The sequence below is a fragment of the Megasphaera stantonii genome (genome assembly GCF_025567065.1).
Classification (GTDB): Bacteria; Bacillota; Negativicutes; order Veillonellales; family Megasphaeraceae; genus Megasphaera; species Megasphaera stantonii.
The window spans coordinates 1-44,125 of the sequence record NZ_JAOQKD010000020.1; the positions used below are offsets into that span (position 1 = coordinate 1).

A 44,125-nucleotide genomic window follows, 5' to 3' on the forward strand; every position below is an offset into this window, starting at 1 on the left:
CGGCGTGTTTTGGGCTACCATACGCCGTCAGAGCTATTTGATGCATTCCTCGATGAAGTTTATGCTAGTGAGTGTGTTTCCTGATTATGGTTGTTCAAATTCAACTTGCAATTTACCAATAAGAAAATACAGCTATATGAGCTGATATTGTCATGATAAAAAATCGAAAATATCAGCTGATACGGCTGTATTTTTTAGTATCAACAGTAACGGCTGTTAGATATTGAGAATATAAGCTTACATGCGGTATATCTGCAAATCCGCAACGCAAGAGTAACAACTATTTAAGTAATTGTATGGCTTTTCGTAGTTGCCGAAGTCCTTTATGAGTATACACACGGTCAGTAATATCGCCGTCTGCATGTCCGAGGATTCGACGCTTTGCGTTTTCGTTGGCACCTGCATTATCTAGCAGGGTTGCGACAGTGTGGCGGCAGTCATGCGTCGTGTGTCCGCTGGCGTGGATCAGTGACATAACATGCCCCCAAACAGTACTGTACCGGCCATAGTTGTACGGCTGCCCGTCTGCGTCGGCGATAAGCGTCTTCCCTGGCAATATCATACGGGCCTGCACAAGCGGCAGTATACGGCTATGGATGGGGATGATACGCAGCCCCGCAGCAGTCTTGCTTTTTGTAATACGTATGTATTGTTGACGCAGGTTGACGTCGGACTTGTCTAAATTAAGCATCTCGCTGCAACGCATGCCGGTATACATGAGAATAAGGACCGTATCGACGCCGGACGCATCAGCGTGTGTCCATAGTCGGTTTATTTTTTGACGGCTGAAAACTTTATGCGGCCGGACAGGCTTATTTTTTCCGAGAGTAAGCAAATCGGCATAGTTTTTATCTGCGGCTTCAATTTTGGCCGCATATTTTGACACAAGGCTGATCAGCGAGCGGACTTTTTTGACGCTGCTGTATGATAGGCCGCGTCGGCGCATGGTGTCGATGATACGCTGGTAGTCTACGTATCTGAGGTCCGTAAATACCTGTGTGTGTAACGGTTGGCAGTGTGCAAAAGCATTTTTATAGCCGCAGATAGTTGATTCTGCCGGGGCCGTATCATCGATATGGGTCGGCAGCCACCTGTAATATAGCTCGGCAAACGTCATTTTGTGCCCAGGAAGGGAGCGGTTCGCATGGATCTTATTATAATCAGCAGCATAAATTTCAGCTTCGATTTGAGTACAAAAATATTCAACAGGTTTTTGCCTGCCGTTTTCGGTCACTACAAAAACAAACGGCCGCCGCCGGTTGCCGGATAATTTTTTGATGCTTCCATATCCATTTGGTTTTCTCATACCATTACCACCTTTTTACCCCCATATTACACAGGAGGCGACAACATGGCAAAAGCAGATTATTTAATTAAGTTTGATGCGGACGGCAATAGAGGAGAAACGCACGACGCTGCATTTATGAGTGAGACAGATATTGCCAAATATAAAGAACAGGGATTTATTGAGGTTAGCACGGCGGATTATATGAATTTATTAGGAAATAACGCTGATAATCAGCCGTATATCCGCCAAAATGATGGAACATATATCCCTAAACCGCCATATGTTCCTACGCCGGAAGAGGCGCAAGCGGCAAAGCTATCTGCGTTGGATAATGAATATGCTGCAAAGTTAGATGAAAATAAATCGTCAATTATTGTCGCGGCTACGGTGGATCAAGACGAAGAGTACGCCGATCAGCTACGGCAGGAACGGCAGGCTTTACAAGCTGAATATGTTCAGAAAAGGAGTGAGCTGTAATGGAAACAACCAAAAAATGCTTTTTGTGTGGACGCCCAATGAAACAACAAGAAGGGCTTTTGTATGAGCTCTGCACAAATCCGGAATGTCCTCGTTCCCAGCCGCTTCCGGAGCCCAATAGTGCTACTGAAGGGGATAGAACTGATAATAAGGTTGCGACATGATGACGGCCCTGCTCGGCTGGATGCGGAGCCTGATTCCAGTCCAGACAGAAATAGAATGGGGGGCGGTGGCGTCGGCGGCGGGAGCATTGATTACGCATTTTACGGGATGGAGCGATATTCACGAGGCACTGGTCGTCATCATGGCCATAGACTACATTACCGGCATAGCAGCGGCTTATATTAATCCCAATATGAAGCTCAACAGCAAGAAGGGATTCGCCGGATTTTGCAAAAAGATGGTCATTCTTTGCCTTGTAGCCTTGTCTCACGAGCTGGATATGGCCCTGGGTCAGTCGACATTGACGCAGCCGTTTGTCGTATGGTTCTTCATTGCAAACGAAGGCCTGTCCATACTGGAAAATGCCGGGAAGGCCGGGCTTCCTATCCCGAAAAAATTGAGAGAGACGCTTGAACAGCTCGCCAGCGAAAAGGAAGAGAAGGGAGAGCGGAAATGATGATGTATGAAGGATGCTTAGATTTCAGTGCGGCACTGGAAGTATTAAAATCTGGCGGCAAGGTTAGCCGGATAGGCTGGAATGGAAAAGGAATGTTCATTTATTATGTTCCGTCGGCCTATCATGAGCCAAAAACAGACGCAGGTAAGCACTTGGCCGGAGAAGGTGGAAAGGTGCTGTATGGCGGATTTATCGCCATGAAGACAGCTACCGGCGAAGTGGTGCCATGGCTGGCAAGTCAGACGGATTTGCTGGCCGAAGACTGGTGCGTTTATTTGTTTGGTAGCGAAGAAAAAGCAGTGAAGGGGATTGTGATGTAATATGATGCGCGAGGTAACTTTACAGGAACTAAAAAACATGGCCAGGGCAGCCTACAATGATTTGTGGACGGCAGCGCGAAACATGGGCCGCGATGTCAAACTGTATTGCCATTGGACCGGCGGAGATTACTACACCAAGTTTGCGGATTATCACGTCAATATTGACGGCGACGGCCGCGTCTGGGTCACGACGGACAACTTGGCCATGATAAAGGAAGCAACGTACATGCGGAATACTGGCAGCGTCGCTATCACGTTATGCTGCGCCTTAGATGCCGTCGACGAGTACCGTTTGGGGGCATATCCGCCGACAGATGCCCAGCTGAACGCCATTGCGCAGGTTGTCTGCGTATTGGCCGACGCGTTGGATTTGACGATTGATTTACAGCGCGTCATGACGCACGCCGAAGCTGCCGACAACAAGGACGGTCTGTGGTGCCATGATCCGTACGGCCCGGATGCGACCGTCGAACGCTGGGACTTGCTCGTCCTGCGTGAAGGCTCGCCCCGCTGGAGCGGCGGCGATGAGCTACGGGGGAATGCAAATTTCTACCGCGCGCAGGGCCTTTTGAAAGACGTTTAAATGAGGAGGTGATCCCTTTTATCTGCCGCAGACAATGAAAGGGGGTGAGCACCGCGATCATGAGCTTGTTAAAGTCTCTTGTGTCGTCCTTAATCAAGTCAAAACTGGACGACCGAAAGAAGGAATTGCAGGCCCGGCTGATTGCTGAAATCGACAGCACGGAATCAGCATGGGTCAAGGCCCGGAATCAGGCCTACATCAATTTACTGGACGGCGCCGACAAATCCGTCGTCAATCGCATCGAAAAGGAGCTGGATAAATTATGAACGGGGAAGACTTGAAAGATATCATCAAAGAGGTTGTATTGGATATTCTGGGGGAATTCAAGGGCCAGATTAAAGATGTCGTTGTAAACAGCATCATCCCGGCCGTCGACGACGCCATCGCCGACTTTGCGGCCGAGCAGACCGCCGAAGCCGACGCTTCCGCGTCGACATGGGTCAAAATCAGGAATAAGCTGCTGATCAACGGCGGTATTAAATTGATCTGGTCTTTTGCAAAGAAAGTCATCGTCAAGGTGCTGGATAAGGCCGACGAAGCGGAAACCGCTGCCTTGTCGCAGCAGTAACCGGCGACACCGCTGCCACTTGGCAGCATACGATTATCCTACATAAAACAGTGCAGACAAAAATAAGGCACGTACTTGGGAATGGATAGTTCCCGGTACGCGCCTTATTTTTTTTTGACTGTCGGGAAAATAGAAACATGCAAAGGTGTTTTTTGCACAAAGACTTATGTAATTGTATTTTTCTACCCTAAAATCTACCCCAAATGCCAAAATCATGCATCGAGCATTCATGCGGTGTATCGGCGCCGATGGCTTAACTATGCGCTATGGGATAACTTTGGAAAGTAGTGGAATTTCATAAAATCCAACTCGAAATCAGTTAGGCCGAAAGGTCTCGTGGGTTCGAATCCCACCCGCTCCGCCAGACAAGAACCGCGCTGTTAAGCCATCTGTAAGGCTTGGCAGTGCGGTTCTTTTTTTGCATTGTAGTGATTGATATACGATTTTTCTACGTTTGTATCTTCTTTATAAGTATAACTCAAATTAAAAAGGCGGCCCCATGGAGAAAACGTAAGTTTCTGCATAGGGCCGCCTTTTGATATGCCAGTCTGGCATTCGTTATCTAATGATCATTCATGATAAACAGGCTTTGGATGGAATTACTCGTGATATACGTCGCGGCGGTGTCCAATGGTAAGGGCAAGAATTATTAGTTTATCATCTTGTATGTGGCAAATAAGCCGATAGTCGCCAATACGGTAGCGCCATTGTCCTTTACGATTGGCCGTCAGACTTTTTCCGTGTATTCGTGGATTTTCGCAGTCTACCAAATTTTTTACAATCCATGCTTTCAGCATGCGTTGGGTGTATTTGTCCAGCTTTTTGAACTCTTTGTCAAATCGGGACGTCGTTTCTACAGCATATGTCAAAGCCCTGTCTCCTTCCATAAATCGGCAATAGGACGGCTTTTTTTACCGTTTTTGACGTATTCGTTATATGCTTCTTCATACACGGAACGGTCATATTCTTCGTCAATGCGGTCGAACAGGGCCCGTTTAAATGCTTCCCCAACCGTCATGGAGTGGAGTTTTGCGTAGCTGTCTGCCAGTTTGCGTTCTTCTTCTGTTAATCGGATAGAAAATGCCATGCTGCTCACCTCTCTTTAGTACATTGTACTATGTTTGTGAGGATAAAATCAAGGGGATAATGCAACTATATGGAGCGGATGATACGATGAATTATAGAGGTGAATTTCTTGTATTTGCTTGTCAGGATTATTTAAGAAATTAAAATACATATGACGGCTGAATCGTAAGATATATGCAATATCACATTAGATTTTTATGGTATAATGTGTATATACATTCGCCGTGTAAACGATGCGGCGCAGGGAGGAATGCAGGATGTTTGAATTGGTGCAGGTCAATGAGAAGACCTATTATATCGAGAGTCCGGCGAAAATCGGCGTGTATGTTGCCGACGGGACGGACGTGTATTTGATTGACAGCGGCAACGACAAGGACGCGGGGAGGAAGATCCGCAAGCTTCTCGACGAAAAGGGCTGGACGCTGAAGGGGATTTTGAATACTCATTCCAATGCCGACCACATCGGCGGCAATGATTATCTGCAGCGCCAGCGGAAATGCAAGGTCTTTGCCGGCGGTATTGAAACGGCCTTTACGAAGTATCCTATTTTGGAAACGTCCTTCTTGTACGGCGGTTACCCTTGCAAGGATTTGCGCCACAAGTTTTTGCTGGCGGCGGCCAGCGACGCCGTCGACTTTTCCGACGCCGATTTCCCTAAGGACATTGAAGTAATTCCTCTGCCGGGCCATTTTTTCGACATGGTAGGCTTCCGCACGCCGGACAACACGGTCTTTCTGGCCGACTGCCTCAGCAGCATAGAAAACCTCGATAAATATGCCGTGTCCTTCATTTACGACGTAGCGGCCTATTTGAAGACCCTCGACGCCGTGGAGGCTATGGAGGGGGACGTCTTTGTGCCGTCTCACGCGGCGGCCGGCTCGAAGGAGGATATGCAGAAGCTCGTGCAGGCCAATCGGGACAAGATATATGAAATCAAGGCCTATCTCCTGTCGCTGTGCCAGGAACCGATGATATTTGAGCACATCCTGCAGAAGGTATTCGACCGGTATCAGCTGGTCATGACGATAGAGCAGTACGTCCTGGTAGGCAGCACGATTCGCTCGTACTTGTCGTGGCTCCGCGATACGGGCGAGATGACCTATGCCTTTGAGGACCATTTGATGGTATGGAAAACTGTATAATGTGTATATAAGAGTAGGACGACAAGGCGCTTGCGCAGGCAGGCGTCTTTTTTTGTATGAAACATGTCATACAGGTGGATTTATTTGAGAAAAATTTCACGTAGCATATAGGTCATTATTCTGTGCACGAACACATCAACAGAAAGGGCCTATTTTAATTGGATAGCTCGTATATACTATGTAAGCGGCACATAGGTACGGCAGTTTTTATGATATAAATATATCATAAAATTAAAAATAAAATGAAAAGACTATTGCATTTTACTAACGAATGAGTATAATAAAGGTACAAACAAGGTTTACCAAGGTTTTACAGTATTCTTACATGACGAAGGGAAATGTATTGAAAGGACGGGATGACATATGCCAATGGATTCGGCAAATCAGGAAGTTTGGATTGGCGTCGACGTAGGGACGACAGGCGTGCGGGCTATCGCCTACACGGAAGAAGGGACGAACGTCTGCTCTTCCGAAGCGTTTTATCCGCTGCTGACGCCTCATCCGGACTGGGCGGAAGAAAGTCCGCTGCAAATTTATGAAGCTATCGAACAGGTCGTGCGCAAGACGGCGGACCAGCTCCGCTACAAGAACAAGGAGCTGGCAGGCGTAGCCCTGAGCACGGTGATGCACAGCTTCGCCGGTCTGGACGATATGAAGGAACCTCTCATGGACATGCAGACCTGGGCCGACAGCCGCAGCACGGGCATCGTGCGGGAAATGAAGAAAAATCCCGAACTGTGCCGGTCTTTCTACGAACGGACAGGCTGCCCTATTCACGCCTGCTATCCTCTGGCGAAAATCATCTGGCTGCGGGAAAATCAGCCGGAATTGTTCAAGCAGATGAAGTACGTAGGGTCTTTAAAGGATTATATTTTCTACAACATGACGGGCCAATGGGTCATCGATAAGTCGGCGGCCAGCACGAGCGGCATGTACAACGAGCATACGCTGGACTGGGACGATGAAATCCTGGCTTACGCCGGCGTGACGAAGGACTACATGCCTCCCGTCGTATCGACGACGTACAGCCATCCGCTGACCGACGAAGCGGCGGCAGCCATGCATCTGCCCAAGGGGCTTCCCGTCGTCATCGGCGCGACGGACGGCGTACTGGTCAACGTCGGCATCGGCGCAGTCGAACCGGGCCAGCTCAGCGGCACCATCGGCACGAGCGGCGCATTGCGCATGCTGACGAAGAAACCGATGACCGACCCGCAGATGCGCACGTGGTGCTACAACCTGACCGACGACATGTGGGTAGCCGGCGGGGCTATCAACAACGGCGGCATGATCCTCCGCTGGGTCCGCGACAAGATCTGCCATTACGGCGGCAGCGCCCTGGAAAACCTGGACATCGACCCGTACGACCTCATGACCATGAAGGCGGAACACGTCGACGCCGGCGCCGACGGCCTCATCTGCCTGCCGTACTTTACGGGCGAACGGGCTCCGTACTGGAATTCGGAGCTGCGGGGCATGTTCTTCGGTTTCTCCCTCAACCACAGCCGGTCCCACATGATCCGGGCTGTCATGGAAGGTATCTGCTACAGCCTGAACAGCGTCATGCAGGCCTTGAAGGAATTCGGAGATGTAAAGGATATCCGCGTCAGCGGCAGCTTTACGAAATCGAGATTGTGGATTCAAATCCTGTCGGATGTTCTCAATCAGCCCATTACCTTGCCGGACAACAGCGAAGGCGCGGCATTCGGCGCTGCCGTACTGGGCTTCATTTCCAGCGGCAAGATGAAGAGCATCGCCGATACGGCCCACCTCGTCCATCCGCGCCGCATTTACACGCCGCAGGATGAAAACCGCGAAGTATACGACGAATTGTATGATATTTTCGTCCGCTTGTATCACAACTTACAGACTGAATTTTCCGATATTACGGAATATCAGAAGAAAATATAAGGAAGCAGAGAGGAGATAGATGATTATGGAATTACGGGATATCGGCGTCGTAGGCATGGCTGTCATGGGCAGCAATCTGGCCCTCAATATGGCCGACCACGGCTTTGCCGTATCGGTATACAACTACACGCCGGACTTGACGGAAAAATTTGTAACGGAACGGCCTCATGACAACATCAAAGGCTACTACGACTTGAAGGAATTTATCGGCTCCCTGAAAAAGCCCCGCAAGATCATGCTCATGATCATGGCTGGCGCGCCTGTAGACAGCATGATTGAACAGCTTATTCCCATCCTCGATGCCGGCGACATCATCATCGACGGCGGCAACTCGTACTTCGGCGACACGCGCCGTCGCTATGATCGCTGCAGCGAAGCAGGCATCCACTTCTACGGCATGGGCATTTCCGGCGGCGAAAACGGCGCCCGCCGCGGCCCGTCCATCATGCCCGGCGGCAACAAGGACACATATCCGGAAATCCAGCCGGTCTATGAAGCCATCGCCGCCAAGGCTGCCGACGGCAAGCCGTGCTGCACCTACATCGGCGAAGACGGTGCAGGCCACTACGTCAAGATGGTCCACAACGGCATCGAATACGCCGATATGCAGCTCATTTCCGAAGCGTACCTGCTCTTGAAATACGTCGGCGGCTACGACAACGCCAAGATTTCGGAAATTTTCCACCAATGGAATCAGGGCGAGCTCAAGAGCTTCCTCATCGGCATTGCCGCCGATATCTTCGCAGAAGACGACGAAGCAGGCGGACAGGTCGTAGACTACATCGTCGACGCTGCCGGCCAGAAGGGCACGGGCCGCTGGACGAGCATCGAATCGATGAAGCAGGGCGTAGACATTTCCATGATTACGGCGGCCTGCAACGCCCGCGTCATGTCCAACCAGCCGGGCCGCAAGGTGGCGCAGGAAGTCATCCATAAGCCGGCTCTTACGAAGCAGGAAGGGGAGGCCTTTATCGAAGCCGTCCGCCAGAGCTTGTACACGGCGAAAATCGTCGCCTACGCCCAAGGCTTCTCGCTGTACCGCAGCGCCTCGGAAACATACGGCTGGAACCTCGACTACGGCAGCATCGCGTCTATTTTCCGGGCCGGCTGCATCATTCAGGCTGAGTTCCTGAACAAGATTACCGAAGCCTACGAAAAGAACCCGAATTTGGAAAACCTCATGTTCGACGAATTCTTCCTCGACAAGATCAACGCCAACCAGGCCAGCCTGCGCAAGATCGTCTGCCTGGCTGTCAGCGAAGGTATTCCCGTACCGGCTTACGCCAACGCGATGGAATACATCGACGCTTACAGCAGCCCCCGCGTCGGCGCCAACCTCATTCAGGCCCTGCGCGACTACTTCGGCGCCCATACGTTTAAGCGCGTAGATAAAGAAGGCACGTTCCATCATCAGTGGAAGGAACATTATACGAAATAATAGAAGGAGGTCATACTCATGCCGCTAGTCATACTTGCCATCGGTATTCTCGTACTGTTTTTCCTCATCGTCAGAGTCAAGCTGAACAGCTTCCTGGCCCTTCTGGTCGTCGCCGGTCTCGTCGGCCTGGCCGAAGGAATGCCTATCGACAAGCTGATCCCGACTATTGAAAAGGGCTTGGGCGGAACCCTCGGCGGCCTGGCTATCGTCGTTTCCTTCGGCGCTATGCTGGGTAAGCTCATGGCCGAAAGCGGCGGCGCACAGCGCATCGCCACGACGCTCATCAACGTCTTCGGCCGGGAAAAGGTAAAATGGGCCGTCTGCCTGACGGGCTTCATCGTCGGCATCGCCCTGTTCTATGAAATCGGCTTCGTCCTCTTGATTCCCCTTGTATTCACCATCGCTGCAGAAGCGAAGATTCCCCTTCTCGAAGTAGGCATCCCGATGGCCGCGGCCTTGTCGGTCACGCACGGCTTCCTGCCGCCCCATCCCGGCCCGACGGCTATCGCCATCATCTATAACGCCGATATCGGCACGACCCTCGTATACGGCGCGATTATCGCCATCCCGACGGCTATCGTCGCCGGCCCGCTGTATTACAATTTGACGAAGGATATTAACCCGGAAATTCCTAAGGGATTGTACAATCCTAAAATCTTTAAGGACGATGAAATGCCCGGATTCGGCGTTTCCGTTTTCACCGCTCTCGTGCCCGTCGTCCTCATGGCTGCATCGGCTATTGCGAAATTGGCCCTGCCCGAAGCTTCGGGAGCGCGCCATATCCTGACCTTCCTCGGCCAGCCGGACATGGCCCTGACCATCGCTGTGGCCATCGCCATTTACACCTTCGGCCTGGGCCGCGGCAAGAAGATGGATGAAGTCATGAAAATCGTCCAGGACGCTGTCTTGGCTATCGCCATGATCCTCCTCATCGTCGGCGGCGGCGGTGCGCTCAAGCAGGTCCTCATCGACAGCGGCGTCGGTACCTATATCGGTGATTTGGTCGCCGGTGCAGATTTGTCCCCCTTAGTATTGGCTTGGCTCGTGGCTGCCGTTATCCGTACAGCCTGCGGCTCGGCTACCGTCGCGGCCTTGACGGCCGGCGGCATTGCCGCTCCGATTTGCGCGGCTACCGGGGCCAATCCCGAGCTGATGGTGCTGGCTACGGGCGCAGGCTCCCTCATCTTCAGCCCGCCTAACGACCCCGGCTTCTGGCTGTTTAAAGAATTCTTCGGCCTGACCGTCAAGGAAACGGTGCGTACCTGGTGCGCGCTGGAAACGATCATCGCCGTCATGGGCCTCCTCGGCGTACTTGTTATCGACGCATTTTTAGTATAAAATTAAATAGAGTCATAGAAATACTATGAAAATTTGCAAGGTAGGGGAGACGCGCCTATGGATGAAAAAGCAATCCAGCAATTTCCCGTGCTGCGCAGCGCATACGGCGGTCTGACGAAATCAGAGCGCCGTATTGCCGATTATATCGTCGCTGCGCCGGAAGAAATCATGGAGCAGACTATTTCCGATATTGCCAACGCTACGGAAAGCTCGGAAATTACCGTATCGCGGTTTTGTAAAAAGCTGGGGTTCAGCGGCCTGCAGGAATTGAAGCTGAATCTCATTGCCGGCATGTCGGCGGCAGAAAATAAAGAGTTTCACGACATCCGCAGCGGCGACCGCTGTTCTGTCGTAGCGTCCAAGATGTTTCAAAACATCAGCGACGGCCTGCAGGATACGCTGGCCTTGCTGGACTACGACGCCGTAGATGCTGCGGCCCGTATCCTGCGCCGGGCCCGCCGCGTCGCCGTGTACGGCTTCGGCAACTCGGCGACGGTGTGCCGGGACATCGCTACGCGGTACCTCCGCCTGGGATTGGCCATTCAGGCCTATGCGGACTCGCACATGCAGGTTACGTCGGCAGCTCTCTTGTCGCCGGCCGATGCGGTCATCGCCGTCTCCCACAGCGGCGCGTCGCAGGAGCTGCTCCAGTCCGTGCAGGTGGCGAAGGACAGCGGCGCGTCTGTCGTCGTTATTACGAGCCACGCCAAATCACCGCTGGCAAAGCTGGCCGACGTGTGCCTGTGCGGCATGGGCCGCGAAGTCCGCTATTCCTCCGAAGCCGGCGCATCGCGCCTCATTCACATGGCCATCGGCGACGTCCTGTACACGCGCATCGCCATGGCCGACGCCGAGCTGTTTCAGGACAACATGCAGAAAATGCGGCGGGAAATTACGAAAAAGAGAATATAAGGCATATCGCTTTGTGGTCTTGTATGCGAAAAAAGTATATAACTTGCCAAAGAAATGACACACAATTGTAACATTTGTGCTGTATACTATATGTATCAACCAAAGGAAAACACTGGAATGGCAGCTAAAGGAGTGGTACAGATGATGAAGCGCATAAAGAATATTTTGAAGATGACGTTGGTTACGACGTTGGTACTGACGACGTTCAGCGGAGCCGTTGCCGTTCAGGCTGCCGGCCCGAGACACGACCGGCCAGGCTGGGAACAGCGAGACGACCGCCGCGACCATCGCGACAGAGACTGGGATCGCGATAGAAAAGACCATAAGAGCAAAACTCAGGAAGACGCTGACGACGCCAACAAGAAAGCCAACTGGGCTTTGGGCGTAGCCGCCGTCGCAGCGATTATCGCTATCGCCAAATAACATGGCTCCCCTATAGGGGAGGATATGATCTCCCTTTTAATCTCATATAATAAAATACCCGCAGGCAGCGACGACGAGCTGTCGGCGGGTATTTTATTGCCGTCTTGGGCTGGCGGCATATATGGCTTGACTGTAGTTTTTATGATACAATGTTTTCATAGCTTTTAAGAGTGAGGAACAGCAGATGAAACTAATCGTAGGAAACGTCATGCCCGAAGAAACGCGCATGGCTATCATAGAAGACGGTCGTCTCCGCGATTTCGCCGTCGAGCGGAACGACGAGACGCACATTGGCAATCACATTTACAAGGGAACCATACAGAATATCCTGCCGGCCCTGCAGGCGGCCTTTGTCAATATCGGCCGTAAGAAAAACGCCTTTTTGTATCTGGGCGATTTATTTCCCCGGGCGGCGACGAAGGAAGAAATTCAGCAGACCCATATTTCCGTCGGCCAGAGCGTCCTCGTCCAGGTCATCAAGGAGGAACGGGGCAGCAAGGGAGCCAAGGTGACGGCCAACGTCAGCCTGGCCGGGAGATACGCCGTTCTCATGCCGACGGTGGACTACGTCGGCGTGTCGAAAAAGATACGGGACGAAGAAGAACGGAACCGCCTGCGCGATATTACGGCGAAAATCAAGCCGGCCGGCATGGGCCTGATTATCCGTACCGTCGCCAAGGGCGTGTCGGAAGAGGCATTGCTGGCCGATATCCGCTATCTGTTGCGGACGTGGGACAGCGTGCAGCAGCGGTATAAGCTGGCGAAAAAGCCCAAGCTCCTGTACCGTGAGGCCGATTTGGTCATGCGGATGATACGGGATCACTTTACGGCCGACGTAAAAAAAATCATCGTCGACGACAAGGATGCCTACGACCGCATCTGCCAAATCGTGACGGACGACCAGTGGCGCAGCCGCGTCGAGCTGTATCAGGGCGACCAGCCGATTTTTGAATGCTACAATTTAGAAGACGAGCTGCGGCACCTTATGGCTCGTGAAGTCGCGCTGCCGTCGGGAGGCACGCTGGTCTTCGACCATACGGAGGCCCTGACGGTCATCGACGTCAACAGCGGCAAGTATACGGGCAACGGCACCCTGCAGGACACGATATTTCACGTCAATAAGGAAGCGGCCGTGGAAATTGCCCGGCAGCTGCGGCTCCGCGATATCGGCGGCATCATCATCATTGATTTCATCGACATGGCCCAGCCTGTGCGGCGCGATGAAATTCTGCAGATACTGGAACGGGAAATGGCCCAGGACTGCACGAAAACCCACGTCCTGGGCATGACGGCCCTGAATCTGGTGGAAATTACCCGCAAGAAGGCCCGGCAGGGCTTGTATCAGGTACAGTTCAGTCCCTGCGATATCTGCGGCGGCTCGGGATATTTGTATTCTCCCGAATCGGTGGCGATCCAGATTATCCGCCGCCTGCGCCATATGGTTCACGTGCGCCATATAAAGGGCGACCTGCTCATCTGCGCTCATGCCGACGTATTAGCCGTCTTAAAAGATAAAAAGCGGCGGGACGAATTGGAGCGGGAGCTGTCACGGACGCTTCATTTCGAAGCGTCAGATCATCCGAACAGAGAAGTATTTTCGATTTTGTCGTATCATGAATAAATGAAAAACAGCTCGACACTGCATGTGCCGGGCTGTTTTTATGTTCGTCAATATGTTACTGGAGATAGAATGTCATGGTGACCGTTTCGCTTAAGGTGTTCGTGCCTGCTTCGACGGGGGCGTAGTCGGCGGCTTTTGCAGACATGCGCAGCGCCGCGCCGGCGTATCCGTTTTCATAGGACGGCGAGCGGCCGGAAATGCTGATTTCCTTCACCTTGCCGAGGGACATGCCGGCGGCCTGGGCGGCGGCTTCAGCCTGCCGTCTGCCGTTGATGATGGCCTGCTTGACCAGGTTGTCCTTAATCTGTTCGGTCTTTTCGTTGGTGAAGCGGATGCCTTGAATAGAGTTGGCGTTCAGGTTGGCCGCCTTGGCGATGATGCGGGGAATCATGTCGAGGTCGGATACTTTAATTTGCAGATTATTCGTTACGGTGTACGATACGATCTTGCGGCTCTTGCTGTCGTAGTTCGGCGACATGTAGAAGCCCATGGTCTTGAGGTTTTCCGGGGCGATGCCCATAGATTTCATAGCCGCCGTGACCTGGCTCATGACTTCGTTGTTCTGCGTGCGGGCCTGCTGAGCGTCTTCTCCTGTCGTTTCCATGCCGATGGTGACGTAGGCCGTGTCGGGAGCGACTTCCTGCTGGGCGTAGCCCGTGACATGGATGACCGACGGTTCGGGAGCTGCGGCATAGGACGGGGACATAAAGGCCGTGGAACCGATGAGCAGGGCGGCGACGGCCAAGGCTTTGACGGGATAATATTTCATGATAGGACCTCCTTTTAGCGCAATGTATCTTATTGGTAGGCCTATTATAGCATTTCACCGGAAGGCCCTTCAATACGAAGGGACGGACTGTGCAGAAACTGTAACAATTATGTAAGATAGTTGTGCTTTGCTTACTTCCGCCGCCGGCTGCGGAAGAAATCGCGCATGATGGCGGCGCATTCGTCGGCCCGGACGCCGGCCGTCACTTCGACGCGGTGGTTTAAAGCCGGATTGTCGACGATTTGAAACAGGGAGCGGACGGCGCCGCCCTTTGGATCGTCGCAGCCGTAGACGATGCGGTCGAGGCGGCTGTTGACGATGGCACCGGCGCACATGGGGCAGGGCTCGACGGTGACGTAGAGGGTACAGCCCGTAAGCCGCCAGCGTCCCAGGGCCCGGCAGGCTTTTTCGATGGCCAGGAGCTCGGCGTGGGCCGTGGCGCAGGGCAGGGTTTCACGCAGGTTGTAGGCTCGGGCAATGGCCCTTTTTTGATAAATGACGACGGCACCTACGGGAATTTCCCCGACGGCGGCGGCGATTTTCGCTTCTTCTATGGCTTTGCCCATGTAAAATTCGTCTTTTGTCATGACGTGTCTTGATTCTCCCTATATAATATAGTATGGTAAGGTATGTATTGTATTATTTTACTAAATCGAGGTGTCATATGCAATCTATTTGGTGGCAGGTTTTTGATATATTGGGAACGTCGGCCTTCGCCTTGTCAGGGGCGCTGGTGGCGATTTCCCGTCGCATGGATTTATTCGGCATTTTTGTCCTGGCGGCTGCGACGGCTGTCGGCGGAGGAATTGTCCGCGACCTGATGCTGGGTCATACGCCGCCGTCGGCGTTCCGCACGACGCTGTACGTCTGGATTATCGCCCTTTCCATCGTCGCCGTCGTCTTATTTATCCGCTACGTCAACGTGTCGTCTCGCCAGCGCCTGGTTCATCAAATGGAATCAGTCTATCTCGTCTGCGACGCTATCGGTCTGGGTTCCTTTACCGTCACGGGGACGCTCATGGGATTTTATTACTATCCCCAGTACTGGGTGCTGAACGTCACCCTCGGCGTGCTGACCGCCGTAGGCGGAGGCGTCGTCCGCGACGTGCTGGCCGGGCAGATACCAGGCGTATTGAAAAAGGAAATTTATGCGACGGCGGCCTTGGCCGGGGCGTGCATATTGCTTTCCGTCCACATCTATTGGGGCTTCACTATATACGCCGCGTCGACCTTGAGCTTTGCCTTTACGGTCTGCCTGCGGCTAGTCGCAGTGCGCCTTCACTGGAACTTGCCCCGCGTGCGCAGGACGACGAAGAGTTCCATTTTTTAACGGAGTTTGCTATAATCATTACAATGATTTCATTATATTTGATAGGAAGTGGTACTTTTGAAGGGTTGGCAAAAAGCCGTAGGCGCCGCCGTCTTGTCCATGCTCATGAGCGTCGGGCCGACGGCGATGGCGCGGACGATTTTATACGTTCCCCAGGATAATCGTCCCGTCGATCTGGCGTATACGGTCAACACGGCGGAAGACGCAGGATATACGATTCTCACGCCGCCGGAGCAATATTTGTCCGGATCTAATTTCCAGGGCTCGCCGGACCGGCTCCTGCGCTGGGTCAATGAGAACGCCGGCCTGGCCGACGCGATGGTCTTATCTATTGATTCTCTGGTATACGGCGGCCTCGTCGATTCGCGGAAGCACAATTTCGACATGGAAACACTCGTCGAGCGGCTGGAAAAGGTGGAAAACCTGCATAAGCTTCATAAAAACGTGCCTATTTACGCTTTCAGTACGGTCATGCGCAGCCCTTGGGCCGGCGGCAAGGGCGTAGAGCCTGACTATTACCTGAAAATGGGAACGGATATGTATCAGCTGGCGTCGCTGCAAGCTAAGATGGACGTAGATAACCTGACGCCCCAGGAGCGGAGCAGCTGGTTTGCCGTCATGCGCCGGATTCCTCTGGAATATCTGCAGGACTGGTATAATCGCCGGCAGAAGAACATGATGATCAATTACCGCCTCATTCAGGACGCCAAGAAGGGGATTTTCAAGTATTACAGCCTGGGCCATGACGATAATTCCGTCAATACCCAGTCGTCCCTCGAATCGAAGTATTTGGAAATGGCCGGCGCCGACGTGCCTAAGACGTCCTTCGGCTCTTTCCCCGGCGCGGACCAGCTGGGGTTGCTGCTCATTACGCGGGCAAACAATGATTTTACGAACTATCATCCCAAGGTCACGGTGATTTATCCCTTGGGCGGCGGCGAAAAGACCGTGCCGAGCTACGACGGACAGGCTATCGGCAAGACGATTGCCGCTCATATCGAGGCGATTGGCGGGACGGTAACGGAAACGGAACGGCCCGATTTACTGCTGGCAGTGAACACGCCCCTTACGTCGTCGACGAGCGAATCGGGGAATTTTGAAAACTTCCCCATCATGCTGCAGTCGACGCGGGAATTCCTGACGCAGATAGAAACGGCCGTCAAGGCCGGCATTCCCGTCAGCCTCGTCGACATGGCCTTTTCCAACGGTTCGGACAATACTCTCGTATACGGCTTATATCAGGACAAGATGATGTACCGTTTGGCGGCGTACAACGGCTGGAACACGGCGAGCAATTCCGTCGGCTACGGCTTGTCTCAGGGCGTCCTGTCGCGGTATATGACGCCGGAAGCGCACCGCGACATGCTGACGACGCAGTATCTGGACAACTGGGCCTATCAGGCCAACGTGCGCGACTATATTTCCCGCATGGACCAGAAGCTGGAAGCCGGCACGGTGAAGCGCTATTATCCGACGGTCATGAGGGAGCTTCAGAGCCTGACAAAAGAACAGCTCCAGCGCTATGCCGGCACGTATTTGGGCGTCGACCCGCGGACAGTCGACGTGACCTTGCCGTGGAACCGCTTGTTTGAAGTATACGTGGACGTCCACGATAAGCCCGACGTCAATTTGGAATGGCGGGAACGGCAGAAATTGAAGCAGAAAGAGCTGGACCGTCTGGAAAAAATCCTGAACGATGCCAAAAAAGCCTTGGAAGATGCTAAGAAGGCCGCTAAGGGCGGCAAGGTAGACCCGGCCCTGGAAAAACGGCTGAAAGAGGCTGAAGCTGACGCGAAAGCCGCCTATGAGGCGGAAAAGCAGGCCCAGGAGCTGAATGCCAAGGAAGAGGCGGCTCAGAAAAACCGCACGTGGGCTCCTAAGTAATCGAAAGGGGAAGGACGCGGCGAGCCGCATTGTGCCGACAATGACATCGTGCTGTAACAAAATTGTAATAATTATTAGCTATACTATTCATATACCAACGGTATTTGAATAAAGGGAGCTGATATACGATGAAATTAAAAGATTCGCTGCGCAAAAAGATTATAGCCTCTGTTATGACCGGCATCATGGCCGTCGTCGTAGCCGCGCCGTATTCTATGGTTTCGGCTGCCGATATGACTCATGGAAGACTGCCTGTCAAAGCCGTTCAAAAGGACGGGCCTAAGCATGATAACGACATGCGGAAGCCGGGAGACCGGAAAGACGTGCGTAAGGACGTTCGGAAGGATGTCAAAAAAGACCGCAAGGCCGATAAAAAAGACATAAAGAAAGAATTAAAGAAGGATGCAAAGAAGCCCGGCGTCATGAAAAAGCAGCCGCCTAAGAAGGGCGACGTCAGAAACGGCAAGGATACGGTCAAGCACGATCAGAAGGGCCATGGCGACAAAAAAGATGCGCCTCGCCGCGGACGGGCTTAATAGGAATCAGATGGGCGACGGGAGAATATACTCCCTGAGCAGTTAAGCATATGAAACCACAGAAAGTGAAGGAGCTGAATCATATGAAAACGACAACATGGCGTAAAAAATTGGCATCTTTTGCATTAGTAGGCGCTGCTGCCGCCGTCATGACGGTTATGCCGAACAGCCAGGCTTCGGCCGCCGACATGCGTCCCGGCCCGCCGCCTCCGCCGCACCGCATCGGTATGGCCGGCCCGGGGTTCCACGGCACCTTTGATTTTTCGCATCGCGTGCAGGCTATGGTACGGGACGGCAAGATTACGCAGGACCAGGCCTTTAAGCTGTATGACGAAATGGAACGGTTTGAACGGAAAGGGCAGCGGGATCATCGGCGGTTTATGCATAAACTTCCCGAAAGGACGGGAATTTCTGAAGATACGCTGAAGGAATTGTTCGCGCCGCCACAGAGAGATCAGAAGTTTAAAGACGGCAAAAAGCATCGTCCGGCGCCTCCTCATCGCCGCGGCGACCGCCGATAACTCTTCATTGCTATGGAGAGTCCGAACGATGGCTCCGGGCCATTGGCAATACAGCCGTAATGCGGTATAATACTGCCTATGGAACATAACAATAAGTATTCAGAAAAAAACAAAGAACATAAGGAAACGCAGGAAGTACGCAATACAGCTCCGGGCCGCCGAAAACGGCGCGCCGCAGGGGCTGTTCTTTGCGCGCTTCTTTTGTCTGCGGCCTTCGTGGCGGCGGCCTATGGCGCGCCGAATCTTTTCCTGCCGGAAAAACGAGGCTACGTCCATGTTCGCAGCGACATGACGGCGTCGGAGGTAGCCGATATGCTCAGTGAACAGGGCTATATTGCCAGCCCCCTCCTGTTCCGTGCGGCGGCCGTAGCTACGGGGCAGGCCGGCGATATCAAGGAAGGCGAGTACGTCATCGATACGTCTATGAGCGTCCACTCTATCCTGGAAAAGCTGACCAGCGGCAAGTCGGAAGCCCTGCGCCTGGTCGTTCCCGAGGGCTACACGGTGTGGCGCATTGCCAAGGAAGTGGCGGCTATGGGAAAAATTTCCGAAAAGGATTTCCTGGCGGCGGCTAAAAAGGAAGAATATCTCTATCCGTATATGAAGAGCCATCGCGACGTAACCTTCCCGACAGAGGGATTTCTCTTTCCCGACACGTATTTTATTCCCCTGAACGCGACGGCCGACGACATCGTCAAGATGATGCTGAAAAACTTCGACGACCATCTGACAGAGGAAATGAAAAAGGGCATCGACGAGGAAAACCTGTCTATTTATCAGTTCGTCACCTTGGCGTCGCTCATTGAAAAGGAAGCGAAGTACGAAAAGGACCGGCCCCTCATCGCCTCGGTATTCCTCAACCGCCTGGACAAGCACATGAAGCTCCAGTCCGATGCCAGTATTTCCTATGCCATGGGGACGCACAAGGCGGCGTACAGCATCGCCGAGACGCGCTACGATTCGCCTTATAATACGTATATGTACGAAGGCCTGCCGCCGGGACCGATCGGCAATCCCGGCATGGACTGCATGAACGCCGTCCTGAAAGCGCCTCATACGTCGTATTTGTATTTCGTAGCCGATGAAGACGGCCATAACTATTTTGCCGCGACGTACGAAGAGCACATGAAAAACGTAGAGGAGCATATGCCATGACGGAGCTGTGGGCAGAGATGAAGGCCTATGCCAAAATCCACCAGGTTCCGATTTTGCGCGACGCCGAGCTGCCCTTATTCCGCGGCCTGGTGACGGCGGCTCGTCCGTCGTCGGTCTTGGAAATCGGCGCGGCTATTGGGTACTCGACCTTGCAGATAGCCTCGTGCCTTACGGCGGAAAGCCGCATTACGACAATTGAAATCGATGCGGAACGGATTGCCGCGGCCCGGGATTTCATCGGCCGCTCGCCCTATGGAGAGATGATACGCCTCCTCGAAGGAGACGGCACGGCCCTCCTCGACGAGCTGGACGAGACGTGGGATTTCGTTTTCCTCGACGGCCCGAAGGGCCAGTATTCGCGGCAGCTGGCAAAAATCATGGCCAAGCTGCGGCCCGGCGCCGTCGTCGTAGCCGATAATATAAGCTATCATGATATGTTTTACATCGAAGGGACGGTGCCCCATAAGCACCGCACGGCCATAGGCCGCCTGCGCGAATTCTTGGACATGGTCTATGACGACGGCCGGTTTGAATCGGTGTTTTTTGAAAACGGAGACGGCATGACCGTTTCCCGGTGGAAAGGATAATACGCATGCAGAAAATGGAATTGCTGGCTCCGGCCGGCAATATGGATAAATTGAAAATGGCCCTGCTGTACGGGGCCGACGCCGTGTATTTAGGCGGCAAGTCGTTTGGGCTGCGGGCTTTCAGCGACAATTTTTCCCTGGAAGAAATGGAAGAAGCTGTCCGCTACGCCCACGAGTTGGGGAAGAAGGTTCACGTGACCGTCAATATCTTTCCCCACAACGCCGACTTAAACGGCCTGCCGGAATACTTGACCAGCCTGCGGGATATTCATGTCGACGCCGTGCTCATTGCCGACCCCGGTATTTTTAGCCTGGCCCGGCAAATCGTACCCGACTTGCCCGTTCATATTTCGACGCAGGCCAACGTGACCAACTGGGCGTCGGCGAAGTTTTGGCATGATGCCGGCGCAAAGCGCGTCGTCATGGCCCGCGAGGTCAGCTTAAAGGACGTAAAGGCCATTCACGACAAGGTGCCCGTCGAGCTGGAAGGCTTCGTGCACGGTGCGATGTGCATTTCCTATTCGGGGCGCTGCCTGCTGAGCAATTACTTTACGGAAAACCGCGATTCCAACCGGGGCCAGTGCGTCCAGTGCTGCCGGTTTAAATACAACGTCGTCGAAGAAAAGCGGCCGGGCCAGTATTTCCCGGTCCTGGAAGACGAACGGGGCACGTATATCTTCAATTCCAAGGATCTGTGCCTTCTGCCGTATCTGCCCGATCTATACGACGCTGGGTTATGCAGCCTGAAAATAGAAGGCCGCATGAAGAGCGTCCATTACGTTGCGACGGTCGTCAAGGTATACCGCCAGGCCATCGACGCGTATGAACGGGACCCGGAGCATTTCCGCGTCCTGCCCGAATGGATAGAGGAATTGGAAAAGATTTCTCACCGGCCGTATACGCGGGGCTTTTCCGTATCTCGTCCGACGGAAGCCGATCAGGTGTACAGTCATTCAAGCAATACGCAGACTCATGAATTCATCGGTCTCGTCCGCTCGTATGATGCAGAGCGGAAGCTGGCCTGGATTGAGCAGCGCAACCATTTCAAAGTCGGACAGACCGTCGAATTTCTCCAGCCTAAGGGAAAGCTGATTCGCTGCACTATCAGCCGTATTCTCGATGAAGACGGACAGGACCTCGACGCGGCTCGCCATGCCCAGCAGGTCGTCGCCGTTCCGGTAGACGAGCCGTTGGAAGCGTATTCTATGATGCGCCGGGAGATGAAACGCCATGCTTGAGCCAGAATGGGTGTATTTCCGCATTCCTCCGCAGGAAATGACGTATCTCACGCGGATTCTTGAGGGCTGCGAGTATTTGGGCGTCGTTACTGCAATAGATGGAAAAGCTGGCGTCGGCTTCGTGCGGACAACGGCCGATACGGCGGCGGAGACGCGGGACGTCCTGCTGTCTCTGCCCTTTCCTGTCACATTGCTTTCGCATGAGGAAGCCTGTCGTTGGCAAGCAGGGAAAGAATAAATTATCAATTTATAAATATTTAATATGCATGAAAAGTTACGGAACCGCGTCTGCTTGGCAGAGGCGGTTTTTTGTTGCGAAACGGTAATCTTTCCGTAAAAAGTCAATAATATCTGTGAAAAAGACGTAATTTGCAGCGCGATTTACTCTTAATTTTCTTGGCAAAATGTTGTATAATTAGCGTATATTATTTAAAATATGCATAGCTATTCGCGGAAGTATATTTATAAAAGAAAATCCTATAGCATATAGACATAACGCGCGCGTTTGACAGAGTATGACTGGGATTTTCTTGACGTGAGGAGGAATTTTATATGAGAAAATCCAATTGTCTGGCAATGATTCTGGCTGGCGGGCGAGGGAGCCGTCTGGGCGTCCTGACGAAAGATCAGGCCAAGCCCGGACTCTTGTTCGGCGGTAAATACCGCATTATCGACTTTCCGCTCAGTAACTGCCGCAACTCCGGCATCAATACCGTCGGCATCCTGACCCAGTACCAGCCGCTGGAACTGAACTGGTACGTCGGCAACGGCAGCTCGTGGGACTTGGATTCCGATCGGGGCGGTGCATATATCCTGCCGCCGTATGAAAGCGACGGCGGTTCCAACTGGTACCGCGGCACGGCCGACGCCATTTATCAGAACTTGAATTTCGTCGAAATGGTCGGAGACGACTACGTCCTCATCTTGTCGGGCGACCATATCTATTCTATGGACTACGCTAAGATGCTGGCCTTCCACAAAAAGCATCAGGCGAAAGTCACCATCGCGACGATCCGCGTTCCCTGGGACGAAGCCAGCCGCTTCGGCATCATGGTCGCCGACGAAACGATGCGCATCAACAAATTCCAGGAAAAACCGGCTAAGCCCGAAAGCAACCTGGCTTCCATGGGCATTTATATCTTCGACCGCGACGTATTGGAAAGCTATTTGAAAGCCGACGCGAAGGATGAAAAATCGGAACACGACTTTGGCAAAAACGTCATTCCCGCTATGCTGAAGGACAAGCTGCCCCTGTACGCCTATCCCTTTGAAGGCTATTGGAAGGACGTCGGAACGATCGACAGCCTGTGGCAGGCCAATATGGACCTCATTGCCGACGAACCGCCCCTCGACCTGAACAATCCGGCATGGCGTATTTATTCTGCCAGCCAGAGCATGCCGCCTCATTTCGTAGGACCCGAAGGCAGCGCCAAGAGCTCTATCGTCGCCGAAGGCTCGGCTATCCTGGGCAACGTCATCAACTCGATCATCTTCTATGACGTGACGATTGAAAAAGGCGCAAAGGTAAGCAATTCCGTCATCCTGCCGGGCACGGTCATCAAGAAGGGCGCCGTCGTCGACAAGGCGATTATCGGCGAACGCTGCGTCATCCATGACGGCGCCGTCGTACAGAACGAAGACGGCTCTATCGCCGTATTGGGCAGAAACGAAGAAAAGCTGGCAGCTAAAAAAGGGGAGGCATAACATATGAACAGCAACATGATTGCAATAATTAACCTTAGAAACGAAAGCCCGCTCCGCGAGCTCAATGAAAAACGGCCCTTGGCGACCATTCCCGTAGGCGGCAAATTCCGCCTCATCGACTTTACGCTGTCCAATCTGGTCAACGCCGGCGTATCGCAGGTCGGACTCTTGTTGTCGGCCCAGTCGCGCTCCGTATTAGACCACATCCGCTCCGGTAAGGAATGGGGCCTGGCACGCAAAGGCGACGGCCTGTTCTATCTGCCGGAAGAAGTAGAAGACGTCGTTCATCCTACAGAAGGCGACGTACCGGCTTACTATAAAAACCTCATGTTCGTCGAACGGGGCAATAAGCCGTACATCTTGCTGACAGGCTGCGACATGGTGCAGAACATCGACTACGACGAAGTGCTCCATTTCCACCGCCGTCACAACGCCGACGTCACCCTCATTTACCAGAAGCAGAAATACGAATTTAACCGCAGCGGCTACGCCCTGAATATCGGCGAAAACGACCGCGTCCTGGACATTGAATCGCGGGAAACGCTGGCAGCCGGCGAAAACCTGTATCAGCGGGGCGTCCTCATCGACAGCAAGGTCTTTGAAAGCTGCATCCGCAAGGCCTATACGCAGGGGTACAACTACCTGATTACGGACGTGCTGAAGCGCAATGTAGACCGCTTGCGCATTTTCGGTTATAATTATCAAGGATATGCGAAGCGGATCGATACCATCGATTCGTACTTCCAGGTCAACATGGATCTGCTCGACGCCAAGACGTGGCACGACTTGTTCCTCAAGGACAAGCAGCACCACATCTACACGAAGATCAAAGACGAAGCGCCGGCTAAGTACATGGAAGAATCGCATGTCAGCAATTCTCTCGTAGCAAACGGCTGCATTATCGAAGGCCGCGTCGAAAATTCCATCTTGTTCCGTAAGGTCAAGGTCGGCAAGAACGCCGTCATCCGCAACAGCATCATCATGCAGCATACGGTCATCGGCGACGACGCCCAGCTCGACTACGTCGTATGCGACAAGAACGCCGTCGTGCAGCCCGAGGCCATTTTGTCCGGCACCAAGGACAAACCGCTGTGCATCGGAAAATGCACTGTAATTTAAGAAGAGGTATAGAAGAACAATGAAAAAATGGCAGGATAAGGAAGAATTCAAGAAGATATTTACTGAAAAGGCGCATGTCTTGTGGGAAAAAGAGCTCAGAGATCTGACGCTCAACGAAGTATACCAGACGATTGCCTACATGATACGCGACTTGGTCAGTGAAGATTGGATTCGTACGAACGAAGTGTACGCCGAGCAAAAGGCGAAACAGGTCTATTATTTCTCGATTGAATTTTTGCTGGGACGCTTGCTCCAGTCCAACCTCATCGGCATCGGCTTGGAAGACATTTGCCGGCAGGGCTTGGAAGATCTGGGCTGGAAGCTGGAAGACGTCGTTCCGCAGGAACGGGACCCGGGCTTGGGCAACGGCGGCTTAGGCCGTCTGGCAGCCTGCTTCATCGACTCCCTGGCGGCGCTGCAGCTGCCGGGACACGGATGCAGCATCCGCTACCAGTACGGGCTGTTCAACCAGCGCATCGTCGACGGCCAGCAGGTTGAACTTCCTGACAACTGGCTGGTCAACGGCTATCCCTGGGAAGTCAAGAGAGTAGATAAGGCCGTAAACGTCCGCTTCGGCGGCAACGCCTACATGCGGCCGACGGAAGACGGAGAACTTGAATGCGTTCACGAAAATTATTCGTCTGTCCGCGCCGTCCCGTACGACGTTCCTGTCATTGGTTATCATAACGACACAGTCAATACGCTGCGCCTGTGGCGGGCCGAATACTCCCGGGAAGACTTGTACCGCGAGCTGACCCTCGGCGACCGCCACCGGGCGTTCCGCTACAAGAACAACGTACAGCTCATTTCCCGCTTCCTCTATCCGGAAGACAGCACGGAAGAAGGCCGCCGCCTGCGCCTGATGCAGGAATACTTCATGGTTTCGGCAGGCCTGCAGAGCATCGTACGTCACTATAAGAGAAAATACAAGGAAAGCATGTACAAGTTCGACCAGTACATCGCCATCCACATCAACGACACCCATCCGGCTCTGGTCGTGCCGGAACTGATGCGCATCCTCCTCGACGAGGAAGGCATGGCCTGGGAAGACGCATGGGATATTACGTGCCGTACCGTGGCCTATACGAACCACACGATTTTGCCGGAAGCCATGGAAAAATGGTCTATCCCCATGTTCCAGTCGCTCCTGCCGCGCATTTATCTCATCGTCGAAGAAATCAACAACCGCTGGCTCAAGGAAGTGCGCCGCCTCTATCCGGGCGACGAAAACAAAGCCCGCAGCGTAGCCATCCTTTGGGACGGTCAGGTTCACATGGCTCATTTGTCCGTACTGGGCAGCCACAGCGTCAACGGCGTTGCGGAAATCCACTCGCAGATCCTGAAGGATTCGACGCTCCATCAGTTCTACACGATTTTCCCGAACCGTTTCTCCAACAAGACCAACGGCGTTACGCACCGCCGCTGGCTTATCGAAGCCAATCCGCAGCTGTCGGACCTCATCGACGAAGCGATCGGCGACGAATGGCGTCTTGAACCGTCCAAGCTCATCCGCTTGAAGACCGTTTCCAGCGACAGCGCCTTCCTGGATAAGCTGGCGAAGGTGAAGAAAGCCCGCAAGGAAATTCTGGCTGACTATATCAAGAAGGAATACGATACGAATATCGCCGTCGATTCGATTTTCGACATTCAGATCAAGCGCATTCATCTATACAAACGGCAGCTGTTGAATATCCTCGGCATCCTTCACCTGTACTATACGCTGAAAGCAAATCCGGACCTGCGCGTCCGCCCGCACACGTTCCTGTTCGGCGGCAAGGCTGCGTCGGGCTACGGCGAAGCCAAGCAGACGATCAAGCTTATCAACGTCGTGGCCAACATGATAAACCGCGACAAGCAGGTGAACAAGCAGCTGAAGGTACTGTTCCTGGAGAACTACAACGTATCCTTGGGACAGCTCCTGTTCCCGGCGGCCGACGTGAGCGAGCAGATCTCCACGGCCGGCAAGGAAGCGTCCGGCACGGGCAATATGAAATTCATGATGAACGGGGCCATTACGCTGGGTACGATGGACGGGGCCAACGTAGAAATCTGCCGCGAAGTCGGCATGGAACACTGCGTCATCTTCGGCCTGCGGGCGGAAGAAGTCATGAATTACTACATGCACGGCGGCTATTCGTCGTGGAATATGTACAGCTCGGACCCGCGTATCCGCCAGCTCATGAACTCGCTCGTAGACGGCTCCATCAACGGCGAACATTTCGGCATGCTGTATGAATCGCTGCTGGACCGCAACGACGAATTCTTTGTCCTCAAGGATTTCGCCGCCTACTGCGAGGCCCATACGGAAATATCCCGCCGCTACGCAAATCAAAAGCAGTGGTTCCATTCCAGCGCCATCAACATCGCCCATTCGGGCTACTTCTCCAGCGACAGGACGATTCAGCAGTATGCATCTGACATTTGGCGTATTAAACCTGTCAAGGTATAATCAGTCAGGGGGAATGCTTACATGAAACTCAGTGCAATTGACGAATACGGTACGTTTCTGTACCATCAGGGAACAAACTACGCCAGCTACCGTTTGTTCGGCGCTCATTTTACCGTTCTCCGCCGCAGATCGTGCGTGCGCTTTTCCGTCTGGGCTCCCCATGCCCAGAAGGTAAGCGTCGTCGGCGATTTCAACCAGTGGGACATTGAAGCCAATCCTATGGAACGGTGCGGCGCCGGCAACGGCATCTGGGTTACGTATATCGAAGGCCTTCAGGAAGGGGACATTTACAAATACGCCGTCACGACGGCGTCGGGCGAAGTGCTCATGAAGAGCGATCCCTATGCCTTCTGGTCGGAAGTGCGCCCCAACACGGCCTCTAAGATCACCAAGCTCCGCTATACGTGGAAGGACAAAAAGTGGCAGAACAGCCGCGAGCAGTACGACTCGTACCGCAAGCCCATGCTGACCTATGAAGTGCATCTCGGCTCGTGGTGCCGCGACGAAGAAGGCAATATGCTGACATACCGCGAAATCGCCGACAAGCTCGTGGAATACGTCACGTCCATGAACTATACGCACATCGAAATCATGCCCCTGTGCGAATATCCCTTCGACGGCTCGTGGGGCTATCAGGCGACAGGGTACTTCTCGGCGACGAGCCGCTACGGTGCGCCGGAAGACTTCATGTACCTCGTCGACACATGCCATAAGCACGGCATCGGCGTCATCCTCGACTGGGTGCCGGGCCATTTCTGCCGCGACGCCCACGGTCTGCGCTATTTCGACGGCGAGCCCTGCTATGAATCGGGCAACCCCATGCTGGCAGAAAACAAAGAATGGGATACGATGAATTTCGACTATGGACGGACGGAAGTACAGTCCTTCCTCATTTCCAGCGCCATGTTCTGGCTCAGCCAGTTCCACATCGACGGCCTGCGCATCGACGCCGTGGCCAACATGCTGTATCTCGACTACGGCCATCCCGATGGAAATTGGCAGCCCAATAAGTACGGCGGCCGGGAAAACCTCGAAGCCATCGACTTCCTGCGCAATTTAAATAAAGCTGTGTTCAGCGAATTTCCCCATGCCCTCATGATTGCCGAAGAATCGTCGGCCTGGCCGCTGGTGACCAAGCCTGTCGACGTCGGCGGCCTGGGATTCAACTATAAGTGGAATATGGGCTGGATGAACGACATGCTCCGCTACATGTCCATGGATCCGCTGTTCCGCAAGGATAACCACAATCTCGTTACGTTTTCCCTGTGCTACGCCTTTTCGGAAAACTTCATCCTGCCCTTGTCGCACGACGAAGTCGTCCACGGCAAGCACTCGCTCCTGGACAAGATGCCCGGCGACTACTGGCAGAAATTTGCCGGCCTGCGGGCTTTCTACGGCTACTGGATGTCGCATCCCGGCAAGAAGCTCCTGTTCATGGGCAGCGACTTTGGCCAGTTCATCGAATGGAAATACGACGACAGCCTCGACTGGCATCTGCTCGAATATCCTATGCACAAGGCCATGCACGACTACGTCAAGCAGCTGAATACGTATTACGTAGAGCATCCCGAATTCTGGGAAGAAGACTGCGACTGGTCGGGCTTTTCGTGGATCAGCTGCGACGACCGCGACAACAGCGTCATCGCTTTCTTCCGCAGCGGCCAGGAAACAGACGACATGACCGTCGTCGTATGCAACTTCACACCTGTCGTCCGCCATTCGTACCGCTTCGGCGTGCCGCGCAAGGGGACGTATGTCGAAGTATTCAACAGCGATTCCGAAGCCTTCGGCGGCTCCAACGTCCTCAACGAAGGCGAATTTGAAGCGCAGGATATTCCCATGCACGGCATGGAACAGTCTCTGGAGCTGACGCTGCCGCCTCTGGCGACTATATACTTGCAGCTCAAGACGTCGGCCGATAAAAAAAAATCTCTGAAGGCTGGCAGCAGTACTGCCAAGACGCGGAAGACGACTGGCTCGGCTAAAAAGGCCAAGAGCAGCGAAAAGAAACCGGCTTCCAAGACGACGAGAAAACGCGCCGTTAAAAAGACGACGAAAAGCGACGCGGCGAAATAAATAGTAAACTGCATTCCAAAGGGAAAGTGGGGGAGTTAAGATGGAAAAAATATTATTCGTGGCGTCAGAAGCCGTGCCTTTTATCAAGACGGGCGGCTTAGCCGACGTCATGGGCGCTTTACCGAAGGAATTGGCCGCCAAGGGCATGGACGTCCGCCTGGTCATTCCGAAATACAGCCTGATTAAAGACGAAGCAAAGCAGCAGATGAAGCAGGTGACGACGGGGATCGTCAATCTGGCCTGGCGTCAGCTGTACTACGGCGTCGACGAAATCGATATGGACGGCGTCAAGGTATACTTCATCGACAATGAATGGTACTTCAAGCGCGACCGCCTGTACGGCTATGCCGACGACGACGAACGGTTCGCCTATTTCTGCCGCGCCGTGCTGACGATGCTGCCGCGCATCGGCTTCCAGCCCGACATCATTCACGGCAACGACTGGCATACGGGCATGCTGGGCGTCTTCTTGAAGGAAGATTTCTACCATGACGATTTCTACAAAAATATGAAATTCGTCTATACCATTCATAACCTGAAATATCAGGGGATTTATCCGGCGTCTATCATGCAGGATATCATCGGCCTGCCGCAGTACTTGTTCGACAATGGCAATCTGGAATGCGACGACTGCGTGAACTACATGAAATCGGGCATGGTCTACGCCGACTACATCACGACGGTCAGCCCGACGTACGCTCAGGAAATTACCTATCCGTACTTCGGCGAACGGCTGGACGGCTATATCCGCAGCAATCAGGACAAGGTCGTCGGCATTATCAACGGCCTCGACGAAGATGCCTATAATCCCGAAACGGACCCCTATATTGCCCAAACGTATACGTCGAAGGACGCCCGCGCCGGCAAGCGCGTCAACAAGGACGCCCTGCGCAAGGAATTGGGGCTGCGCATCAAGCGCGGCGTGCCCATGGTCGCCATGGTATCGCGCCTCGTCGAAGACAAGGGCATGGATTTGGTAACGCGCATTATGGACGAGCTCGTCGAAGACGACGTACAGCTGGTTATCGTCGGGACCGGCGACTGGCAGTATGAAGAAGCCTTCCGCGATTTGGCCCGCCGCTATCCGACAAAGGTATCGGCCAACATCATGTTCAACGAAGGCCTGGCGCACCGCGTCTATGCGGCGGCGGATATCTTCCTCATGCCCTCGCGGTATGAACCGTGCGGACTGAGTCAGCTCATCGCCCTGAGATACGGCGCCGTGCCCGTCGTCCGCGAAACGGGCGGCCTGCGAGACACCGTCGTTCCCTTTGATAAATACAAAAATCAGGGCAACGGCCTGACGTTCCCGAACTTCAATGCTCATGAACTGTTGTTTACGGCAAAGACGGCTTTGGGATACTACGAAGATACCGCCTTGTGGGATCACATCGTCAAGAACGCCATGGAAAGCGACTACAGCTGGAAGCGTTCGGCTCAGGCGTATGCAGACTTGTACAAAAAGGTATTGAACCGATAAGAACAATACAGCCAAATCCCCCGCCGTACTTGCTCGGCGGGGGATTTTACAAAAAAGGAGATTTCATGGATTTAGGACTGTATCACAATTCACATGAATTTTATTGCCGCTCTGTTTTCGGCGCCGTTCCCTCGGGCAGCCAGGTCGTCCTGCGCCTGCGGGCCGATAAAAATATAGAAGAAAACTGGCAGGCCAGCGTGCGCCTGTGGCAGAGCAACGCCGGCGAAACGATCGTTCCCATGACTTGGGAGGGCGACGCCTTCAAGGCGACGCTGACCATGCCGGATAAGGGGTGCCTCCTTTGGTACTACTTCATCGTTTCCTACGACGGGAAGACCGTCTATTACGGCAACAACCATGAGCAGCTCGGCGGCAAGGGCCGCATTACAGCTCAGGAGCCGCCGTCCTATCAGATTACCGTATATGATAAGGCCGTCAAGACGCCGGACTGGTTTAAGAATGCCATCGTTTATCAGATTTTTCCCGACCGGTTCCGCCGCGGCAAGGATACGACGGCAGTGCTTACGGGCAAAAAGGGGGCCGTCATCCACAGCGATTGGGACGATATACCGGCCTATTGGAAGAATCCCGATACGGGAGAGATTGCCTTTTATGATTTTTACGGCGGAAACCTGGCGGGCATCAGGGAAAAGTTTTCGTATCTGAAAGAATTAGGCATTACGGCGGTTTACCTCAACCCAATTTTCGAGAGCTGTACAAACCATCGCTACAGTACGGCCGACTACCATCGCGTCGATCCCTTCCTGGGGACGAACGAAGAATTTGCCGCGTTCTGCCGGGCTGCCAAAGAAGAGGGCCTGGCCGTCATCCTGGACGGCGTGTTCAGCCATACGGGAGCCGACAGCATTTATTTCAACCGCTTCGGCCATTACGACAGCGTCGGCGCGTACCAGTCCAAGGAATCGCCGTACTATTCGTGGTACCGGTTTAAGGACTACCCGAACGACTACGAGTCGTGGTGGGGCGTCATGGATTTGCCTAACGTAGAAGAAACGGAGCCGTCATATATGGATTTTGTCATCCATAACGACGACAGCGTGCTGCGCTACTGGATGCGCCAGGGCATCAGCGGCTGGCGTCTCGACGTCGTCGACGAGCTGCCGGCAGCGTTTCTCCGCGATTTCTATAAGACGCTGAAGGAAGAAAATCCCGACGCCGTCCTCATTGGCGAGGTGTGGGAGGACGCGTCAAATAAGATCAGCTACGGCGAACAGCGCGAATACCTGTGCGGCTACGAGCTCGACAGCGCCATGAACTACGCCTTGCGGACGATTGCCGTCGATTTCATCATGGGCCGCAAGGAAGGCCGGCGCATGCTGGCTGAAATGACTCACCTCATTGAAAATTATCCGCCTGAGCACTTTTACGCCATGCTCAACCTCATCGGCAGCCATGACATCGAACGCATCCTGACGGTCCTGGCCGAGGACGCCGACACCAATACGCTCTCGGCTGAGGACATCGCCAAGAAGCGCCTGCGCCTGCTCATGGCCTGGCAGATGACGATGCCCGGCGCGCCCTGCATTTATTACGGCGATGAAGCCGGCGTGACCGGCGGCAAGGACCCGGACAACCGCCGCACCTATCCGTGGGGGCATGAGGACGAAGAAATCTTGTCGTGGACGAAAGAGCTGACGGGGCTGCGCCGCCGCAGCGACACCCTGCGCACGGGCCGTTTCATCCCGCTGTACGCCGACGGCGACGTCTTCGCCTACGCCCGCAGCATTGAAGGTGGCCGGGATATATTTGGACAGAAAAAAGAAGACGGCTTCTTTATCATCGCCATGAATAAACACACCACGTCCCTGCGGACGGTCAGCGTGTACACGAACGGCTTGGCTTACGGCGAGCTGACCAACGCTTTGTATCCCCGCATGAAGCCTATCCGCACGATCAACAGCCGATTTACCCTTACGCTGCCGCCGCTGAGCGCCGTCATCCTGAAAGGGCAGGAAGCCCGTAAAAAACGGGCCGGCGTCCTCCTGCATCCGACGTCGCTGCCTTCGGCAGGCGGGAACGGCGACCTGGGGCCCAACGCTTACCGGTTTATCGATTTTCTCAAGACGGCCGGCCAGAGCCTATGGCAGATCCTGCCGCTGACACCGCCGCTCATGGGCGATTCGCCCTATCTGGCCCGATCGGCCTTTGCCGGGAACGAACGGCTCATTTCCCTCGACGTGCTGCACGAATGGGGATGGCTGTCTGCCGAAGAGCTGTGCGAATATAAAGAAACTGTTCGGACTGCGAAATCCTGGGACGAAGCCTGGAAGGTCAAGAAGGACGCGCTCTGGCGCATGTCCCATAAGAAAGACCTGAATGTGCCGTGGTCGCCTTATGCCGATTTCTGTAAGGAAAACGCGTACTGGCTCGACGACTACGCCTTGTTCCGTTCTGTCGGTGATTTCTTCGGCGGCAAGGTCTGGACAGAGTGGCCCGACAACATCCGCTGTCACGCTGCCGACGGCGTAGCCTATTATAAAAAAGAATTGTCCGGCGCTATATCCCATTATAAATTCTTGCAGTATATTTTCTACTGCCAGTGGCAGTCCCTGCGGAAATACGCCCATGACAACGGCGTGCAGATTCTCGGCGACATGCCCATGTTTGTCGCTCACAACAGCGCCGACTGCTGGGCTCATCAGGAGCTGTTCCAACTGGACGAAGGCGGCAATCCTACGGCCGTCGCCGGCGTGCCGCCCGACTATTTCAGCGCCGACGGACAGCTATGGGGCAATCCCCTGTACGACTACGAGGCCATGGCTGCCGACGGCTATCGCTGGTGGGTAGAGCGGTTCCGCGCGATATACCAGTTCGTAGACGAGGTGCGCATCGACCATTTCCGCGGCCTCGAATCGTACTGGGCCGTGCCCGTCGAAGCCAAGACGGCCCGCGAAGGCGCCTGGGTCAAGGGGCCGGGCCTCGACCTGTTCCGCGCCGTATATAAAGAGCTCGGCTTCCTGCCCATGGTGGCGGAGGATTTGGGCATCATTACGGACGACGTATGCGCCCTGAAAGACGCCCTGCGCCTGCCGGGCATGAAGATACTCCATTTCCACATGGCAGAACGGGCCGACGGCCGCTATTCCTTCGATACGGAGCCGAACTGCCTCGTCTACACGGGAACGCACGACAACAACACGACCCTGGGCTGGTATGAAGACGACCTGGACGAATCGGAACGGCTGCAGCTGCGCCAGGCGCTGGGCCTGCCGGACAATGCAGCGCCGGAAGCTGTCGTCCGCGCCGTCGTCGCCTACGTATACAGCCGCCGTGCCGAAACGGCCGTCGTGCCCCTGCAGGATATACTGGCCCTGCCGGGAAACTGCCGCATGAACGTGCCCGGAACGGCCGAAGGAAACTGGCAGTGGCAGATGGACAGCGGTATGCTCAAGCTGGATATCGCCAAATGGCTGTCTGAATTATGTAAAGAATACGGACGGTAACTGCGCCCGTTTCAGAGGGGGAAGAGACGCATGTCTGATATGACAGATAAAAATGAAAAATTTAAACGGGCCTTGGAAGTCCACGCCCAGCTGCACGGCAAACTAGCCATTCACAGCAAATTGCGGGCCGATTCCAAGGAAGCCCTGTCCATCTTATATACGCCCGGCGTCGCCGCGCCGTGCCTGGAAATCGCCCAGGATAAAGAGCTGGCCTATACGTATACCGGCAAGGGCAACGACGTGGCCGTCATTACCGACGGCAGCGCCGTCCTGGGGTTGGGGAATATCGGCCCTGATGCGGCCATGCCGGTCATGGAAGGGAAGTGCCTGCTGTTCAGCGAGTTTGCCGGCATCAACGCCGTGCCCCTGTGCGTAGGCACGCAGGACGTAGACGAATTTGTCCGCTTCGTCCAGCTGGCCAGCCCGTCCTTTGGCGGGATCAACCTGGAAGATATCAGCAGCCCGCGCTGCTTTGAAATCGAAAAGCGGCTTCGGGAAACGCTGAATATCCCCGTGTTCCACGACGATCAGCACGGCACGGCCATCATCGTCCTGGCCGGCGTCATCAACGCGCTGGAGTATTTAGGAAAGTCTGCCGAAACGGCGTCGGTCGTCATCAACGGCGCCGGCGCAGCCGGCATCAGCATCGCCAATCTGCTGCTGGAATATGGTTTTACAGACGTGACGCTCTGCGACATCAACGGCGCCGTCTGTGAAGGCGACGATACGCTCAATCCGGCTCAGGCCGCTATGGCGAAGCGGACGAACCGCCGTCATGCCAAGGGCAGCCTGAAGGATGTACTGGCAGGCAAGGACGTGTTTATCGGCGTGTCCCGCGGCGGCCTCGTGTCCCAGGAAATGATTGCCTCGATGGCTGAGAAAAACGTCGTCTTCGCCATGGCCAATCCCATCCCGGAAATCTATCCCGACGAAGCGAAGGCTGCCGGCGCGTCCGTCGTCGGCTCGGGCCGGTCCGATTTCCCCAATCAGGTCAACAACGTCCTCGTATTTCCGGGAATTTTCCGCGGGGCTATCGACTGCCATGCGTCGGATATCAGCGAGGGCATGAAGCTGGCTGCAGCGAGAGCCATTGCCGACGTAGCGAAGCAGGACGGCCTGCGGGAAGACTACATCCTGCCCGACGCCTTTGACCATCGCGTCACCATCGCCGTAGCGGCTGCCGTTGCCGAGGCTGCGGCAAACGAAGGCATCGCCGGCAATCCCTTGACCTATGAAGAAGAAGCGGCGAAGGCCGAAGCCTTTTTGAACGAAGTATAGCAGGATATGAAAGCACTGGCGTCATCTGGCGGTGACGCCGGTGTTTTTTCGTTTCTGCTCGGGAAAAGCAGGGACGCAAGGCGCCTGCGTCGAATATTATACTATTACGGTATGTTGCGAACGGATTCTATACAGGCGGTGATATTGTGCATATCCATTACATGCATATTGAAAATTATCGAAATTTGACAGACGTGGAGATGACCTTTCATGAAAAGGCCAACTATCTCGTCGGCGAAAACGCTATTGGCAAAAGCGGGTTTCTGCGCTTGCTGTCGGTCATGAGCGAAGGCTTCGGCATCAGGGAAGACGATTACGCCGACCCGGCGCGGCCTATCGTCATTACGCTGGAAATGCACCTGCTTCGGAACCAAAACGAGTATTTTGCCGCGTTTCCCGATGAGCGGCGGGAGACGATGAAGGTGCGCCTGGAAAAGAGGGTGGAAGAAATCTACCCGCGGCTGTACGATGCAGAGAGAAACGAAGAACTGCCTCTCGACCTGATACGCTGCATCCATTATCTGCCCAATTCCGTCGTCGACCCGGAAGAACTCAAAGTGCCGGCAACGGTATACCGCGCGTTGGAACGGCGGCTGTATCAGTGGGAGCATTCCCATGACGACGGGCTGGACGAAGATACGCAGGCCTTTATCCATCATGAAGTGCAGGTAGGCAGCCTCGACTCGTCGTATTTTGTCAATATCTTCCTCTTGTCCCGCATCCTGAGCCGCCAGGATCGCTCGACAGCCGACAACATGAAGTTTATTTCCCTCGTCGCCCTGCGTATCCTCACGCAGATTTTCATCATGTCCCGAAGCAAGGCCATGCCCCTGGAGCAGAGCCTGATTATCGACGGCAAGGGGCGGCGCTATTTGCCTCTCGTCGTATCTATCGACGAGCCGGAGGTGCACCTCCATCCATACATGCAGCGGTCTATTTTAAATTATTACAAGCAGCTCCTGAGCAACGGCGATTCCCGCTTCTGCGAGCTCCTGAAGGATTTGTTCGGCATCGACGGCCTGCGGGGGCAGCTGTTCATCGTCACGCACTCGACAGACGCCCTCGTCGACGATTACCGCAATATCGTCCGCCTGTACCGCGGCGACGCCGGTCAGGTCTGCGCGGCCTGCGGAGCGACCTTTCATTTCAGCGAGGAAATCGAGAAGCACCTGATCATGCATTTCCCCGAAGTGAAGGAGGCCCTGTATTCGCGGAGCGTCCTCGTCGTCGAAGGGGAAACGGAGTTCGGCTGCTTCCAGCTGTTCGGCACGACGCTGGGGCTGCCCTTTGACTACTACGGCATCTGCCTCATCAACGCCCGCGGCGAAAGCTCGATTTCAAAGATAAAGAAGCTTCTGGAATACTTCAAGATTCCCACCGTCGCCTTATACGACGCCGACGTAAAGGGCGGCCATAAGGGCGAGACGGGCGTGTTCTTTACCGACGAAATTTGCTTTGAAATGGATTTGGCCAAGACGATGATCGACATGGGCCGCCGCCGCGAGCTGGACCGCATCATCAATACCGTAGCCGGCGAGCACGGCCGGGCCACGTCGGACATGATTAAAAAGGCCTGCCGCAAGCTGGACGTCAATTTCCACGACTATCCGCCGCGCATGCTGGGCAACGTCAACGCCCGCAATATCAAGGCACTGTACATCTATTATTTTGCCTGGCTGTACAGCAACAAGGGCGTCATCCTAGGCCGGCTCCTGGGGCAGTCCCTGCGCAGCCAGGAAATCCCCAGGGCCTTTGTCAAGGTCATCGAAGAGGCCGGCAAACTGGCAAAAGTATAAGCTGCCTTGCAGCAGACATTAGAGCAGGAGTTATCGTATAGTATGAAATTGTTTATCGCAGAGAAGCCCAGCATGGCCAGGGAACTGGCAAAATGCCTCCCGCAGCCGCAGCGGCAGGAAAAGGGCTTTATCCGTACGGGCGGCGGCATCGTCACCTGGGCCTACGGCCACATGCTGCAGCAGGCGGAGCCGCAGGATTATAATCGGCAATACAAGCAGTGGAAGGACGCCGATTTGCCCATTATTCCAGAGCATTGGAAGCTGCTCGTCAGCCCGAACAGCAGGGAGCAGTTCGACGTCATCTGCCGCCTCATCGGCGACGCCGACTCCATCGTCCATGCCGGCGACCCTGACAGGGAAGGGCAGCTTCTGATTGACGAAATACTCGATTATGTAGGCAATACGAAGCGCGTCGAGCGCATCCTTTTAAATGCCCTCGACGAAAAGAGCATCGGTGAAGCCCTTCATGATTTGCGGGATAACGGCGATTTTTCTCATCTCAAGGAATCAGCTTTGGCCCGCAGCCGTGCCGACTGGCTCATCGGCATGAACCTGTCGCGGGCTTATACGCTGGCCGCCCGCCGGCAGGGACACCGCGTCGTATTTCCCATCGGCCGGGTTAAGACGCCGACGCTGGCCTTAGTCGTCCGCCGCCAGCGGGAAATCGACAATTTCAAGCCCGTGACCTATTACGTCGTCAAGGCGCAGTTCAATCATGCCAAGGGCGTCATTACAGCCCAGTGGCAGCCTGGCGATACGCAGGCCGGCCTCGATTCGGAAGGGCGCTGCATCGATAAAAAGAAAGCTGAAGAAATAGTAGAAAGGCTGCGCGCTCAGCCCGATGGAACGATTGCCGAAGGGAAGAAGACGAAAAAGAAGGAAGCGCAGCGGCTGCCCTTGTCCTTGTCGTCCCTGCAGGTGCTGGCAGGTAAGCGCTACGGCTACAGCCCCCAGCAGGTATTGGACGCAGCTCAGCAGCTGTACGAACGCAAGCTGACGACCTACCCCCGGTCGGACTGCGAGTACCTGCCTCTGAATCAGCGCAAGGACGTGCCGGCTATTTTAGCTAATTTAGGCCGAATTTCAGATAAAACCTTGTCCCAATGGGCCGGGCAGGCCGACGGCAGCATCAAGAGTCGGGCTTGGAATGACGGCAAGATTACGGCGCACCATGCGATTATCCCGACGACGGTGCCCTGTCCGTACGATAAGCTGACGGCAGTTCAGCGAAATATCTATTTCCTCATTGCCCAGGCCTATATGGCACAGTTTTATCCTGTCCACGAATATATACAGAACCGCGTCGTCGTCGAAGCCGCCGGCGAGCAGTTCGTCGCTCACGGCAAGACCGTCGTCGTATTGGGCTGGAAAGAGCTGTATCAGTCCGATACGGACGACGAAGACGAAAAAGGAGAGCTGCCGCCGGTCCGCAAGGGAGACGGCGTCCAGTTCCGCCGCGGCAAGGTCGAAGAGAAAGCTACGAAGGCGCCACCGCGGTTTACTTCGTCGACGCTCCTTCAGGCGATGAAGGAAATTTATAAATACGTCAAGGACGATTCGCTGAAGAAAAAGCTCAAGGAAGTGCAGGGCATCGGCACGGAAGCGACGCGGGCTACGATTATCGGCGAGCTCATCGAGCGGAAATTTTTAGCCGAAGAAGGAAAGAAGAAGTATCTGAAACCGACGGATATGGCCTATCTTCTCGTCGATTCCCTGCCGGACGAGCTGCTGTATCCCGATGAAACGGCCGTTTGGGAAGAACGGCTGTATCAGATGAGCCTGGGAAAGGACAGCCTGGCCGACTTTCTCGGCGCCCAGGAATTATTTTTGCGCAAGCTCATTGCGGCAGCCCGGAACAATGACGGAACGCCGCAGCCAAAGGAAGGGCGCGTGTGCCCTCAATGCGGCGGCGCTATGGTACGCCGCCATGGAAAGTACGGCGATTTCTGGGGCTGCACTAACTATCCCAAATGCCGACATACGGAGCGCATCGATGCGCCGCCTGCGTCGGCGGCCGGCGACGGTTCATCTTATATTTGTCCGCGCTGCAAAGAGGGAATCTTTGTCCGCCGCAGCGGCCCGTACGGTCCGTTTTGGGCCTGCAGCAAAGAAGGCTGCCGCACGACCTGCGCCGATGTGAACGGCGTTCCCAGCATTTATGCTGCTTCGTCAGGAAAATAGTCCTGTCGGAGACGGGATACGGCGCGGGTGTCTGCGCCGTATAGTACAGCAGAGGAGAGGAGGGGCAAAGGATGGATACCGTGCAGGCCCGGCAGTGGTGCCGCAAACAGCAATACGATCAGGTAGCGGCTATGTACGCCCGGCAAATTGCCGCAATGGATACGTGGGGGCCGTGGGACTACTATTATTACGCTTACAGCCTGAGCAAGCTGAAAGAATATGCCGAAGGGCGGGAGATTTCCCGCCGGTGCATCATGGCCTTTCCCGACTTCGCCCAAATCCGGGACATATACGGCTGGTGCCTGTATCATCTGTACGTGCGTCCCTTTGCGCCTGGACAATCTGATGAAGGCGATTTCCGGCGGGCCGTCGAGGCCATCGTCAAATACACCGAGCAAAGAGAGCGCTCTCCTTATGAACGAGCCGTCTGGAAGATGATCGACGTGCTGCGCCGGCAGAAAAAGGCTTCGGCAGAAGAATTAGACGCCTGGCTGACTCTCCTTAACCCGGCCAGGCTGTCTTCGCGGCCGCAGGAGTACGTCAAGGACGGTGAATGGCTGAGCGGCGCGTCGTACCGCGAGCGGTGGTATGCCCTGAAGAGCGGCGTGTTGGTCAAGAAAGGGGAATATAATGCCTGCATTGCTGTCTGTGAAGAAGGGCTGCGTATTTTTACGGAATTTCACTATGACAATGACATCTGGCTCAAATATCGCATCGCCCTCTGCCGCCTTCGCCTTGGCGACATAGGCGGTGCAGAAAGAGAATTTTCCGCCCTTTTGCAGTATAAGCAGCATTGGATTATATACCGCGGGCTGTTTTACGCAGGGCAGGCGCAGAAAAGCCTGCGGAAGATGAAACAATACGGCGCAGCAGCCCTGCTCCTGCCGGGAGATATGGCCGATAAAGTCCAGTTCCTCGCTGAATTTGCCGATTCCCTGGCAGGACAGGAGGACTTGCGGACGGAGCGGGCCTGGCACTATGCCCTGGCCCTGCGCATCCGGCAGGAACGGGGATGGTTTGTGCCGGAGGCTCTGCGCAGGCAGGCCGCGACGTATGAAGGGCAGATTCCCCGTAAGGCGGAGTTGCTCCGCTCGCTGCAGGCATTCTGGATACAGTGCCGGCACGACGGCGAAGAAGAAAAGCAGGGCTTTATCTCGGCCGTTCTGCCGGGAGGACGGGCCGGGTTTATCAAGGAATACGGCGGGCCGTCCTATTATTTCAAACGCGATGCCCTCCTGGGGCTGGACGCCGAGGCAGGGACGTACGTTACCTTTTTCGTCGAAGTCGGCCAGGATCGCTTTGGCGGCAAGGCGTCGCGGCGGGCTGTCGATATCCGGAAAAAAGAAAGCCTGTTCTGACGATGAATTTTTCGCATATACTTTCTCATTTTGTATGGCGACGCGGCCTGTTTTGGTATATAATTTTGGTATACCACATGGAAAGGTGAAGGCACAACATGATTTTATCAGGCAAGGAAATCGTAAAGCATTTGGGTAAGGAAATTATCATTACGCCCTTTCATCCCGAACGGGTCAATCCGAACAGCTATAATTTATCGCTATATAATCAGCTGATGGTATATGATGACTACGAGCTGGACATGGCCAAGCCCAATCCGGCGTCGATTATCGACATCCCCGAAGACGGCTACGTACTGCAGCCGAATAAGCTCTATTTGGGGCGGACAAACGAGTATACGAAGACTGACGGCTATATTCCTATGCTGGAAGGCCGCTCGTCTGTCGGCCGTCTGGGCGTGTTCATCCACGTGACGGCAGGCTTTGGCGACGTAGGCTTTGCCGGCTACTGGACGCTGGAAATTTTCTGCGTCCAGCCGATCCGCATTTATCCCAACGTGGAAATCTGCCAGATTTACTACCACGACATCGACGGCGAGTACGACACATATCAGCACGGAAAATACCAGAACAATTCGGGAATTCAGCCGAGCATGCTGTGGAAGGATTTCCAAAAGAAATAATATAGGCAACGGATATAAAGCATGTCTGCGCGCAGATATGCTTTTTTGCGAAAGGAGAAAGGCTATGAAAGAAATTGCATTGCAGGATATTCAGGGATTTCGCATCGGCAACGCTCAGGATGAGCTGGGCGGCACGGGCTGTACTGTCCTCATATTTCCTGACGGCGCGCCCTGCGGCGTCGATATTCGCGGCGGCGGGCCGGCCAGCCGGGAGTCGGAGCTCCTCAATCCGACGGCGGCAGCGGAGAGAATTCATGCCGTACTGTTAAGCGGCGGCAGCGCCTTCGGTTTGAACGCCGCCGGCGGGGTCATGCAATATTTGGAAGAAAAGGGCATCGGCTTTCCGACGGGCATTTGCAATGTGCCCCTCGTCGTAGCGTCGTGCATTTTTGACCTGGGATGCGGCGACAACGTCCGTCCCGATGCGGCTATGGGCTATGCGGCCTGCGTCGCATCGGAGAAACATATGATCCGGGAAGGCAATTACGGCGCAGGAACCGGCGCGACAGTGGGCAAGCTCTGCGGCCCTAAAGGCATGATGAAGTCCGGCCTCGGCGTATACGCCGTCCAGGTCGGCGAGCTGAAGGTCGGCGCTGTCGTCGTCGTCAACGCCGTCGGCGACGTATTGGATGAACATAATGAAATCATCGCCGGCATGCTGAACGACGACGGCACGGGATTTGCCGATACGCGCCGCGTCATGCTGGAAGAATACGGCATGCACGATACGCTCTTTTCCCTGCGGGCGGCGGCCGGTACGACGAATACGACGATCGGCGCTGTCGTCACGAACGGCAAGTTCGATAAAAGTCACATGAAAAAAATCGCCGCTTTGGCCAGTAACGGCTTTGTGCGGACAATCCGGCCGGTCAACACGACAGCTGACGGCGATTCCTTGTACGCCCTGAGCGTCGGCGACGTAGAAGCCGATGTCAGCACGACGGGGACGATTGCCGCTTACGTCGTAGAACAAGCCGTACGCCGCGCCGTATTGACGGCGGAACAGGCATACGGCGTTCCGGCGGCTAAAAGCTTAACTACCTATTAATAAAAAACGGATTTACCATGCAGGCGTCTGATTCGCCAGGCTGCAGGTAAATCCGTTTTTGCGTTTTATATGAGTTTGATTAATACGACGCCGGCAATCATCGTCGCTACGCCGCATATGCCCAGAGGACGTATGCGCAGGCCGAAGAAGCGGGCGTCTACAGTCGTCGTCAGAATCAGGCCCAGGGCGCCGAACATGGCGTAGGCGATGCTCAAATCCATGATGCGGATGAGATGAGCCAGGCAGAAGAATGACAAGACGACAAAGGAGAGAGCGGCTATGCCGTACCGCTTTTGCGTAAATCCATTCGACTTTTTCAGACAAATATTGGCGCACAGGTCTAACCCGACGGCGCCGACGAGGAGCAGTATGCCCAAAAGATTAACTGTCATGAGAAGCAGCCTCCTTTTCCGGCAGGGACGTGCCCAGTTTAATCATGGCGAGTCCTGATAAAATGACAAAAAATCCTAATAGTTTCAGCGGCGGCATGGGTTCGTGAAATACGGACCAGGCGATGCATACTGTGCCGACGAGGCCGACGCCTTCCCATACGGCATAAGCCAGGCTGATGGGGATGCGGACGACGGCTTTACTGAGGACGAAATAAGACAATAACATACAAGAAATCATCGTAATATAGCCTTCGGAACCGCCCTGCATGGTAAAGTATTTCATCGACGACGTGCCCGTCAGCTCCAGCATAATCGCTAAAAACAACATAAACCAACAATATGCTGCAGTGTGCTTCATAGATAAAACATCCTTTCTGCTATCCTGTTGCCTTTTCTAGTTCCATTGGCTATACTAAGTATAAAGTATGGTGCAGCACCATAGTCAAGAGGTGAGTTTTATGTCAAAGAAATACCTGAAAACAGGAGAATTTGCCAGCTTGTGCGGTGTGACAAAGGATACGCTGTTTCACTATGATGACATCGGCCTGCTCAAACCGGCCCGGGTCGGCGAGAACGGCTATCGTCTCTACGGCCTGTACCAGCTGGATACGTTCGATTTAATCAGCGTGCTCAAAGAAGTAGGGCTGACCTTACATGAAATCAAAGCGTATATTGAACGGCGGAATACGACGGAGTTTTTGCAGATGCTCAAAGAGCAGGACAAAGCCCTTGCGGCGGAAATTGAACGATTGAAACGCTTGCGGCGTATTTTAAAAAATACCATAGAGACTACGAAACAGTCCCTGCATGTTCCTATCGACACTATTCAGTTTGTAGAAAAAGAGGAAGAATACTTTATCATTACGGACGGCCAGCGGAAGCAGGATGAAAAGTCCGTCGTAGAGGCAATCAGCGAACACTTCAAATACTGCAACGCCCACCGTACGTACAACACCTTTACAATCGGCGAAATCATCGGGGAACAAGCTATTGCAGATCAGACCTATTACACGCAGTATTATTGCTCTAAAATCGACAAGCCCGTCCGAAGCAGGCATTGCCACGTCAAGCCGGCCGGCTTGTACGCCGTCAAATACATACAGGACTCGTATGACATGCTGCCCGAAGCGTATCGGCAGTTTGTCAACGAGGTGCAAGCCCTGGGATACAGGCTGTGTGGCAAGATATATGAAGAGGATATGCTCAATTATTTGACGGAAAAGGACGACGAAAACTATTTGCTGCGAATTGAAGGGCAGGTAGAGCCTGTGACATGATCGATGTATACGAAGAAAGCTATTGACTTTTGCAGGGCGAATTTACAATACAAGTGCAACACCTATAAAAAATGACACATAGGTTTCTGATATAATAATGCTACCAAACAAAATCTATATCTCGGAGGAAACCT

Annotated in this window: 41 protein-coding genes; 34 read left to right on the plus strand and 7 right to left on the minus strand. The window is 54.2% G+C overall.

What is annotated here, in order from left to right; genetic code table 11:
• Nucleotides 1-280: 280 nt before the first annotated feature.
• A complete protein-coding gene (locus tag OCV58_RS09575; RefSeq protein WP_154877721.1) occupies nucleotides 281-1,306 on the minus strand; it encodes a tyrosine-type recombinase/integrase in 1,026 nt (341 codons plus the stop codon).
• Between the two features lie 45 nt (nucleotides 1,307-1,351).
• Here OCV58_RS09575 and OCV58_RS09580 point away from each other — a divergent pair, with 45 nt between their 5' ends.
• The 6 genes from OCV58_RS09580 (at nucleotide 1,352) to OCV58_RS09605 (ending at nucleotide 3,855) form a co-directional block, all read left to right on the plus strand.
• On the plus strand, nucleotides 1,352-1,765 hold the full coding sequence (locus tag OCV58_RS09580) for a hypothetical protein (protein ID WP_154877722.1): 414 nt from the start codon (nucleotides 1,352-1,354) through the stop codon (nucleotides 1,763-1,765).
• 160 nt (nucleotides 1,766-1,925) lie between these two features.
• Complete coding sequence (locus tag OCV58_RS09585) at nucleotides 1,926-2,384, plus strand: phage holin family protein (protein ID WP_232818831.1); 459 nt, start codon at nucleotides 1,926-1,928, stop codon at nucleotides 2,382-2,384.
• Nucleotides 2,381-2,704, plus strand: a complete 324-nt coding sequence (locus OCV58_RS09590; protein ID WP_198643542.1) for a DUF2829 domain-containing protein — start codon at nucleotides 2,381-2,383, stop codon at nucleotides 2,702-2,704. The genes OCV58_RS09585 and OCV58_RS09590 overlap by 4 nt, the downstream gene beginning before the upstream one ends.
• A 37-nt stretch (nucleotides 2,705-2,741) precedes the next feature.
• Nucleotides 2,742-3,287 carry an N-acetylmuramoyl-L-alanine amidase gene (locus OCV58_RS09595; protein ID WP_267312879.1) on the plus strand — a complete coding sequence of 182 codons (546 nt, stop codon included), beginning with the start codon at nucleotides 2,742-2,744 and terminating at the stop codon, nucleotides 3,285-3,287.
• A 59-nt stretch (nucleotides 3,288-3,346) separates the two neighbouring features.
• Nucleotides 3,347-3,553: a hypothetical protein gene (locus OCV58_RS09600; RefSeq protein ID WP_154877724.1), complete on the plus strand. Its 207-nt coding sequence runs from the start codon at nucleotides 3,347-3,349 to the stop codon at nucleotides 3,551-3,553.
• Nucleotides 3,550-3,855 (plus strand): hypothetical protein, encoded by a 306-nt coding sequence (locus OCV58_RS09605; RefSeq protein WP_107196557.1) that lies wholly within the window; start codon nucleotides 3,550-3,552, stop codon nucleotides 3,853-3,855. The genes OCV58_RS09600 and OCV58_RS09605 overlap by 4 nt, the downstream gene beginning before the upstream one ends.
• A 599-nt stretch (nucleotides 3,856-4,454) precedes the next feature.
• Here the strand turns inward: OCV58_RS09605 and OCV58_RS09610 are convergent.
• Both OCV58_RS09610 and relB read right to left on the minus strand, forming a co-directional pair.
• Nucleotides 4,455-4,742 (minus strand): type II toxin-antitoxin system RelE family toxin, encoded by a 288-nt coding sequence (locus OCV58_RS09610; protein WP_204967357.1) that lies wholly within the window; start codon nucleotides 4,740-4,742, stop codon nucleotides 4,455-4,457.
• Nucleotides 4,721-4,942, minus strand: a complete 222-nt coding sequence (relB, locus tag OCV58_RS09615) for a type II toxin-antitoxin system RelB family antitoxin (protein WP_154877726.1) — start codon at nucleotides 4,940-4,942, stop codon at nucleotides 4,721-4,723. Before relB ends, OCV58_RS09610 begins: the two co-directional genes overlap by 22 nt.
• A 256-nt stretch (nucleotides 4,943-5,198) precedes the next feature.
• Between relB and OCV58_RS09620 the strand changes: the two genes are divergently transcribed.
• The 7 genes from OCV58_RS09620 to OCV58_RS09650 all read left to right on the plus strand — a co-directional run bounded on the left by OCV58_RS09620 (nucleotide 5,199) and on the right by OCV58_RS09650 (nucleotide 13,726).
• Nucleotides 5,199-6,083 (plus strand): MBL fold metallo-hydrolase, encoded by an 885-nt coding sequence (locus OCV58_RS09620; protein ID WP_154877727.1) that lies wholly within the window; start codon nucleotides 5,199-5,201, stop codon nucleotides 6,081-6,083.
• A gap of 363 nt (nucleotides 6,084-6,446) precedes the next feature.
• Nucleotides 6,447-7,994: a gluconokinase gene (locus tag OCV58_RS09625; protein ID WP_154877728.1), complete on the plus strand. Its 1,548-nt coding sequence runs from the start codon at nucleotides 6,447-6,449 to the stop codon at nucleotides 7,992-7,994.
• A gap of 25 nt (nucleotides 7,995-8,019) precedes the next feature.
• Entirely contained in the window at nucleotides 8,020-9,432 is a 1,413-nt protein-coding gene (gnd, locus tag OCV58_RS09630; RefSeq protein WP_154877729.1) for a decarboxylating NADP(+)-dependent phosphogluconate dehydrogenase, read from the plus strand.
• An 18-nt stretch (nucleotides 9,433-9,450) separates the two neighbouring features.
• On the plus strand, nucleotides 9,451-10,770 hold the full coding sequence (locus OCV58_RS09635) for a gluconate:H+ symporter (RefSeq protein ID WP_087477329.1): 1,320 nt from the start codon (nucleotides 9,451-9,453) through the stop codon (nucleotides 10,768-10,770).
• A gap of 57 nt (nucleotides 10,771-10,827) precedes the next feature.
• The gene (locus tag OCV58_RS09640; RefSeq protein ID WP_154877730.1) at nucleotides 10,828-11,682 is read left to right on the plus strand and encodes a MurR/RpiR family transcriptional regulator; all 855 of its coding nucleotides are present in this window, start codon (nucleotides 10,828-10,830) and stop codon (nucleotides 11,680-11,682) included.
• 141 nt (nucleotides 11,683-11,823) lie between these two features.
• Nucleotides 11,824-12,105 carry a hypothetical protein gene (locus tag OCV58_RS09645; RefSeq protein WP_232818746.1) on the plus strand — a complete coding sequence of 94 codons (282 nt, stop codon included), beginning with the start codon at nucleotides 11,824-11,826 and terminating at the stop codon, nucleotides 12,103-12,105.
• Between the two features lie 184 nt (nucleotides 12,106-12,289).
• Nucleotides 12,290-13,726, plus strand: a complete 1,437-nt coding sequence (locus OCV58_RS09650) for an Rne/Rng family ribonuclease (RefSeq protein WP_154877731.1) — start codon at nucleotides 12,290-12,292, stop codon at nucleotides 13,724-13,726.
• A 55-nt stretch (nucleotides 13,727-13,781) separates the two neighbouring features.
• Here OCV58_RS09650 and OCV58_RS09655 read toward each other — a convergent pair whose 3' ends face one another.
• Nucleotides 13,782-14,495 (minus strand): SIMPL domain-containing protein, encoded by a 714-nt coding sequence (locus OCV58_RS09655; protein ID WP_087477332.1) that lies wholly within the window; start codon nucleotides 14,493-14,495, stop codon nucleotides 13,782-13,784.
• A gap of 131 nt (nucleotides 14,496-14,626) precedes the next feature.
• A complete protein-coding gene (tadA, locus tag OCV58_RS09660) occupies nucleotides 14,627-15,082 on the minus strand; it encodes a tRNA adenosine(34) deaminase TadA (protein WP_095628708.1) in 456 nt (151 codons plus the stop codon).
• 77 nt (nucleotides 15,083-15,159) lie between these two features.
• Here tadA and OCV58_RS09665 point away from each other — a divergent pair, with 77 nt between their 5' ends.
• The 20 genes from OCV58_RS09665 to OCV58_RS09760 all read left to right on the plus strand — a co-directional run bounded on the left by OCV58_RS09665 (nucleotide 15,160) and on the right by OCV58_RS09760 (nucleotide 42,322).
• Nucleotides 15,160-15,825: a trimeric intracellular cation channel family protein gene (locus OCV58_RS09665; RefSeq protein ID WP_095628709.1), complete on the plus strand. Its 666-nt coding sequence runs from the start codon at nucleotides 15,160-15,162 to the stop codon at nucleotides 15,823-15,825.
• 99 nt (nucleotides 15,826-15,924) lie between these two features.
• Complete coding sequence (locus OCV58_RS09670; protein WP_394802419.1) at nucleotides 15,925-17,709, plus strand: DUF4127 family protein; 1,785 nt, start codon at nucleotides 15,925-15,927, stop codon at nucleotides 17,707-17,709.
• Between the two features lie 128 nt (nucleotides 17,710-17,837).
• Nucleotides 17,838-18,245, plus strand: a complete 408-nt coding sequence (locus OCV58_RS09675; RefSeq protein ID WP_154877733.1) for a hypothetical protein — start codon at nucleotides 17,838-17,840, stop codon at nucleotides 18,243-18,245.
• An 83-nt stretch (nucleotides 18,246-18,328) separates the two neighbouring features.
• The gene (locus tag OCV58_RS09680) at nucleotides 18,329-18,766 is read left to right on the plus strand and encodes a hypothetical protein (protein WP_095628712.1); all 438 of its coding nucleotides are present in this window, start codon (nucleotides 18,329-18,331) and stop codon (nucleotides 18,764-18,766) included.
• Between the two features lie 78 nt (nucleotides 18,767-18,844).
• Nucleotides 18,845-19,921, plus strand: coding sequence for an endolytic transglycosylase MltG (gene mltG, locus OCV58_RS09685; protein ID WP_107195548.1), 1,077 nt, complete (start codon nucleotides 18,845-18,847; stop codon nucleotides 19,919-19,921).
• Entirely contained in the window at nucleotides 19,918-20,508 is a 591-nt protein-coding gene (locus OCV58_RS09690) for an O-methyltransferase (RefSeq protein WP_154877734.1), read from the plus strand. Before mltG ends, OCV58_RS09690 begins: the two co-directional genes overlap by 4 nt.
• A gap of 14 nt (nucleotides 20,509-20,522) precedes the next feature.
• Nucleotides 20,523-21,746 (plus strand): peptidase U32 family protein, encoded by a 1,224-nt coding sequence (locus tag OCV58_RS09695; RefSeq protein ID WP_154877742.1) that lies wholly within the window; start codon nucleotides 20,523-20,525, stop codon nucleotides 21,744-21,746.
• Nucleotides 21,739-21,984 (plus strand): DUF4911 domain-containing protein, encoded by a 246-nt coding sequence (locus OCV58_RS09700; protein WP_087477340.1) that lies wholly within the window; start codon nucleotides 21,739-21,741, stop codon nucleotides 21,982-21,984. Before OCV58_RS09695 ends, OCV58_RS09700 begins: the two co-directional genes overlap by 8 nt.
• A gap of 314 nt (nucleotides 21,985-22,298) precedes the next feature.
• Complete coding sequence (locus tag OCV58_RS09705) at nucleotides 22,299-23,450, plus strand: glucose-1-phosphate adenylyltransferase (protein ID WP_087477341.1); 1,152 nt, start codon at nucleotides 22,299-22,301, stop codon at nucleotides 23,448-23,450.
• A 3-nt stretch (nucleotides 23,451-23,453) separates the two neighbouring features.
• Nucleotides 23,454-24,569: a glucose-1-phosphate adenylyltransferase subunit GlgD gene (gene glgD, locus OCV58_RS09710; RefSeq protein ID WP_232818745.1), complete on the plus strand. Its 1,116-nt coding sequence runs from the start codon at nucleotides 23,454-23,456 to the stop codon at nucleotides 24,567-24,569.
• A 19-nt stretch (nucleotides 24,570-24,588) separates the two neighbouring features.
• A complete protein-coding gene (locus OCV58_RS09715) occupies nucleotides 24,589-27,018 on the plus strand; it encodes a glycogen/starch/alpha-glucan phosphorylase (protein WP_154877735.1) in 2,430 nt (809 codons plus the stop codon).
• 21 nt (nucleotides 27,019-27,039) lie between these two features.
• Entirely contained in the window at nucleotides 27,040-29,094 is a 2,055-nt protein-coding gene (gene glgB, locus OCV58_RS09720) for a 1,4-alpha-glucan branching protein GlgB (RefSeq protein ID WP_154877736.1), read from the plus strand.
• 40 nt (nucleotides 29,095-29,134) lie between these two features.
• Nucleotides 29,135-30,574, plus strand: coding sequence for a glycogen synthase GlgA (gene glgA / locus OCV58_RS09725; RefSeq protein ID WP_154877737.1), 1,440 nt, complete (start codon nucleotides 29,135-29,137; stop codon nucleotides 30,572-30,574).
• 65 nt (nucleotides 30,575-30,639) lie between these two features.
• Nucleotides 30,640-34,038, plus strand: coding sequence for a 4-alpha-glucanotransferase (gene malQ / locus OCV58_RS09730; RefSeq protein WP_154877738.1), 3,399 nt, complete (start codon nucleotides 30,640-30,642; stop codon nucleotides 34,036-34,038).
• A gap of 30 nt (nucleotides 34,039-34,068) precedes the next feature.
• Nucleotides 34,069-35,316 carry an NAD(P)-dependent malic enzyme gene (locus tag OCV58_RS09735; RefSeq protein ID WP_232818744.1) on the plus strand — a complete coding sequence of 416 codons (1,248 nt, stop codon included), beginning with the start codon at nucleotides 34,069-34,071 and terminating at the stop codon, nucleotides 35,314-35,316.
• Between the two features lie 146 nt (nucleotides 35,317-35,462).
• Nucleotides 35,463-37,112, plus strand: coding sequence for an ATP-dependent nuclease (locus OCV58_RS09740; RefSeq protein ID WP_095628720.1), 1,650 nt, complete (start codon nucleotides 35,463-35,465; stop codon nucleotides 37,110-37,112).
• 42 nt (nucleotides 37,113-37,154) lie between these two features.
• Nucleotides 37,155-39,293: a DNA topoisomerase III gene (locus OCV58_RS09745; RefSeq protein WP_154877739.1), complete on the plus strand. Its 2,139-nt coding sequence runs from the start codon at nucleotides 37,155-37,157 to the stop codon at nucleotides 39,291-39,293.
• A gap of 71 nt (nucleotides 39,294-39,364) precedes the next feature.
• Nucleotides 39,365-40,651: a tetratricopeptide repeat protein gene (locus OCV58_RS09750; protein ID WP_154877740.1), complete on the plus strand. Its 1,287-nt coding sequence runs from the start codon at nucleotides 39,365-39,367 to the stop codon at nucleotides 40,649-40,651.
• Between the two features lie 98 nt (nucleotides 40,652-40,749).
• Entirely contained in the window at nucleotides 40,750-41,274 is a 525-nt protein-coding gene (gene dcd / locus OCV58_RS09755) for a dCTP deaminase (protein ID WP_107195541.1), read from the plus strand.
• A 64-nt stretch (nucleotides 41,275-41,338) separates the two neighbouring features.
• Entirely contained in the window at nucleotides 41,339-42,322 is a 984-nt protein-coding gene (locus OCV58_RS09760; RefSeq protein ID WP_095628724.1) for a P1 family peptidase, read from the plus strand.
• A 65-nt stretch (nucleotides 42,323-42,387) separates the two neighbouring features.
• Here OCV58_RS09760 and OCV58_RS09765 read toward each other — a convergent pair whose 3' ends face one another.
• Together OCV58_RS09765 and OCV58_RS09770 are read right to left on the minus strand one after the other, a co-directional pair.
• On the minus strand, nucleotides 42,388-42,714 hold the full coding sequence (locus tag OCV58_RS09765) for a DMT family transporter (protein ID WP_087477351.1): 327 nt from the start codon (nucleotides 42,712-42,714) through the stop codon (nucleotides 42,388-42,390).
• Complete coding sequence (locus OCV58_RS09770) at nucleotides 42,704-43,072, minus strand: DMT family transporter (protein WP_198947357.1); 369 nt, start codon at nucleotides 43,070-43,072, stop codon at nucleotides 42,704-42,706. The genes OCV58_RS09765 and OCV58_RS09770 overlap by 11 nt, the downstream gene beginning before the upstream one ends.
• Nucleotides 43,073-43,172: 100 nt before the next feature.
• Between OCV58_RS09770 and OCV58_RS09775 the strand changes: the two genes are divergently transcribed.
• On the plus strand, nucleotides 43,173-43,991 hold the full coding sequence (locus tag OCV58_RS09775) for a MerR family transcriptional regulator (RefSeq protein ID WP_154877741.1): 819 nt from the start codon (nucleotides 43,173-43,175) through the stop codon (nucleotides 43,989-43,991).
• Nucleotides 43,992-44,125: the final 134 nt, after the last annotated feature.

Coding starts and splice junctions, on each gene's coding strand:
- OCV58_RS09625 (WP_154877728.1), top strand. CDS start 6,447: ATGCCAATGGATTCGGCAAATCAGGAAGTTTGGATTGGCGTCGACGTA.
- OCV58_RS09575 (WP_154877721.1), bottom strand. CDS start 1,306: ATGAGAAAACCAAATGGATATGGAAGCATCAAAAAATTATCCGGCAAC.
- OCV58_RS09750 (WP_154877740.1), top strand. CDS start 39,365: ATGGATACCGTGCAGGCCCGGCAGTGGTGCCGCAAACAGCAATACGAT.
- OCV58_RS09600 (WP_154877724.1), top strand. CDS start 3,347: ATGAGCTTGTTAAAGTCTCTTGTGTCGTCCTTAATCAAGTCAAAACTG.
- OCV58_RS09765 (WP_087477351.1), bottom strand. CDS start 42,714: ATGACAGTTAATCTTTTGGGCATACTGCTCCTCGTCGGCGCCGTCGGG.
- OCV58_RS09675 (WP_154877733.1), top strand. CDS start 17,838: ATGAAATTAAAAGATTCGCTGCGCAAAAAGATTATAGCCTCTGTTATG.
- tadA (WP_095628708.1), bottom strand. CDS start 15,082: ATGACAAAAGACGAATTTTACATGGGCAAAGCCATAGAAGAAGCGAAA.
- OCV58_RS09640 (WP_154877730.1), top strand. CDS start 10,828: ATGGATGAAAAAGCAATCCAGCAATTTCCCGTGCTGCGCAGCGCATAC.
- OCV58_RS09605 (WP_107196557.1), top strand. CDS start 3,550: ATGAACGGGGAAGACTTGAAAGATATCATCAAAGAGGTTGTATTGGAT.
- gnd (WP_154877729.1), top strand. CDS start 8,020: ATGGAATTACGGGATATCGGCGTCGTAGGCATGGCTGTCATGGGCAGC.
- OCV58_RS09650 (WP_154877731.1), top strand. CDS start 12,290: ATGAAACTAATCGTAGGAAACGTCATGCCCGAAGAAACGCGCATGGCT.
- OCV58_RS09645 (WP_232818746.1), top strand. CDS start 11,824: ATGATGAAGCGCATAAAGAATATTTTGAAGATGACGTTGGTTACGACG.
- malQ (WP_154877738.1), top strand. CDS start 30,640: ATGGATTTAGGACTGTATCACAATTCACATGAATTTTATTGCCGCTCT.
- OCV58_RS09700 (WP_087477340.1), top strand. CDS start 21,739: ATGCTTGAGCCAGAATGGGTGTATTTCCGCATTCCTCCGCAGGAAATG.
- OCV58_RS09620 (WP_154877727.1), top strand. CDS start 5,199: ATGTTTGAATTGGTGCAGGTCAATGAGAAGACCTATTATATCGAGAGT.
- OCV58_RS09585 (WP_232818831.1), top strand. CDS start 1,926: ATGATGACGGCCCTGCTCGGCTGGATGCGGAGCCTGATTCCAGTCCAG.
- OCV58_RS09770 (WP_198947357.1), bottom strand. CDS start 43,072: ATGAAGCACACTGCAGCATATTGTTGGTTTATGTTGTTTTTAGCGATT.
- OCV58_RS09680 (WP_095628712.1), top strand. CDS start 18,329: ATGAAAACGACAACATGGCGTAAAAAATTGGCATCTTTTGCATTAGTA.
- dcd (WP_107195541.1), top strand. CDS start 40,750: ATGATTTTATCAGGCAAGGAAATCGTAAAGCATTTGGGTAAGGAAATT.
- OCV58_RS09635 (WP_087477329.1), top strand. CDS start 9,451: ATGCCGCTAGTCATACTTGCCATCGGTATTCTCGTACTGTTTTTCCTC.
- OCV58_RS09705 (WP_087477341.1), top strand. CDS start 22,299: ATGAGAAAATCCAATTGTCTGGCAATGATTCTGGCTGGCGGGCGAGGG.
- glgB (WP_154877736.1), top strand. CDS start 27,040: ATGAAACTCAGTGCAATTGACGAATACGGTACGTTTCTGTACCATCAG.
- OCV58_RS09745 (WP_154877739.1), top strand. CDS start 37,155: ATGAAATTGTTTATCGCAGAGAAGCCCAGCATGGCCAGGGAACTGGCA.
- OCV58_RS09760 (WP_095628724.1), top strand. CDS start 41,339: ATGAAAGAAATTGCATTGCAGGATATTCAGGGATTTCGCATCGGCAAC.
- OCV58_RS09610 (WP_204967357.1), bottom strand. CDS start 4,742: ATGGAAGGAGACAGGGCTTTGACATATGCTGTAGAAACGACGTCCCGA.
- OCV58_RS09715 (WP_154877735.1), top strand. CDS start 24,589: ATGAAAAAATGGCAGGATAAGGAAGAATTCAAGAAGATATTTACTGAA.
- OCV58_RS09775 (WP_154877741.1), top strand. CDS start 43,173: ATGTCAAAGAAATACCTGAAAACAGGAGAATTTGCCAGCTTGTGCGGT.
- OCV58_RS09690 (WP_154877734.1), top strand. CDS start 19,918: ATGACGGAGCTGTGGGCAGAGATGAAGGCCTATGCCAAAATCCACCAG.
- OCV58_RS09670 (WP_394802419.1), top strand. CDS start 15,925: ATGCTCATGAGCGTCGGGCCGACGGCGATGGCGCGGACGATTTTATAC.
- OCV58_RS09695 (WP_154877742.1), top strand. CDS start 20,523: ATGGAATTGCTGGCTCCGGCCGGCAATATGGATAAATTGAAAATGGCC.
- OCV58_RS09580 (WP_154877722.1), top strand. CDS start 1,352: ATGGCAAAAGCAGATTATTTAATTAAGTTTGATGCGGACGGCAATAGA.
- mltG (WP_107195548.1), top strand. CDS start 18,845: ATGGAACATAACAATAAGTATTCAGAAAAAAACAAAGAACATAAGGAA.
- OCV58_RS09595 (WP_267312879.1), top strand. CDS start 2,742: ATGGCCAGGGCAGCCTACAATGATTTGTGGACGGCAGCGCGAAACATG.
- OCV58_RS09655 (WP_087477332.1), bottom strand. CDS start 14,495: ATGAAATATTATCCCGTCAAAGCCTTGGCCGTCGCCGCCCTGCTCATC.
- glgA (WP_154877737.1), top strand. CDS start 29,135: ATGGAAAAAATATTATTCGTGGCGTCAGAAGCCGTGCCTTTTATCAAG.
- relB (WP_154877726.1), bottom strand. CDS start 4,942: ATGGCATTTTCTATCCGATTAACAGAAGAAGAACGCAAACTGGCAGAC.
- glgD (WP_232818745.1), top strand. CDS start 23,454: ATGAACAGCAACATGATTGCAATAATTAACCTTAGAAACGAAAGCCCG.
- OCV58_RS09735 (WP_232818744.1), top strand. CDS start 34,069: ATGTCTGATATGACAGATAAAAATGAAAAATTTAAACGGGCCTTGGAA.
- OCV58_RS09590 (WP_198643542.1), top strand. CDS start 2,381: ATGATGATGTATGAAGGATGCTTAGATTTCAGTGCGGCACTGGAAGTA.
- OCV58_RS09665 (WP_095628709.1), top strand. CDS start 15,160: ATGCAATCTATTTGGTGGCAGGTTTTTGATATATTGGGAACGTCGGCC.